The organism is Oceaniovalibus guishaninsula JLT2003 (assembly GCF_000299575.1).
In the GTDB taxonomy this organism is placed as follows: domain Bacteria; phylum Pseudomonadota; class Alphaproteobacteria; order Rhodobacterales; family Rhodobacteraceae; genus Palleronia; species Palleronia guishaninsula.
Map to the genome: position 1 here is coordinate 90001 of NZ_AMGO01000012.1, position 55471 is coordinate 145471.

Genomic DNA, 55471 nt, shown 5'->3' on the forward strand with positions numbered 1-55471 from the left:
GCGGTCGGAAATCGCTCGTTGAGTGCAATGGCAGAAGCCAGCCTGACTGCGAGACTGACAAGTCGAGCAGAGTCGAAAGACGGCCATAGTGATCCGGTGGTCCCGAGTGGAAGGGCCATCGCTCAACGGATAAAAGGTACGCCGGGGATAACAGGCTGATGGTGCCCAAGAGTCCATATCGACGGCACCGTTTGGCACCTCGATGTCGGCTCATCTCATCCTGGGGCTGGAGCAGGTCCCAAGGGTACGGCTGTTCGCCGTTTAAAGAGGTACGTGAGCTGGGTTTAGAACGTCGTGAGACAGTTCGGTCCCTATCTGCCGTGGGTGTAGGATACTTGAGAGGAGTTGCCCCTAGTACGAGAGGACCGGGGTGAACGATCCACTGGTGGACCAGTTGTCATGCCAATGGCAGTGCTGGGTAGCTATGATCGGAAAGGATAACCGCTGAAGGCATCTAAGCGGGAAGCCCCCCTCGAAACAAGGTATCCCTGAGGACCGTGGTAGACCACCACGTCGATAGGCCGGAGATGTAAGCGCAGCAATGTGCTCAGTTGACCGGTACTAATTGTCCGATAGGCTTGATTTGATCCAGTGGAAGACTGGCTCGAAAGCATACACCGCAGTTGCCTGACTTGGATGTTTGGATCGTTTTTTCGGTTTGGTGGTCATAGCATGAGCAAAACACCCGATCCCATCCCGAACTCGGCCGTTAAGTGCCACAGCGCCGATGGTACTGCGTCTTAAGACGTGGGAGAGTAGGTCGCCGCCAAACCTAGAAAACGATCCAGACCGTATCTCTCTGACGATGATCGAAAGTGTCGCGGGATGGAGCAGCCCGGTAGCTCGTCAGGCTCATAACCTGAAGGTCGTAGGTTCAAATCCTACTCCCGCAACCAAAATTTCCGACAAGATATCAATTACTTAAGCCGCCCTCCGGGCGGCTTTTGCGTGTCGCGAGCCCATCCCGAGCACTCCCCAAAGATTCCAAAGGCTTACGAACATCCCCGATTCCTCCGTGCAACACGGATGCGACACGGGATGGGGCCGATGTTCGCGGCGTGTTCGCGTCCGATGGCGCTTGCCCGCGACGTGCCGCTGCGCTTGGATGAGAGCAATTCCCGAAAGGTCCGAATTGCCCATGCCGATCTACGAGTTTGCCAGCGAAGAAATCCGTCCCCTCAGCAAGACCACGTTCGGTTTGATGCAGCTGCAGGAGCGGCGCGATCTGCAGCGGCTGCTGCGGGCGAACATCGCCGTGATCGCGCCCGACACGCTGGTGATCGCGGAGGAGTTCGGGGACTGGGACGAGTCGCGCCGGCGCATCGATCTTCTCGGCATCGACCGCGATGCCAACCTCGTGGTGATCGAACTGAAGCGGACCGAGGACGGCGGCCACATGGAGCTGCAGGCCATCCGCTACGCGTCGATGGTCTCCACCATGACCTTCGACCAGGCCGCCGACGTGTTCGCTCGCTATCTCACGCAGATCGGCAACGCCGACACGGATGCGCGTGCCGAACTGCTCGACTTCCTCGGGTGGGACGAGCCCGACGAGGATGCCTTCGCGCAGGACGTCAGGATCGTCCTGGCCTCCGCCGAGTTCAGCCGCGAGCTGACCACATCGGTTCTCTGGCTCATCGAGCGCGGCATCGACATCCGCTGCGTGCGCCTCCAGCCCTACGGGCTTGATGGGCGGGTCCTCGTGGATGTCCAGCAGATCATCCCGCTCCCCGAGGTTGCGGAATACCAGGTCCGCGTCACGGAGAAGAAGCGCAAGGAGCGCGAGGCGCGCACGGACACGCGAGACTGGACCAGCTACGACGTCAGGCTCAGCGGGCGTCGGCTGACAGGCCTACGGAAACGGCACGCCATCTATCAAGTCTTCCGCCATCTCGTGGAGAGCGGCCTCGCTCCGGAGGAGGTAGCCGAACACTGCGGCCCGCGCGCCAACCGTGCCCTCGTGTCGGTCGAGGGCGAGGTCAACGCAGAGGACTTCTTCCGCCTCGCAACGGAAGCGCGCGAACAGGAAGGACGTGGCTTTGACCCAACGCGATACTTCTGCGGTGAGGACGAGCTCATCCACTCCGGAGGCCGCACATATGCCTTCCTGAATCAGTGGGGCGGATCGGACTGGATGCAGGCGATGGTCAGTCTGCGCGACGCCTTCCCGGATCAGCATGTCGCGTTTACCCCTTCCGAATAGCTGTCCGTCACGACTTGCTTTCGAAGACGATAAGAGCCTGATGGATCGGGATGTTCTGTCGGAGACCATCATGCCCAAGACCAATGACGCCGCTCTGGCCGCGTTTAGCTCTGTTAAGACCGAGATCGACGTGATGCTCGAACGCCTCGCCGCCCTCAGTGCCGACCATTTCGGATGCAGCCCCGAGGACGTGAACTGGGGCCATGTCGGGACGCTGGACCATTACTGCGCCCGCCTCCGCGAAATCACCGACATGGCATTCCGCGAGGGCAAGCACGCCGATTGAACGAGCCTTGGCCTCGCGGGGAAACGCGTTGCAGGCGTCAACGCGTTTTGCGCGTATCACGCTGCCCCCATCGTGAGACCATGTTCAAAGCCCTTTCGAGGATTGGATGCGGACGACCGAGATGCGCTCGGTCGCCCCTGCGATCTTCCGGTTGAGGTCTGCGAGCGCGGCGGCCAACTCGGCGTCGCTGGCGTAGGTGACGCGCTTGCCGTCGTACTCGACGGTGCGGATACCCTGATAGCGCGCGGCCAACAGGGCGTCCCGCCAGGCGGTGAGCTGGGCGAGGTCGGCCATGCTCACGCGCCTGAGTTCATGAACCAGCCTCGATGGTCGATGAATCCGGCTCCGAAATCGAGGATCACCCGGATCTCGACGCCGTCCACGTCCCAGCCCGAGCGGCTCTCGACCTGGGGGCCCTCCGCGCCCGAGAGGTAGGGGAACTCCAGCCCGTCGATCTCGCCCGGATCGGCGCTTACATACCAGCGCGTGGCCGAGCTGAGGCGCGGCTCGACCACCAGCGAGAGCGACCCGGAGAAGGGGTTCACGTCGGCCGCGTTCGCGGGCGCGATGGAGGCCAGCCACTTCTCGGCAATGGTCTCCAGCGCTGGCGGCACCAGCAGGTTGCGCGGCGTGACGCGGATCGTGCGATCCTCGATGCCCTTCTGGGTGCGGAGCGCCAGACGCGCGGTCGACAGTGTCGCGTCGGAGATCACCGCGCCGGTGCCTGCCTTGTTGCCGTGATCGGCGTGGAACAGCGTCTTGCCGTCCGCCAGCGTCGGGCCGTTGCCGCTGCCCGCCTCGAGGAGGGTGACGAGGATCCGCGCCTCGGTCTCGGCCGCGGCCTGGCCCATGCGGCGGGCGAGGTCGGAGAAGGCGCCAAGGTCGTCGTTGACCAGCACCTGCCGGGTGATGCCGATCTTCCGCGCCCAGGTCTCGACCTTGTAGGCCTCCCGCGCCTCGGCCATCGTCCCGGCCTTGATCTCGCCGTGCTCGTTGAGCTTCTCCAGCAGCGGCGCCTCGCCCAGCATGATCTTGTTCACCGCGCGGAAATCCCGCGCCGTGGTCTGGCGCCCGAGGCGGCGGATGCCGGAAGGCGCAGCCTGGTAGGCGTCGCGCAGCACGCGGCTCACCGTGTCCCCGAGGATGATCGGGAAGTCCGAGGTGGTGTGCAGCGCGCGGGTGACGAGGCTCGCAGGCGACAGCGCCATGGTGGATTCGCCCCGCAGCGTCAGCAGTTCCTTCGCCATGTCGACCGGGGTCGAATAGGCGTATCGCCGGGCAGGCTCGGAGAGGTCGTGGCGCGGGTTGATCCGAGCATAGAGCGCCTCGCCCATCTGCCGGGCACGCAGGGCCGGGTCGTCCTAGCTCTCGCCCATCTCGACGCGGACCTGCTCGCTGCGGATCGGCGGCGCGGACCGCTGCGCCAGCGCCTCGAAGGCGGCGCGGCGCGCGGTCTCGGCATCGGCGCCTCCGTCGATCTGGCCGTCGATCCAGGACTGGTCCAGCCCGGCAATGCGCGCGATGGAGCGGATCTCGGCGTTAACCTCGGCGCGGGTGTCGGTGGTCGGCGCCTCGGGCGGGACCGGGGTAGTGGTCGTTTCGGTCATCTCTGTCTCCATGCGAATGTGGGCACCGGGATCGGCGGGCGTCGGCACCAGGGAAATCTCGGGGGGCGTCCAGCGTACGGCGGTCAGCACGCGCGCGCCGTTCTCGTTGGTCTCGGCCCACTCCTCGACGGAATAGCCGACCGAGACATGCCGCAGGATGCCCGCGAGCACGTCCTGCCAAACCGGCTCCACCTCGGGGCGGGCTGAGAACTGAATGAGCGCGGTCCCGCGCTTGCCGTCCACGGCGGCGCTGCGCACGGAGCCGAGCACGTCGCGCACAGCGGTCTGGCGATGCGCATCCAGCACGCTGGCGCCTTCCAGGCGCGACAGGTCCACCGCCTGCGGATCGAGGCTCAGCCGCTCGATGTATTGCCCGGCCATGTCGCGGCGGCGCACGGGTGCGCCCGTAGACCAGACAACTTCAACGTTGCGTTCTTCAACGTTGACCGTCTGCGGCTTCAGGCTGGAACGCCGGGTCAAAAGGGAAACGTTGTCGATCTCAACGATTGAACGCCGCGATGTCGGGGTAGTCTCGGTGTCAGCCATCGGCCGCCTCCTTCTGCTGTGGCCCCGCCGTCTGGCCGAAGGCGAGCCCCAGCCCCTCCGCGCGTTCGCGGTCGGCGGCGATCTCGGTATCCACCTGCTCGGCGTCGTAGCCGCGCTCGGAGATCGCCTGGGACCGGCTCTTGAGCCCTGCGCCGATCGCGAGGATCTCGGCCTGCACGTCCTTCATCGGATCGACGTAGTCGAACTTCGGCGGCAGCCATTCGCAGCCGAGATAGGCTTCCGGGTTCCGGTCGAAGTCCCGCGCGGGCAGCTCGCCGGACAGCACCGCGAGGCGCACGAACCGCTCCCAGACCGGGCGGCAGAACAGATGCACCACCACGTTGTGCTGCAGCTGCTCCACCCCGCGGCGGAACTCGATCAGCCCGGCGCGGATCGAGGAATAGGTGACGCCCTCCAGGTCGCCCGAGACCAGCTCGTAGGGCAGGCCGAGCCCGGCGGCGACGGCGCGCAGGTGGTTCTTCACGAACGGCGCGTAGGCGTCGTGCTCGGTCGGGTTCGAGAAGCGGATGTCGGTGCCGGGCGGCAGCGGGATCAGACTCCCGGGTTCCATGCCCACGGTCAGCGCGCCGCCGGTGTTCGTGCCGGAGAGCCCGCCCGCCGTGCCGTCCGGGTCGGTGATGAACCCGGTGAACAGCGCCGCGACCTTGGCCTTCACCAGTGCTGCATCCTCGAACTGGTCGAGCTCGTGCAGCCGTAGGAGCACCGGCGCGAGCCAGGTGATGCCGCGCAGCTGGCCCGCCGCGAGCGGCTTGAACAGATGCAGGCAATCGGCGGCGGGGACGCGGAGCGGGTCCATGCGGAGAGACCCCAGCGGATCGCCCGGGCGGGAGGACAAGACCCGGTAGGCGACCCGGCGACCGGCGGCATCGAACTCGATGCCCGCCCGGATCCGCGCCCCGCCGCCGATCTCGCGGTGCAGATCCATGGGAACCTGCTCGCGATCCAGAAGCTCGAGGTGGAGGGGGATGGTGGCGGCGTCGCTGGCGACGCGAAGGCGGGCGAAGCTTTCGCCGCTCTCGACCATCGCGCGCACGGCCATCGCCTGCAGCCCGTAGAAATCCGCAAGCCCGTCCGGGGCGGCGTGGTCGGTCCAGCGCAGCCAGAGCGCCTGGAGCCGCTCTCGCACGGCCCGGTCGGGATGGGTGGACTGCGGCTTGATCCCGGCGCCGACGACATTGCCGACCAGGCTGTCCACCGCCGCCGCGACCCACGGGTTGTTCCGAGCATACCACCCGGCCCGCCGCGCCGCCGTGGTCGCGCCCGCGAGGATCGCCGCGTTCAAGCCCATCGACCGTCCGCGCCCCTTCCCAACGCCGCCCGCCGCCCGCAGCGTCGAAGCCGCGAGCCTGCGCGAGGCCGAGAAGGCGATGAAGGAAGGTCCGCATGGGCGGCAGAATCGCCCGAAACAGGGACCCAAGCTATTGGGAAAGTTTGGGAAAGGCACGTCGGCTTAGCCAACGTCACAGGCATCCTGCCATCTATCGCGCCTCAAACCGCCGTGATAGACCAGATCAAAAGCGGAACCGGAGGCAGCATGGCGCAGCAAGAATTTGACCTGTCTGACATTGAAGATCTTTTGTCCGACGAGGGCACGGCAAGCGAGGTGCATCTTTCTGATGTCTTCAAGTACATCTCTCACTTCCGCCGGAAAGGACATCAAATCGGACGGAAGGTTGGCGACATGCTAGAGGTCCTCACCTTGGCGGCCGTCAAACGCGACGCGGAGTTGAGCACGCGGCTATTGATTGAGCCCTATCTGGAGGGCTTCTCGTCGGCCAAGCACAAAGTTGAGTTTGGGATCTTCGATGGTGATCAAGAGGCACTCTTCGCCGTCAACAACGGGAAGAAGAGCAAGAAGAAAATGGAAGTCCGTGCCGATCACATTCATGGCCTGAAAGGATTCATCGAATGTAAGAAAGTCGGCGTAGAGCAAACGATCAATTCGACCTTTAAGAAGAAGTATTCCAAAGGCATATTGCCCTTCGGTGAAGTCTTGGAGGTAAACTTTCGACCCCGGTGGGCGGAGCCTGCTCAGTTCAAGATCCAATTTAAGGTAGAGGGTGACTCGTGCCAAGTGTCCGTAGATGGCCCGGAGGAACTGAGCGCAAGTTATGAGGTGCTGGCGCCCTTCCGCTTGATCTTCTGTTTGGATGTTAATGGCGTGCCTCACTTCGTGGATAACGAGAGAAGCCTCCGCGATATTCCAGATCCGATACGCCTATGCAAAACCCTTGAGGTAAACGGATTCACTGATGGTGGTGTCGAGTGCATTTTAAATGATTGTCTCGCAGGTCCACAGACGCCTGAGAAGGCAAAGCAGGCCTCTTTTGTTGCTCTTGATGTTCGCAAGCACAGATTCGGTCAGTTCGACAAGCGGGCAGACGAAAGAGAAATGGTCACGATCAACGTTCTCACTGAGTACTCTCACTGGGAACCGAAGAGCGTGAACATGGTGCAGGCCTGTGTAGATTACAATCTTGTAGTTTTGGACTCCTTGATCGTTGCCGCAATGGAGGCATACGAAAAGAGCTATGGCGTCGACTTTTTGGAGCGGATCACCAAGGACGCCTATGTCACTGATGAGGCAGTTGCATCAATCTCGAAAAAGATTATGGAAGAGCTTGATGGCTACATATTCATGGATAGTCGTGCGAACAAGATTTGTCGTCTTTGTTGGAGTGATGGCGGGCTGACGGTCGAATATCAATAGAGCCTCTGTTAAGTTCAGGGCTTGCGTAGAATTAGTATTCCATCTCGCTTTTCCGCGTCGCCATGATAGTCGGCGCGGAAGTTGTACGCATATTTTCCGAGGCCATAATGAGTGGTTCGGAGATTGACCTTTTCTAATGTATATCCGATCTGCTCGCAGATTTCAGCGGTCTTCTGCAGGACAGGTTCGAGTTTCTTGTTAACCGTGCAATCACCGATGACCACAGCCAGCAACCCATCAGATTGTTGCAGTGCGAAAGCCTCCGCATAGGTTCGGCGCAGGTGATCATAGTATTGCTCTGAAATGGTCTCCGATGCCGGATACGCCCGAATCTCGTCAAACTCGAGGCCTTTCAGGCTTGGCGTCTTTGCGTCAATGCGGAATGGTTCACCCCAGAAGTACTCAAGGCTAAACACTGGACGATAATCGAAGCTGTTCAGGTAGGGGGGGTGCGAAACGATCAGATACGGAGTGCCCGGCAGTTCGATGTTCCTTAAATCCAGATTATTGTGAAGGTAGCATTTAGAGAATGCATCGTCTTCAATTACTGCCTGAAACGCAACATGGTTCGCGACCATATCGCGAACTTTCTTTTCGTATGCTGCCCAAACATCGCGGGGCTTCTTGCTCTTGTTTATATGCGGCCGCACCTCGCCGTCATAGGCCTTTGATACCCTGCGGATAATCGCAAGGAAGGCGAGAACAAGGAAGTCTCTCGCGCTGCCCAGCGGGAGAGGAACTAGAGCCTTCTGAAGACTGAGGAGATCGCGAGCAGCTCCCGTTGAAAACCACTTCACGACAAACTTTTCTGAAAGGCATTGGTCGTCGTCGACCACTTGATGTGCGAAGTTTTTCTTGACCTGTGAGAACAAGTCCAAGACTTCGGCAGGATCGATAATCGTTGTCTTCACATTCGACGCGAAGGCCGCAAGCCAGCTCACGTCGACACCGACGGATTTGATCCCGCGTAGTTTTGCTTCTACAAGTGTCGTTCCAGACCCACAAAAATTGTCAACTACGCAGCTGTTTTCATCGGGTGCCGGATAATCTTCAAGGATCATCGCAGCCACAGAGGATGGGAACTTACCGTAGTAGCGGAAATGGCCATGCGTTGCGTACGACAGCTGGGGGATCGTATAGGGGATATCCCACACAGCCATGGGGATATCGGGTCCGGAGAGGTCTTCAACGCGCGGCAAGAAGCGCTTCCATGGGTTTGTGGCCTTTGTGAAGAGATCTCTCTGAAGCGATAGGTTCATCTTGGTTCCCGAGCGTCCGCATGCTGATACATCTTGTGGATCCATAGCGTGTTTCGTCCAGCTATGGTAGGCGTCAATCGCGCTACTTCGTGAGCCATCGGGAGCGGTACACGGGAGCAGAGGGCCGGAAAGTCATTCTTAGGGCGTCTTCCTTCACCCCCTCCACCTCCTCATTCAACCTGAGCCCCATGCTGATCAGCCCATGCAGGGCGGCGTGGGCGTAGACGAAGGTGTCGAGGGCCTCGTTGCGGTCGCCGTCGCGCTTGGGCTGCCAGGAGCGGATCGGGCGTCCGCGCTCGAAGCGGGTGACGACGCGCTCGGCGGTCAGCTGGCGGAAATATTCGGCGTCGAGGCGGCGGGGGAAGTGGATTGCGCCGGGGCCGGGCTCGGTCAGGCGCAGGCGGGCGTAGACCGCGTCCTTCACCGCATCCACGCCGACGATGAACAGCGGGATCTTGCCCTTGTTCGTGCGCGTCGGGCGCCGCGGCCAGACGGGAATGCCGGGCCCGCCGCGGCCCTTGATCGCCCAGATGCGGCGGGCGAGGCGGGTGCGACAGAACTCGTAGGCCATCTTGGTGTGATGCCCGCCCGTGTCGATGGCCGCCGCGCGCACGGGCAGGTCGAGCCCCGCGGGATGCGGGAAGGTCGCCTGCAGCACCATGTCGAGATCCGACCACAGGCGCGGGCCGGACGGGTCGCCCCAGAGCACGCGGTAGTCGATCACCCACGCCTCCTCGTCGCGGCCCCAGCCGAGGATCTGCACCTCGATCCGGTCGCCCTGCACGTCGACGCCCGCGGTCAGCACGGCGACAGTGGCGGGGAGCGCCTCGCCCCAGTCCTCGCGCCGAGCCATAAGCGGGTCGGCCGGGACGGTGTCGCCCGCCTGGTCCTCCCAGGACTCGCCCAGCTTGGTGTTGACCCAGACCTGCAGCCGGGGTGGGTCCTTGCGCACCCGGCCATGCTCGGCGGCGATCTCGGCCCATGTCTCCCACGGGGAATAGAGCGCGGAGAGATGGAAGCCCGCGGTGCGGCCGTCGCCCTCGGCCGTCGCACGCCATTCCCCGGCGGCGAGCAGGCGAGGCTTCTCGTGCTCGTGGTGGATGCCGCCGCAGGCCTCGCAGACCAGATGCGCCTGGTCGCGGCGCCCCTCCGGCCAGCGGATGCGCGCCCATGTGATCGGAGCCATGTCCCCGCAACGCAGGCAGGGGACGTGGTAGAGGCGCCGGTCGCTGTGCTCGAAGGCGGCCTTGATGCGGGAATGGCCCTTCAGCGTGGGCGTGGAGACCATGTAGATCTTGCGCCGGCCGCGGAAGGTGGCGGTGCGCTGGATCGCCAGATCGACCGGATCGCCCTCACCGTCGGCGTCGCCGGGATAGCCGTCCACCTCGTCGAGGAACAGGTAGCGGACGGGCGTCGAGCGCAGGCCGACCGCGCTGTTCGCCGCGGTCATCACCAGCTGGCCGCCGGGGAAGGACTTGCGGAACAGGCTGTTCCCGGCGTCGCGGGACCGGGGCGCGGCGACCAGGTCGCGCAGGGCTGGCGTGGCCTCGATCAGCGGGTCGATGCGCACGGTCGTGTTCCGGCGCACCATGTCGAGCGAGGGCATCACGAGCATGGCGATGCCGGGGGCGTTCTGGATGATGTAGCCGAGCCAGTTCAGCCCGGCCTCCGAGCCGCCGGTTTGTGCGCCCTTCATCAGCACGACGCGCTCGTAGGGGCTGGCAGTGGACAGGGCGTCCATCGCGGCGCGCAGATAGGGCGTGCGGTCCGTGCGCCAGCGGCCGGGCTCGGCCGAGGTCGGCGGCAGGATGCGGTGCCGGTCGGCCCAGTCCGAGACCGGGATCGGCGGTTCGGGGCGGATGCCGCGCCGCCAGGCGAGGTCGATGTCAGGCACCATCGCCAAAGCTCCCCAAGGGCAGGTCGGCCAGGTGCTCCAGATGTTCGCGCATCATCCGGTCCAGTGCTGCGAAGGTGGCGCGTGGATCGGCCCCGAGCTCGGCCGCGAGCAGCGGCGCGGTGCGCTGGACCCATGCCAGATGCGCGTCGCGTTCGGCACGGGCGCGCGCGAAGACCGTGCGCCGCGCCTCGTCGGCGTCGATCAGCTTGCCCTGTTCGCGCTCGAAGGCCAGCCGGGCGCGCTGGACCTTGACGATCTCGTGCAGCCGCTTGGCTTCGGCCAGCGTGGCGGTGCGGGAGGTGGCAGAGGGCGCGCCGCCCTTGTAGCGTTGGGAGGGGTCCAGATTGGTCTCGATCCAGGCGCGCCCCTCGGCCACGTCGATCCGGCCGTCGCCGCGCACCGGCAGGCCCTCGGCCACCAGCTGCGAGATGCGGCCCTTGGTCAGCCCGACACGGGCGGCGAAGGCTGTCTTGGTCTCGTGGCTGTCGAGTTTAGGCATGACCGGCCCTCACGCTGGCGACGCAATGCGCTGCGCGTCCCCACATACGGATCGGCGCAGGAGGAACCGCCGCTTTCCCGATCCTTCTGCCTTGACGCCGCCTCGGGCCGGTGCGCTCGGCGCCTCGAATGACGCAGCGGTGACGCAGGAATGACGGGGTTTCGGGCGCAAGTCCCTGAAAGTGTTGAGATGACGCACCTCCCCCAGCATCCTTTTGTATAGGGGGGAACGGGATGATGATTGGGGAGAGGGGTTTCCCCCTTATCAAAATGTTTGAGCCCAAGTGCGTCATCTCAACACTCTCAATGGGTTAGGGGCCAAATCGCCCGTTTGGTGCGTCACCATTGCGTCACCGTCAGCCCGACAAGGTACCGCCCGGAGCTGGTGCGCTTGTGCTGGATCCCGGCCACGCGGGCCTGCACGCGCTGCACGAAGCCGTTGATGGCGGGGAGCTTCTCGGGCTTGTAGCCCTCGGCCAGCGCCCAGTTCTGGAAGCGCAGGTGGGCGTCGCGCGTGGCGATGGTCGGCCCGCCGTTCACGATGGGCACGACCTTCACGCAGGCATCCACCCATGCGGCGACGGGATCCTCGCTCAGCACCCATTCGAGGAGTTCCTCGTGGCAACTCTGCGGGATGGCGTAGTTGCGCTGGCGGATCAGCCGCGACGCGCCCTCCACCGCCCATGCCAGCAGCAGGTCCGGTTCCTCGGCCGCGATACGCTTGCCGATATCCTCGACGCGCTCCTCCAGCGGGATTGTCCGCGTGAAGGTGATCAGCAGCAGGCGGCGCTGCACGCCCCTGTCCACGCCGCCCTTGAAGCTCGGCAGCTGGTTCGCCGCGAAGAGGTTCTGCGCCACGGAGCGGAACTCGACCCGGCTCTTGTCGACGTCGCGCCCCTCGATGGATCGCCGGTGACGACCGCCTTGAAGGTGTCTGACGCGATGGCCTCGGCCGAGAGCTCGTCGGAGGCGTTGAGCAGCTTGCCCACGAGGCCGATGACATGCCGCTCGTCGCCCATCTTCGAGGCGGGAACGGAGCAGATGGCGCTTTCGGGAAGGAGGCCGCGGGCCAGTTCGAGCACCTGGCTCTTGCCGTTCTCGGCGGTCTTGCCGTGCAGCACCACCGCGCGCGGCTGCATCAGCCGGGTGGCGTAGCCGAGCGCCGCCGCGCCGCAGACCTCCGCGAGCAACGCACATTTCGCCTCGGCGTCGGGGTCGCCCTTGAAGCTGCCAGCAAGCAGCTTCGCCAACAGCGATCCTGCGGGCGGCGTGCCGGAAGCGCCGGGCTGCCAATGGCCGGGCAGCGTGTGGCGGCAGCGATGCTCGCGGTGATGCGCCTCAAGATGCGGCACCCCCTCCGCGTCGAAGCGGATGAAGCCGGATGCGCAGTTGATGCCCGCGGGCGGCTTCTCGAAGTATCCCGGCTCGGCGCAGAGCGCGGCGCATTCGTGCAGGACCGAGTCGACGCGGGTCTTGGTCAGCTTGACGTTCGAGGGCTCGCCCGCGGGCGTGAGGAACCCGGCGCCGTCATAGGCGTGGACGGGCAGGCGCAACTCGTGATCGGGGATCGCCTCCCAGTGGGTGCCGCCGTAGCGCCAGAACTCGCCCTCCGCATGGACGATGCGCCCGAGGCGTTCGGTCAGATCCTCGCGCACGCGCCGCGACATCTCCACGTCCGAGCCGATGAAGAGCCCGAGGCGGACCGCGCGGGCGGCGCGGGCGGCGTCGCCGTCCAGGAGGGACCGGCGTCGGGTTCGCCCAGCCACGACCGCGCCCAGTCCCACGCGGCCTTGTCGTCCAGCCCGAGGTGATAGCCGATCAGTTCCAGCCCCGCGCCCCCGGCGCCGTGCTCGTGGTCGTACCAGCGGCCCTTGTTCGCGCCGTCGATTTCCATGGCGACGCTGCCCTTGGTGCCGAAGCGCAGGGTCTGCGCGCTGGAAAGCTCCCGGTTCGGCTCGCCCAGCAACTCGCGGGCCAGGTCCGCGATGCGGTCTTCCAGCATGTTGGCCAGCTGGGCGACGGACATGCGGGTGGCGGCATGGGCGCGGCTGCCGGGTGGCGTGCCGTTGAAGTCGAGAGGGTCGCCCTGCACCGTCATTGCCGCGGCCCTTTCACGGTGCAGAGCAGGATCGGCAGTTCCGGACAGACCGCCTGCACGTGGTTCGTCCAGGCGATCTCCTGTTCTGGCCGGGTCTCGATGATCAGCCCGTTGCGCTGCGCCATGGCCATCAGGGCGATGCTCGAATAGGCCTCGGGCGGCGGGGCGCAGGAGATGATGGCGACGCCGTCGGCCATGCCGATCAGCCGGTCGAGCGCCTTGCTGTCATACTGATCGGGGCCGAGCGCGCAGTCGGTGTCGTCGCCCACCATGACGATGAACGGCCGTTGCAGCAGCTTGATGCCGCGGTGGAGCCCGGTCGCGCGCTGGGGGATTACCAGGAAGCCGACACCGTGATCGCCGATCGCGTGGACGATGGGCAGCAGGTGCGCGGCCTCCGCAGCGACCTTGGTTTCCAGCTGGTCGAGGATCGAGCCGGTGAACTGGATGGGCGTGTCAGGCATTGGGTCATCGGCGTCTCCTTCGTGCCAGGCGACGCAACGCGCCGCCGATGCCCGAGAGATGCCGACGTTCAGGCCCCCGAAAAACCGCCCCGAAAATGCCCCCGGAGCAATAATTTCAGGGGATTACGCAGTCCTTAGACGAACTGCGCGCCACGCCTCACGCAGGTTGTTCTCGATGGTCTTGGTGGTGGGACAGTCCCGCCGAGGATAGGTCTCGCGATACCATGCCTGCAGTGCGCGGGCTTCGGCGGCGAGACTTTCGGCAATTTCGCCCGCATCGACGCGCCGTTGAAACTCGATCCGGATGATGTCGATTCCCTTCTTCGGACGTCCGGGCGTCCCGGTCGGCATGTGGTCGTCGGCATCTGGCGGCAGGATGTGGATGTCATGCACGATGTTCGAGCCGACGCTGGCCTCGCCCTTCCGGACATTGGTGATGCGCAGCTGCCGCCATGCGGGAGCCGGGATCGCGTGCCACGGGCCGAAGGGCGGATCTTCCTGACCGAACGCGGTCAGCTCGCCCGTCTCGAGCTTCGCCTTCATCGCGGCGAGCATGCCGTTCCAGACGCGGTGCAGATCGGCCCGTGCCGAGCGCGTCCGGTTGGCGGCGGCGTGCGAGTCCTTGGCGTCCTGCCAGTCGCGGACGGACATGCTGAGGTAGCTCGGCCGCTTCGGTGCATTCTTGCGGGCCTCCGTCGCGCGGGCATGTTCCTCCCACATTTCGGCGGGCACGTATTCCTTCATCGCGTCGGACAGCGGGATGGCGTCGGGCGGTGGGCCATAGGGCTTCTGGTCGGTCATTTCTGCTCTGCCTCGTTTGCGCTGAACTCCTCTGGCGAGCGCTGCAACACGAAGGCGCTCACCGTCTCGGCGGCCTTGCGCAGCGGATCGTCGAACAGATGGGCGTATCGCTGGGTGGTCTGTACCTGCGTATGGCCGAGCATCTGGCCGATCAAGGGCAGCGACGCGCCTGCCGACACGAGGATGCTGGCGAAGGAATGGCGGATGTCGTGGATCCGGACATTCGGCTTGAACTCGGTCTTGGGCTCGCCCTTGCAGTCGAGGACCGGCTTGCCCTTCGCGTCCAGAACCGGCACCTCCGCGCCGAGCCCCGCCCTGCGGCAGACCGAGACCCATGTCCGCTTGATCTCGGTCAGCGGCTTGCCGGTCGGGCCGGGGAAAACGAAGGGGCTGGGCGGCATGCCTTCGGCCTCGGCCTTCGCCTTCGCGGCGGCCTTCATCTCGACCAGCAGCTGCACGGCCGGGCCCGATAGGGGCACGCGGTGCAGCTTGCGCTGCTTGGTGTGCGCCGAGGGCTTGGTCCAGACGCCGTTCTCGAGGTCGAACATCTCCCATGTCGCGCCCAGCACCTCGCCGCGCCGCGCGCCAGTCAGCATCAGGAGCTTGATCGCGTTCGCGGACATGGGCTCGGAATGTTCGTTCAGCGCCTGCGCCAGCGCGGCGATTTCCGTCCGGTTCAGATAGCGGTTCCGCTTCTCCTCCTGATTGCGGCGCACGCCCGAGGCGGGATTGTCGTCGCGCCATTTCCAGCGGACTGCGAGGTTGAACGCCTTGCGCAGCACCTCCACGGTGCGGTTGGCGCGGACGGGCGTGCCGCGGATCTCGGTGATGTCGCGGTGGAGCGCGTCCACATCGTCGTGGGTGATCTGCGCGACCTTCATCTTGCCGAAGCGCGGCAGGATGATCTTCTCCCACATCATGCGCTCGTCGGCCTGACTGCGCTCGGCCTTCTTGGGCAGGTGCTCGCGCGCGTAGCGCTCCCACATCTCCTGCACCGTCGGCGCCTCGCGCTGCGCCTGCCGCTCGCCCATCGGGTCATGGCCGAGATCCACCTCGCGCTTCATGTCCTTCGCGGTCTGGCGCGCGGCGGCCACGGTCCAGTCCGGCCAGGCGCCGATGGTGATGCGGCGCTGCCGCCCCTCGGCGCGGTAGTCCAGGACGAAGGACTTGGCCCCGCCCGGCGTCATCCGCAAGGCGAACCCCTTCACCTCCGCGTCCCACAGCATGCTCTGCCCGCGGACTGGCGGCAGGGCCTTCCGGGCGGCGGCTTCGGTCAGTTTCTCCGGCATCTCGGCGCTCCCTCATGTCAACACTGTGTCAACACGTCTTGTGGCTGTTTTTGTCGTTCGCTGGCGGCGAGTAACAGGCGGTCGCGCCGGATAGCTTCGAAAAAACAGCACTCTAGGAGACTACGTCGGAAAATGCGTCAACAATCAAGGCTCTAGATATTGTGGTGAATCTGGCTCATAACCTGAAGGTCGTAGGTTCAAATCCTACTCCCGCAACCAGCTTTAGCGAAGACGCCGTATCCGGGCAGGCTGCGGCGTTTTTTGCATCCGCAAAGCTTGACGAACTCAACAGCTTGCCCTCGTTTTTGGCCGTATGCTCGCCGGTTCGGTCGTATTGGATGATAATGCGGTCGATCAGCCCGCCGAGGACCTCGGAGGTGCGATGGACCGCCTCCGGGTCGGAGAGCGTGTTCGCCAGCGCATCCACCTGCGCGGGCTAGAGCACGGCCAGATATTCAGGAATATCGAGGGGAGGAGCCTCCACGGCGGTCAACTTCGCTTCCAGCGCTTCCTTCTCCTCCTCCTCCGCCGCCCCCAGTATCGCGTAGACGCTCCTGGTGGCCATGTCGTCTCGTATGGCACGCAGAACAACCGCGATGACCATGCAAGTTTGCTGTAATGGCATCGCTACGAAGCCTTTGCGATCCGGCTTCTCAGATGACGGCGCATTCAGGCGCGCTGTGTCCGGCGGCATGACATCCGCGGCAGGGGCGCCGATGGCGGGACGGAAACGGGACTTGCCGGTTGTGGATATTCGATAAAGGAATAGCCGCAATGGCGCGCAGCGCTGGTCCGCGCGTCGTTCTTGGGGTTCGATCGCGGCGCGGATGCGCGGGACGCTTCGCCTTGGATCCGGGAGACGCGACATGAAATATGCCATGCACGAGGCGAAGGACCATGCCCGCGAGACGATGCGCGGGATCTGGGCGGCCGCGCTTCAGCCGTTCGACGAAGACCTCGCCTTCGACGAGGCCGGGCTGCGCGCCAATATCCGCCACTGGGTCGACGATCTGGGCATTCGCGGCCTTTTCGTCGCCGGCAAGCAGGGCGAGTTCTGGGCGATGTCCCTCGACGAGCGCAAGCGCGCCATGAGCGTGGCCGCCGACGAATGCGCGGGCACGGCGGGCACGATCATGTCGATCTCGGATCAGAACGTGGACACGGTGCTGGAACTGGGGCGCCATGCCCAGGAATGCGGCGCGGATTACGTCGTGGTCCATGCGCCGATGCTCAGCTTCGTTCACGACCGCGGGCCGGTGCTTTACGAGTATTACAAGCATCTGTGCGACCGGCTGGACATCGGCATCGCGATGTGGAGCCATCCCGACAGCGGCTACATCATGCAGCCCGAGGAATGCGCGCGCATCGCGGATCTGCCCAACATCGTGGCGATCAAATATTCCGTGCCGCGCGAGATGTACGTGAAGCTGACCCGGATGGTGGGGGACAAGATCCTGGTCTCGACCTCCTCCGAGCCCGAATGGCTGGACAACATCGAGGAGCTGGGCTGGCAGCTTTATCTCTGCTCGTCGCCGCCCTACCAGATCCAGACGGCCAAGGACCGGCGGATGCACGAATATACCGAACTGGCCTTCGCCGGCCGGTTCGACGAGGCGCGGCGGGTGCGCGACAGCCTCGATCCGGTGCGCGACGCCTTCGCCGCCAGCCGGCCTGCCGCCAAGCCGACCGCGCATGGCAAATACTGGCAGGAGCTTCTGGGCCAGGTCGGGGGGCGCGTGCGCCATCCGATGCTGGATCTGACCGAGGACGAGAAGGCCGCGACGCGCGCCGCCTTCGAAGGCTGCGGGCTGCGCCTCTAGCGCCGCCCGGCCTTGGCGGACATCTAGGCGATGCGGGCCGAGTGCCAGACGTTCTTGACCGTCATGTAGCGCTCCAGCCCCTCGGTGCCGCCCTCGCGTCCGTAGCCGCTCGACTTCACGCCGCCGAACGGCGTCTCGGGCAGCGAGGCTTCGAGCGTGTTGATCGAGAGGTTGCCCACCTCCACCTCGTCGATCATGCGGTCGATATGATCGGCCCGGTTGGTGAACGCATAGCCTGCCAGCCCGAAAGGCACCGCATTCGCCGCCTCGATGGCCGCGTCCAGCGAGGGCACGGGATTGAGGACGGCGACGGGGCCGAACGGCTCCTCTTGCATGATGCGCGCGGCATCGGGCACGTTCGCCAGCACCGTGGGTTCGAGAAAATAGCCCCGGTCGCCGCGCCGCTTGCCGCCGGTGCGCAGATCCGCGCCGTGGGACACCGCGTCCTCGATCAGGCCCGTAAGCATGGGCACGCGCCGCTCGTTGGCCAGCGGACCCATCTCGGTGCCCTGCTGCGTGCCGTCGCCCACCACCGTCGCGGCGGCGCGTTCGGTGAAGGCGTCGGCGAAACGGTCGAAGATGGACTCGTGGACGAAGAACCGCGTGGGCGAGGTGCAGACCTGTCCCGCATTGCGCATCTTGCGCACCGCGCCCGCGATCGCGGCCGCCTCCACATCCGTATCCTCGCAGACGATGACGGGGGCGTGGCCGCCAAGCTCCATCAGCACCGGCGTCATGTTCTCGGAGGCGAGCGTGGTCAGATGGCGGCCCACCGCCGTCGATCCGGTGAACGCCACGAGCCGGACGGGCTCGGCCGGGATCAGGTGGCTCGAAATCTCGGCCGGATCCCCGAAGACGAGGTTGAGCACACCCGGCGGCAGGCCCGCGGCCTCGAACGCGCGGGCGATGTGGATGGCGCCGGCCGGCGTCTCCTCGGCCGCCTTGAGGATGATCGAGCAGCCCGAGGCAAGCGCGCCCGCGACCTTGCGGGCGGGCTGGCTCATGGGGAAGTTCCAGGGCGAGAACGCCGCGACGACGCCGGCCGGCTGGTGATGGACGGCGATCTTGTTGCCGTCCGCCGCCGGAATGATGCGGCCGTAGGTGCGCATCGCCTCGCCGGCATCCCATTCGAAGAACTCGGCGCCGCGGATCACTTCGGCGCGGGCCTGCGCCAGCGGCTTGCCGTGTTCGAGCGTGATGGCGCGGGCGATCTCCTCGCCGCGTTCGCGCATGATCGCCGCGGCGCGCAGGATCGTGTCGGCCCTTTCGCGCGGGGATGTCCGGCGCCAGAGGCGAAAGCCTTTCTCGGCCGCCTCGAGCGCGTCGTCCAGATCGTCGATTTCGGCGCGCGGCAGGCGGCCGATCTCCTCCTCGGTGGCGGGGTTCAGCACGGCCATGTCGGTGCGTGCCCTGCGCCATTCCCCGGCGATGTAGAGATGTAGATCTGGATACATGATGCGGCCTCTCATACGGGTGCCGCAGGATCGCCGGCAGGGCATGCCTTGTGCAAGCGAGGCTGGGCGCAGTCCACTATCGCGTTATTCGATAGCCGTATGCGCCCCGTCAGGCGTCCTATCTGCTAGGATCGGCGTGACGCATGAGAACGGGAGCGTACCATGGCCAAGCTGAAAGCCTTCGACTTCAAGGGATGGATCGACGAGCATCGCCACCTGCTCAAGCCGCCGGTCGGCAACCAGAAGGTCTTCGAGGACGCGGATCTGATGGTCACGGTCGTCGGCGGGCCGAACAAGCGCACCGACTATCACGACGACCCGGTCGAGGAATTCTTCTATCAGCTCGAGGGCGACATGGTCCTCAAGCTTTACGATGGCGAGGAATTCTATGACGTGCCGATCCGCGAGGGCGAGGTCTTCCTTCTGCCGGCGCATGTGCGCCACTCGCCGCAGCGCCCGCAGGCCGGCTCTATCGGTCTCGTGGTCGAGCCCAAGCGCCAGAAGGGCGAGCTGGACGCGATCGAATGGTACTGCTTCGAGTGCAGCGCCCGCGTCCACCGTGCCGAGATGCAGCTCGAGTCCATCGTGAAGGATCTGCCGCCGGTCTACGAGACGTTCTATGCCTCCGAAGAACTCCGCACCTGCCCCGATTGCGGGACGGTGCATCCGGGCAAGGAGCCGCCGGCCGGTTGGGTGACGCTCTGAATCCTGTCGCGGAAGGGAGGCGGCTTCGGGTCGCGGTGATCGGGCGCGGCGCGATCGCGTCCTATGTCCTGGACGCGATCGGGGGCGATGCGGCCCTGAATGTCGTGGCGCAGATCCTGCGGCCCGGCACGCGGGAAGCCTGCCCGCCGGGTGTCGATGCGGTCATCGCCACGGACGATCTGGGCTCGCTGCCCGTCCGTCCCGATCTCGTCGTGGATTGCGCGGGGCACGACGCCTTGCGTCTTTTCGGCGCGCAGGCCCTTTCCGCCGGGATCGACCTTGTCTCGATCTCCGTCGGCGCCCTGGCCGAGAGCGGCCTTGCCGAGACGCTGGAGGCAGCGGGCCGGGCGGGCGGCGGTCGGCTTCGTCTCGCGTCGGGGGCCATCGGGGCGATGGACGCGCTGGCCGCCGCGGCGGTCGGCGGGCTGGACACGGTAAGCTATACCGGCACCAAGCCCCCCGGCGGCTGGCGCGGCTCGCCGGCCGAGGAGGCGCTCGACCTCGGGGCGCTGACCGCTCCCGCCGTGCATTTCGACGGCACCGCGCGCGAGGCGGCGTTGCGCTATCCGAAAAATGCCAATGTCGCCGCCATGATAGCGCTTGCCGGGATCGGGATGGACGCCACGCGGGTCACGCTTGTCGCCGATCCCGCAGCCAAGGCGAACGTCCACGAGATCGAGGCCGCCGGCGCGTTCGGACGCATGCGCTTCACCGTCGAGGGCCAGGCACTTGCCGGCAATCCCCGCTCGTCCGCCCTGGCGGCGATGAGCGTGGTGCATGCAATCCGCCGGGAAGCGGCACCGATCGCCGTCTAGCGCCCGCCTTCGGCCTCGATCCGCAGCGCCGCCAGCAACGCCATCGCCGCGGGCGACAGGATGCCCCCCGTGCGATAGCTGACGCCCACCGGCATGGCGCCGGCGAACAGCGGCTCGCACCGGATCTCGACGAGCACGCCCAGCTCCACGTCGCGCCTGGTCACTTCGGAAGGCAGGATCGCCAGCATGTCCGTGCTGCTGAGGATCGCGCGCATCGTCAGGAACGAAACGGTCTCGACCGTCGCATGGGGCGGATCCAGTCCGGCATCGGCGAAACGACGCTCGATCTGGCGGCGCGCGGTCGTCTCGTGCGGTTGCAGGACGAACGGATATGCGCCCAGCGTCTCCAGCGTCGGGGCGCCGCCTTCCGCCAGCGGATGCCCGGTCCGGGCCACCACCGCAAGGCGATCGTCGATCAGCCGTTCCTGCGTCAGGCCGCGCCGGTAACGGTATTCCGGCAGGCGGCCGACCACGAAATCGAGTTCGCCCCGCTCCAGAAGCGGCATCAGCAGATCGTTGGTGCCGCCCTTGATCGAGACGCGCACGCCCGGCCGTTCGGCGGCCAGACGCGCCAGCGCGCGCGGCAGAAGGCGCGCGGAGGCGGTCAGCAGCGTGCCGACCGCGATCTTGCCGCCGCGTCCCTGAGACAGATCGTCGATTTCCTGCGCGGCCTGTTCCAGTTGCGCCAGGACCAGCTGACCGTGGCGCACCAGCGCCGCGCCGTGCGGTGTGGCGAAGGCGCCCCTGTTCGTGCGCTCGAACAGCTCCACGCCAAGGTCGAGCTCGATATCCTTGATGAACTTGGTGGCGGCCGGCTGCGAAACGCCGAGGGCTCTTGCGGCGCCGAGGATCGAACCATGACGGTCGATCTCGACGATCAGACGCAATTGCCGCAGCTTGAGCCGGCTGCGCATCCGCTCGCTCAGGCTTCTGCGATCCGGCGTGCGATGACCGGCATGTCGATTGGAACGGCTATCGGGTTCGGACATATCCACATCTTATCGCGACGGCTTGTCACGATGACAACCCCTCCCTAGCATCGCCGGAAGCTGCACAAACCCGGATTTTCGGAGGAACGATGGCGCATGATATCCGTAAAGCCACCGCGGCCGGCCTGGCGATCGGCCTGGCGACCCTGACCTTCGCCGCGAACGACGCCTTCGCCGAGGATTTCCGCCTCGGCCTGATCACCCCGCCGAATCACATCTGGACGCAGAACGCCGAGGCATTCGCCCGCGCCGTCGAGGAAGCCACCGACGGACGGCACACGGTTTCGGTGTTTCCCGCCCAGCAGCTGGGCAACGAGGCGCAGATGCTTCAGCAGATGCAGACCGGCGCTCTCGACATGTCGTTCATGACCGTTGCCGAGGTTTCCAACCGCGCACCGGAATTCGGCGCGTTCTATGCGCCCTTCCTCGTGGACGACATCGAGGAGGCGGCCGAGGTGCTGCGCTCGGACGAGGCGCGCTCGATGCTCGCGACGCTGCCGCAAAAGGTCGGCGTCGTCGGCGTGGGCTTCGGTGCCGCCGGGCTGCGCCAGATCGTCGCCAGGGACGACATCGACTCGGCGGGCGATCTCGCGGGCAGCAAGATCCGCATCACCCCGTTCCAGCCGATCAAGGATTTCTACGAAGCTCTGGGCACCGCGCCCACGCCGATGCCCCTTTCGGACGTCTACGATGCGCTGGCCAACGGGCAGGTCGATGCGATCGACATGGATCTCGAACTGATCTGGCAGCTCGGCTATACCGACCACGCCCGGACGATGCTGCTGTCGAACCACATGATGTTCCCGATGCTCGGGCTCGTCTCGGGACGGACCTGGCAGGCGCTGAGCGAGGAGGACCGGGCGATCATCTCGGATCTGATGGCGCAGGCCGTGGACGATTGCATACGCGACTACCTCGAGAAGGAGGCGCAGTTCCTGGCCGAGGTCGAGAAATCCGACATCGCCATCCGCGAGGTGGATGCCGCGTTCTTCCGGGACGCGGTGGATGCCTGGAACGCCATCTGGGAGCCGAAGGCCCCCAACCTTGCGGCGTTGCGCGCCATCGCGGCCGATTGATCGGTGCGGGGGAAGGATATCCGCGGCGATGACCGGACCCGCTGATCCGGCTGACGGACCCCGGCGGCGTCCGGCGGGCCGTCCGGGTCCGCTGGGACGGGTTTCTGGAATCGTCCTTCGCGCAGAAGGCGTCGCGCTGACGGCGCTGATGGCAGCCGTCACCGGCCTCATCCTGCTCAACGTCGTCACGCGCACTGCGGGCATGGCGCTGTTCTGGGTGGACGAGGCGGCGATCTACGCGATGATCTGGGCGGTGTTCATCGGCGCGTCCATGCAGATCCGCCTCGGCGCGGCCATCGCGGTCGATCTCGTGCCCCCCTTGCTGCCCGCCGGCGCGCGCCGGGCGCTCGCCGTCCTCGTGGCGGTGCTGGTGCTCGAATTCGCCTGCACGCTGCTGTGGCTGTCGTGGATCTGGTACGATCCGCTCGGCCTGGCCCGCGTCGGGTTCGACATCGCCGCCTTCTCGGGGGCGACGTTCAACTTCATCTATGCCGAGCCCACGGTGACGGTCGGCGTGCCGAAATTCCTTGTCTGGCTGGTCGTGCCCCTTGTGGCGGCCACGATGACGCTGCACGCATTCGCCAACCTGACGGACGTTCTGGCCGGACGCGACGGGCCCCGATTGCCCGATCTGGAGGCCGCATGACGGGGCGCGGATGGTAGGCGCGGCATTCGGCCTGCTGCTGCTCGCCGGCGTTCCGATCGCGCTGGTCCTGGCCGGCTCGGCCTTGTTCTACATTCTGTGGTCGGGTCAGACCGTGCTGCTGCAATCCTACGCGCAGCAACTCTTTTCCTCGATCGAGAGCTATGGATTGCTGGCGATCCCGCTCTTCATGCTGACGGGCGAGCTGATGAACGAGGGCGGCATCACCGGGCGCCTGGTGGGCATGGCATCGGCCTTCATGGGACGGGTGAAGGGCGGGCTGGCCTATATCAACCTCGTGGTGAACATGATGGTGGCCTCGATCATGGGCTCGGCCACCGCGCAGATGGCGGTGATGAGCCGCGCCATGGTTCCCGCCATGGAGAAGGAGGGCTACGATCGCCCCTTCGCCGCCGCCACGACGGCCGCCGGATCGCTTCTTTCGCCGATCATCCCGCCTTCCATGCTTTTCGTCATCTACGGCGTGCTGGCGCAGATCTCGATCGGCGACATGTTCATCGCCGGCATCCTGCCGGGCCTTCTGCTGGCGCTGTCGTTCCTCGTCGTGCTGGCGCTGATCGGCACGGTGAAGGACCTGCCGCGCGGGCGCGCGATGGACGCGGCGGGCCGCTGGGCGGCGGTGAGGGCGGGGGTGCCGACGTTGATCATCCCGGTCGTGATCGTCGGCGGAATCATCGGGGGCATCGCCACACCGACCGAATCCGCCGCCGTCGCCGCGCTGGCGGCCTTCCTGATCGGGCGCGTCCTTTACAAAGAGATGACGTTCGCCCGGATACCCGTCGTGCTGCTGCGCGCGGGCTTCAACGCGTCCATCGTCGTCTTCATCGTGGCGACGGCGGGCGTTTTCGGCTGGGTCATCATCTACGAGCAGGTTCCGCAGGCGCTGGCCGCGCGGCTGGCCGGTCTCACGCAGGATCCGTTCGTCTTCCTGCTGCTGGTCAATCTCGGCCTCATCGTCGTCGGCATGGTGATCGACGGCATCGCGGCGCTCATCCTGCTGGTGCCGATCCTGCTGCCGATCGCGGTGCAGCAATACGGGATCGACCCGTTCCATTTCGGCGTGGTGGTCTGCCTGAACCTCGTGCTGGGGCTGCTGACGCCGCCGGTTGGGGCGGGGCTTTTCGTGATGACGGCGATGACCGGCGTGCGGCCCGGCGCGCTGGTGAAGGCGCTGGCCCCGTTCCTTCTGGCCAGCTTTTCGGTCCTGATGCTGCTGTCGTGGCAGGGATGGATCGTGACGGTGCTGATCCGTTGAGGGGACGCTGGAAAGACGATGCGGGGCGTCGGCGGACAGGGCCGGTTCCGCCATTCCCGCCCCTTGCGCCCCGTCCGCCCCGTCCGCCCCGGCACACGGCTATCGTCAAACCGGATACCGGGTTCGTGCTTAAGCTGTCAGCCTATCGGGGCGGCTCGTATAGACCGAAGGGGATGACGGCCGGGTCCGGTTGCCGGATCATCCGTCCGATCGGACCGAAGAAACGGATGCCACCCAGGGCAATCCGCATGGCACGGCCGAAGAACCTGTCGATCGGTTCCGGCCCCGGCGATAAGACTATCCGAAGACACCGCGAAACGAGGATCTGCAGTGACCGATTTTGAGCTGACGCGCCGCCAATTCGATCTGCCCGAGGGGATGATCTATCTGAACGGGAACTCGCTGGGGCCGATGCCGCGTGAATCGGTGCCCGCGATGACCCGGTTTCTGAAAGACGAATGGCGCACCGAGCTGATCAAAGGCTGGAACACCAAGGACTGGTTCATGCAGACCAACACGCTCGGCGACCGCGTCGGGCGTTTGATCGGGGCACCTCCGGGCACGACCGTCGTGGGCGACACGCTGTCGATCAAGGTGTTCCAGGCGGTCGCCGCCGGCATGGCCATGGTCCCCGACCGCAAGGTGGTCCTGTCCGACAACGGCAACTTCCCGACCGATCTCTATATCGTCGAAGGGCTGATCAAGCTGCGGGATGCCGGCTATGAGCTGCGCACGCCCGACCCCGAGGACGTGATGGACAACATCACCGAGGAAGTCGGCGTGGTGATGATCACCGAGGTCGATTATCGCACCGGCCGCCGGCACGACATGAAGGCGATCATCGACAAGGCCCATGGCGTCGGGGCGGTGGTGGTGTGGGATCTGGCCCATTCGGCCGGCGCGGTGCCGGTCGATGTCGGCGGCTGCGATACCGACTTCGCCATCGGCTGCACCTACAAGTATCTCAACGGCGGTCCGGGCGCGCCGGCCTTCATCCATGTGGCGCCGCGCCTGCTGGAGACGGTCGAGCCGTTCCTGTCGGGCTGGTACGGGCACGAGGCGCCTTTCGCCTTCGACATCAATTATCGCCCGATGGCGGGCAAGATCGAACGCATGCGCATCGGCACCCCGTCGATCGCCTCTTTCGTGCTGCTGTCGACGGCGCTGGACATTTGGGACCGGGTCGACATGAACGACCTGCACGCCAAGTCGGTGGAATTGTCCGAGTTGCTGATCGGCGAGATCGAATCACGCTGTCCGGCGCTGCGCCTGGTCAGCCCGCGCGATCCGCAGGCCCGCGGCAGCCACGTCTCCTTCGCCTTCGAGCATGGCTATGCCTGCATGCAGGCGCTGATCGCCGACAACGTCATCGGCGATTTCCGCGCCCCCGACGTCATGCGCTTCGGCATCGCCCCGCTCTTCATCGGCAGGGACGACATCCTGGCCGCCGTGGGCAAGCTTGAGCGCATCCTCAAGGACGAGCGCTGGAAGGACGAGAGGTTCCAGAAGCGCTCGCTGGTGACATGACTGCGAGGAACATCCTCTTCATCATGTGCGGCCAGCTCAGATGGGATTATCTGGGCTGCACCGGCCATCCGTCGATCCGCACCCCCAACATCGACGCGCTCGCCGCGCGCGGCCTGCGCTTCGACAGGGCCTACGTGCAGTCGCCGATCTGCGGCCCGAGCCGGATGAGCTTCTACACCGGGCGATATGTGCGCAGCCACGGATCGAGCTGGAACATGGTTCCGCTCAAGCTGGGCGAGCGCACGCTCGGCGAGTATCTGCGCCCGCTGGGCCTGCGCACGGTGCTTTGCGGCAAGGCCCACATGACCGCCGACATCGAGGGCATGGAGCGGCTGGGCATCTTGAAGACCTCGGAGATCGGCGCGCTGGTCTCGGAATGCGGGTTCGAGGTCTGGGACAGGCTCGACGGGGTGCATCCCACGGGCGGCAAGGTGCCGTCGCATTACAACGCCTATCTCGCCGGCAAGGGGTATGACGGCGATAATCCGTGGCAGGACTGGGCCAATTCGGGCGAGGATGCGGATGGCACCGTCATGTCCGGCTGGCTGATGAAGAATGCGCGCCTGTCCGCCCGCGTGCGCCTGGAGGATTCCGAAACGAATTACACCACCGCCCGCGCCATCGAATTCATCGACCGGGCCGGCGACGATCCCTGGTGCCTGCATCTGAGCTATATCAAGCCGCATTGGCCCTATATCGCGCCAGCCCCCTATCACACCATGTACGATACGGCGGACGTGATCCCCGCCATTCGCGACGACGCCGAGCGAAAGGCGCCGCATCTGCTGCTCGCCGCTTATCACGCGCACCGGACATCGAAATGCATTGCCCGCGACGATGTGCGTGAAACGGTCATTCCGGCCTATATGGGGCTGATTTCCCAGATCGACGACGAGATCGGCAAGCTGATGCGCTATCTGGACGATGCGGGCAGGCCGACAGGACGCTGGTCGTCTTCACTTCGGATCACGGCGATTATCTCGGCGATCATTGGCTGGGCGAAAAGGAACTGTTTCACGAACAATCCGTCCGCATTCCGCTGATCGTGGTCGATCCCGATCCGCGCGCCGATGCGACGCGCGGCCGGGTGAACGGGAATCTCGTCGAGGCGATCGACCTTGTGCCGACGTTCATCGAGGCATCCGGCGGTACGGTGCCGGATCACATCCTCGAAGGCCATTCGCTGATGCCGCTGGTGCATGGCGCGACGGACTGGCCGCGCGATATCGCCGTTTCGGAATACGATTTCGCCTTCCGCGAGGCACGTACGCTATTGGGCACCGCCATTCGGGACAGCCGCGCCGTAATGGTTTTGGACGGCCGCTGGAAACTGGTTCACGTCACCGGATTCCGCCCGATGCTCTACGATCTTGAAACCGATCCGCGGGAATTCGTCGATCTGGGCGACGATCCCGCGCGCGAGGCGACGCGCAAGCGATTGGGCAATGAAGTATTGCGCTGGACCGAACGGCTGCGCACCCGCACGACCATGACCGATGCCAGGGTCGAGCGTCTGACCGAAATCGAGAAGGACGAAGGCATCTGGATCGGCTTCTGGGACGAAGCGGATATGGAACGCGCGATGACATCCCCGAAAGGAAGATCCTGATCGAAACCGCCGTATTCATGAAATGAGGAGTATCATGAAAATCAAGTCCCTTGGCGTCCCTGCCGTCGCTGCCGCAACGGCGATTGCCCCTTTCGCGGCGCAGGCCGAGTATCCCGAAAAGCCGGCTTCTTTCGTCGTTCCCTGGCCTCCGGGCGATCTAGCCGATATCACGACGCGCATCATCGCCGACGAGTTTCAGGCCACCTACGGCGTTGCCTCGGCGGTGCTGAACAAGCCCGGCGGCGGCGGCGGTCCGTTTCCGGGCGCGGTCTATGTCGCCCAGCAGCCCGCCGACGGCTATACGGTCGGCGCGCTGGTCAATGCAATTCCGGCCTTCGGCGACCAGATCGGCATTCCCCAGCTCAATCCCAATCCGTTCGAGCCGCTGGGAATCTACCTGACCTATCCCTTCGTGATCGCCGCCCGAGGCGATCTGCCCTTCTCGTCGATCGACGAACTGGCCGCCTATTCGCAGGAAAATCCCGTCGTTTTCGGCCATTTCGGCGCACAGCTTCTGCCGACGCGCGCCGCTTTCGCCCTTGCCGAGACGACCGGCATCGAATTCGCGTCGAATGCCGCCTTCGACGCGCTTGACTGCAATACGCTGGCATCGGGCGATGTCGATGTGATGACCGTCACCGTGCAGACCATCCTGCCGTGTATCGACGACGTGCAGGTGCTGGCGACCTTCGGCGATACCCGCCTGCCGCTGGCCCCCGACGCCCCGGCGGTCAGCGAACTGGTGCCCGACCTGAACCTGTCCTTGTGGAACGGTCTGTTCGTGCTGAAGGATACGCCGCAGGACGTGCGCGACAAGATCACCGAGGTCGCCCGGCGTGCGGTCGAATCCGAAAGGATGCAGACCATCGCCGCGCAGACCGGCGCGCTGATCGACTGGATGACCAGGGAGGAAGCCGAGGCCCAGATCGCCTCCGACAAGGCCGCGCTCGCCCGGATCAACGAATTGCTTCAGTAACCGGGCAAGGAGGGAAGACCATGGCCACGATCGGGGAATCCAGCGGCTTCGTGAAATTCTTTCGCCGCGAGAGGCGGTGCGGGGATTTCGTCTTTGCCACGGCGATGCTGGCCTTCTCGCTTTTCCTGGTCGTCAGTTTCCCGTCGCAGACGGCGACGGCGCGGGGCACCGCATGGGCCGCGCAGCCAACGCTCTGGCCGGCGATCGGGGTATTCGGCATGGCCGCGTTCGCGGCGCTGAACCTGCTCAGCTCGGTCCTGTCGCCGCGCGTTCCCGGACGGTGGCAGGAGCTGCGCGTCTGGCTGGGCTTTCTGGAATATGCAGGGTGGTTCCTGCTTTACGTGCTGCTCGTGCCGCAATTGGGCTATCTGCCCATGAGCATCCTGATCGCCGTCGCGCTGACCTGGCGAAGCGGATATCGCAGCCTTCCCATGACTCTGGTCGCCGTTCTGGCGGGCGTCGGGATCGTCGTCCTGTTCAAGGCGGGGCTGCGCGTGAACGTGCCCGGCGGGGCGGTCTACGACCTTCTTCCCGCCGGCCTGCGCAATATCTTCATCGTCTATTTCTGAGGGGCGGAACGATGGATTATCTGCTGCCGGCCCTCGATCTGCTGCTGCAACCGGCGGTGCTGGTCGCGCTGCTTGTCGGATCGGTCGGCGGCGTCGTCATCGGCGCGATTCCCGGCGTGGGTCCGGCCGTCGCGATTGCCATTCTGCTGCCGACCACATTCGTCTTCGAGCCGCTGGTGGGTCTTTCGCTTCTGCTGGGAATCTACGGATCGTCCATGTATGGCGGCGCGATTCCGGCGATCCTGATGAATACGCCGGGAACCGCAGTCAATGCGCTCACGACCTATGACGGATTCCCGCTGACGCAAAAAGGCGAGGCGCAGCGAGCGCTCGGCCTGGCCTATTCGGCATCGTTTTTCGGAGCGATCGTCTCGATCGTCTGCCTTGTCGTCCTGATGCCGGTACTGACGAAAGTGGCGCCGATGTTCGGATCGCGGGAGATTTTCCTCGCGGCCCTGTTCGGCATCATCATCATGATCCTATCGCATCGCGGACAGGTCTTTTCCGCGGCGATGATGACCTGTTTCGGTATCTTGCTGAATACGGTCGGAATGGAGCCGATAAACTATACCCAAAGATTCACCTTCGGCCAATCGTGGCTCAGTTCCGGGGTCAATCTCGTCGTGGTGGTGCTGGGCCTTTTCGCCCTCAGCCAGGCCTTTCTGCTGCTTTCGGGGACCGACAAGCATGTCGAACCGCAAAAGGTGAGCGGCAGCGTCTTCGGGGCCATGCGGGAGGTCTGGCAGCACAAGCGCGTGGCCGGTGTCTCCTCGGGGCTGGGGGTGGGGATAGGGATCGTTCCCGGCGTGGGGGAATTCGTATCGCAATTCCTTGCCTATTCCTATGCGCTGAAAACATCGAAGACTCCCGACCAATTCGGAAACGGATCGCCGGAGGGGCTGATCGCGTCGGAAGCGGCGAACAATTCCGTTCCCGCCGCGGCGCTTATTCCGCTGCTGGCGCTCGGGGTGCCGGGCGAAAGCCTGACCGCGATGATGCTGGCGGTCTTCTACGTCCACAATGTGGTGCCGGGGCCGCAACTTCTGACCGAGCGGATGGATTTCGTCATCGCGCTTTATATCGCCCTGCTGGTTCTCAACGTCTTTGCGCTGGCGTTTCTGCTGGTTTCCACCAAGGCCCTGATCCGCGTGATCAGCGTGCCGAACCGGATACTCGGGATGCTGGTGCTGATGCTTTCCTTCGTGGGCGTGTATTCGTTGCGCAATTCGATCACCGATTGCCTGATCGCGACCGCTTTCGGCGTATTCGGCGCCATTCTCAAGCGATTGAACGTGCCGATCGTGCCGATCATTCTCGGCATGGTTCTGGGCGGAATCATGGAGGCGAAATTCCGCAGCGCCATGACGCGTATCCAGTCGCCGCTGGATTTTCTGGACCGCCCGATTTCGGCGATCCTGGTCGTGGCGATCCTTGCGGTTCTGGCGGCGAGCCTGCGATCGGCGTTGAAGCGCAACGGCGCGGACGCGGACTGAGCGGGCCGACGGCGGGGCCTTTTGCGGCATACGATCCGCGTAGGATTCCCGTGAGACTTCCGTGGGAGGGGCGGCGGTGTTCATCAAGGACTTCCCTTTCGTCGAGCCCGTGACAGCGCTGAAAAACCAGCCGTTGCAAAACGGCGGTTCCGCTTCATACTGGCGCGAAGAGCGGGCGGAGGATGCGGCCCGCCGGGGAGGATACCGCATGAGACACGCCGCTTCGATCGAGGGACTGGGCCTGCCCGTCCTGGCCCTTGCAACTGCGCTGGCCGCCGGGCCGGCCGTCGCGCAGGACTGCCCGCACGGTCAGCTCGACCCGATCTATTGCGACGCCGACGGCGATCTGGTGGCCGATACGCCGACCGATCCGGCAGAATTGCAGGATCCCGACACGCTTGTCTTCGCCTATACGCCGGTCGAGGATCCGGCGATCTATGCCGACGTCTGGGAACCGTTCATCGAGCATCTGTCGAAAGCGACCGGCAAGGACGTTCAGTTCTTCGCCGTCCAGTCCAATTCGGCCGAGGTCGAGGCGATGCGGTCGGGCCGGCTGCATATCGCGGGCTTTTCCACCGGGCCGACACCCTATGCGGTGAACCTTGCCGGTGCGGTGCCGTTCGCGATCATGGGGTCCGAGGACGGGCGCTTCGGCTATACGTTGCAGGTCTATACCCAGGCCGATTCCGACATTCAGGAAATGACCGACCTCAGGGGCAAGCGCGTGGCCCATACGTCGCCCACGTCCAATTCCGGCAACCTGGCGCCGCGCGCGCTGTTCCCGGCCCTCGGCGTGACGCCGGACGAGGCTTACGAGGTGACGTATTCCGGTTCGCACGACCAGTCGATGCTGGGCGTGGTCGCGGGCGATTACGACGCGGCGCCGGTCGCGTCGGAAGTCGTCGAGAGGATGGCCGAACGCGGCCTCTACGATCCCGACGAGGTGCGGATCGTCTGGGAAAGCGACCGCTTTCCAACCACATCCTATACCTATGCCCACAACCTCGACCCGGCACTGGTCGAGAAGATCAAGCAGGCCTTCTTCGACTTCGACTTCTCGGGCACCGCGCTCGGCGAGGAGTTTCAGGGCGTGAGCAAGTTCGTGCCGGTCACCTATCAAGAGGACTGGAACGTGATCCGGGAGATCCAGGCCGCCAACGGCGTGCAATACACGCCCGAGGGACTTGCCGCCGAATGACCGTCGCGATGGGGGCCTGGCGCCCCCGCCTATCCCGAAAGGGACGGACATGCTGAAGATTGCCGATCTGGTCAAGCGGTACGGAACCGGCGAGCCGGTCCTGAAAAACCTCGACCTGACCGTCGAGGGCACCAGCATCGTCGCGGTGATCGGGTCTTCCGGCGCGGGCAAGTCGACGTTGCTGCGCTGCATCAACCGGCTGGTCGAACCGACATCCGGCAGCATCGAGCTGAACGGCGTCGAACTGACCAGCCTTCGCGGCAAGGATCTGCGGATGGCGCGGCGGCGCATCGGGATGGTGTTCCAGGGCTTCAACCTGGTGGACCGGCTGACGGTGATGGAGAACGTCCAGTCCGGCCGGCTCGGTTATATCTCGACCTGGGCGGCGATCACGCGCCGCTATCCCAAGGACGATATCGCCCGCGCCTACGAGCTGATGGAGAGGGTCGGCATCGCGCAATACGCCAATACCCGCGCCGACGCATTGTCGGGCGGCGAGCGGCAACGCGTCGGCGTGGTGCGCGCGTTGATGCAGCGGCCCGAGATTCTGCTGGCGGACGAACCGACCGCCTCGCTCGATCCGCGGACGTCCGAAGCGATCATGGGGTTGATGCGGGATCTGGCGCACGAACTCGACCTGCCGATCATCATCAACATCCACAACGTGACCGAGGCGAAGGAATACACTGACCGCATCGTCGGAATGCGTTACGGGCGGATTATCTTCGACGACGCCCCCGCCGCGCTGGACGAGGACGCGATGGAGGCGATCTATGCCGGATCGCCCGGCGCGGACCGCGCCGCCGGGGCGCAGGCGGCGTGACGGCGGCCGTTCCCCGCGACTGGTGGCGCAAGCCGCCGCTGATCGCCAACCCCCTGGCCCGCTGGGGCCTGCGGCTGGCGATCGCCGTCTATCTGGTCTGGGCCGTCTCGACATTGCCGATCGACTGGGCGCGCGCGTCCGAAGGGCTGTCCCGCGCCGGGCGCATCTTCGGCGGCGCGTTTCCGCCCAGCTTCGCGCGATCCGGCCTGCTGATCGACGGCTTCCTCGAATCCTTGCGCATCGCGCTGCTGGCGACCGCGGGGGGCGTCGCGCTTTCCATTCCGGTCGCATTCATGGCGGCGCGCAACATCGCCCCGACCCCGGTTTACTGGATCGGGCGCGGCATCGTCATCGTCGCGCGCAGCTTTCATCCGGTCATCGTCGCCATCGTCTTCGTCAAGGCGGTGGGCTTCGGCCCCTTCGCCGGGGTGCTGACGCTGATCGTCTATTCCGTCGGCTTCGTGGCGAAGATGCTGGCCGAACGGATCGAGGAGATCGACTTCGGGCAGGTCGAAGCCCTGCGCGCGGCCGGTGCGCCGCTGCTGCCGACGCTGTTCTACGCGATCTTTCCGCAGATCCTGCCGCGCCAGATCGGCCTTGCCATCTATCAGCTCGACAGCAACCTGCGCGCCTCTGCCGTGGTGGGGATCGTCGGCGCCGGGGGGATCGGCTCGACGCTGGCCAATGCCTTCGGGCGCTACGATTACGATTTCGCGCTGGCCATCATGATCGTCATCGTCGGGGCGATCCTGCTGACCGAAGCCCTGTCGGGCTGGATTCGGACCCGGATATGAGCGCGCTGCATCCCCGGACATGGGCACGCTTCACGATGCGGCAACGGTTGCAGCGCTATGGCGTGCTGCTGGCCTGCGCGCTGGCCGTCGCCTGGGCGCTGGACAGCATCGACGTGATCTGGCCCTGGGTCTGGGATTCGCCCGCGCAGATGGCCGATCTTTTCGGCCGGATGGTGCCGCCCGATGCCACGAACCTGCCGAACATCCTGTGGGTCCTGCTCGAGACGGTGAACATCGCCACGCTCGCCACCGCCCTGGCGGTCGTGCTGGCCGTTCCGGTGGCGTGGCTGGCGGCGCAGAACGTCACGCCGAACCGCGCGACGCTGTGGCTCGGGCGGCTGATCCTCGTATCGTCGCGATCGGTCAACACGATCATCTGGGCGCTGCTGTTCGTGGCCATCTTCGGACCCGGCATCGTCGCCGGGATCGTCGCCATCACCTTCCGGTCGGTCGGCTTCGTCGGCAAGCTTCTCGGCGAGGCCATTGAGGAAATCGACCGCCGCCCGGTCGAGGCGCTGGAGGCCACGGGCGCGTCGAAGGCCGCGATCGTCGCCTATGCCATCGCGCCGCAGGTCATGCCCACCCTCGCCGCCGTCGCCATCCTGCGCTGGGACATCAACCTGCGCGAATCGACCGTGCTGGGGCTGGTCGGCGCGGGCGGCATCGGCATCGTGCTGCAAGGCGCCATCGACACGTTCCGCTGGCAGGAAGCGGCGACCGTGCTGCTGTGCATCCTCGCCCTCGTCATCGCGGGCGAGATCGTCTCGGCGCTGCTGCGACGGCGGATTTTGTAAGGGGCGTTTGTCCAGGCGCCGGTTGCCGGCGCGGTTCGAGCACCCCTGCCGGCCCAGCCTTCGGCTTTCGGAGCGGCAATGAGACTGCCTCCTGCCACCGGTTTTCCAATGATCCTGACGTCGCTATGATGCGAACGCCGCTGCTGCCGGACGTTCGAGCATGACATGTGTCTCAGACGGTGCCAGAAGTGGCGTCCAAATTCCATGGCAGCCGCTGATAACGGAGGGCCGGTCGGTGAGAAAAGAAACCCGCGATCCGCACGGCGCCGCCCGTCTGTCCGTCGCCCCGATGATGGACTGGACCGACCGTCATTGTCGGGTACTGCATCGCACGATCAGTCGCCGGGCGCTGCTATATACCGAGATGGTGACGGCGCCGGCGCTTGTCCGGGGGGATGCGCGGCATCTGCTGCGGTTCGATCCGGTCGAGCATCCGGTCGCGCTGCAACTCGGCGGATCGGATCCGGCCGAACTGGCGGCGGCCGCGCGGATGGGGGCCGACGAGGGCTATGACGAGATCAACCTGAATGTCGGCTGTCCGTCGGACCGGGTGCAGTCGGGGATGATCGGGGCGGTGCTGATGCGGCATCCCGCCTTGGTCGCAGACTGCGTCGCGGCGATGGCCGCGGCGGTGGATGTGCCCGTCACCGTCAAATGCCGCATCGGTGTGGACGATCAGGACCCGCTGGAGGTTCTGCCGGATTTCCTTGAAACGATGAAAGCCGCGGGGGTCGGGCGCATGACGATCCACGCGCGCAAGGCGTGGCTGCAAGGGTTGTCGCCCAAGGAGAACCGCGAGGTTCCGCCGCTCGATTATCCCCTGGTGCATCGGATGAAACGCGCCTTCCCCGACCTGCATCTGTCGGTCAACGGCGGCGTCGTTTCCTTGCAGGCCGTCGAGGAGCATCTGGAGGCGGGCATGGATGGCGTGATGGTCGGCCGCGCGGCCTATCATCAGCCGATGGACATTCTCGGCGACGCGGACCGGCGCGTCTTCGGCTGCGACCGCCCGGCGCTTGCGCCGGTAGAGGTCGTGCTGGCCATGCTGCCCCATATCGACCGGCATCTTCGCGAAGGCGGGCGGCTGGCGCAGGTGACGCGGCACATGCTGGGCCTGTTCGCGGGACGGCCCGGCGCGCGGCATTGGCGGCGGATCCTGTCGGAAGGCGCCCATCGGCCCGGCGCGGACCGGCGGCTTGTGCTCGACGCGCTGTCGGCGGTGCAGGGCATGGCCGCCTGACCGGGCATCAGCCGCGCAGGCGGGCCAGCCTGTCCAGCGCGCCCTGCAAGATATAGGCGGCGGCGACGTGGTCGATCACTTCGGCCCGCTTGCGGCGCGAAGTGTCGGCCTCGATCAGCGCGCGTTCGGCCGCGACGGTGGACAGGCGTTCGTCCCAGAAGGTCAGCGGCATGTCGCGCAGGGCCGTCAGGTTGCGCGCGAAGGCCCGCGTCGCCTGCGCGCGGGGGCCTTCGGTGCCGTCCATGTTGCGCGGCAGGCCGATGACGATCCCGCCGATCAGCCGCGCGTCCAGTATGGCCAGCAAGGCGGCGGCGTCGATGCCGAACCGCTTGCGGCGGAGGGTCTGCAACGGGGTCGCGACGGACAGGAACGTGTCCGACACCGCGATCCCGATGGTGGCGGTGCCCAGATCCAGCCCCGCCAGCGCGCGGCGCGGCGGCAAGGCGGCCGCGAACGCCGCGATGTCGTCGTGGATCACCCGGCCACCCCGGCATTCCGCGCGGCGTCGCGGATTACTGCCAGATCGTCGGGCGAGGGCGCGAAAACCTGCTGCGCCTCGGCCCAGATGGCGGCGGCCTCCTGCTGCCGGCCGAGGACGCCATAGGCCGTGATCAGCCGCGCCCAGTCCGATGCCGGCCCGCCTTCGGTCGCCAGCCTTTGGGCGAGGCCGCTGACCATCTGTTCGATCATCGCGGCCTGGTCTTCGGCGCTCATCCCCTCGGGCGCCTGCGGAACGGGACCGCCCTGCGCGTCGTCGGGCGGCAGGGCATAGCTGAGCCCGGCACTTGCCGCGATCTGCGGAAGCTGCGCGCGGATGACCGGCACCCAGGGGGCCGAAGACGGGCTGTCGGCCAGCAGGTCGCGCCAGATGGCGAATGTCAGGTCCGGCCGCCCCGTCTGCGCCTGCGCCAGCCCCTTGTAGTAAAGCGCGGTGCCGTTTCCGGGCTGCTGCGCCAGCACCGCGTCGAAGACGGCTTCGGCTTCGGGCGAGACATAGCCGCCGGTCGCGGCCACCATGTATTCGCCCAGTTCCGCCCTTTCGTCCGGGGTGGCGTCGGCGCCCCGGATGTCAAGAACCCGCTGTTTCGCGTCGATCGCGGCACGGTAATTGCCAATCCCGGCCTCGTTTCGGGCCAGCAGGCGATAGCCTTCCAGATCGTCAGGCCGGTCCTTCAGCGCCGCGCGCAACCGGGCGATCAGCGGCTCCATCGTCGGGTCTGCCGATGGCGGCGCGGCGGGGGCCTGCGCCTCGGCCTCGGCCTGCGAGGGGCGGGTCGCGCGGGCCTCTTCGGCCAGTTGCTGGCGCAGGGCGACGGGCATGTCGGCATAGCCGGGCGCGCCCTGCCATAGATAGATCCCCACGCCGCCGCCGATGCAGGCGACGATCACCAGCGTCGCCGCGGCCCCGGTCAGGCCCGCCGGGGCGTCGCGCATCGCATCGCGCGGGGCGCGGTCGGCGTCCAGCAGGCGGCGCTGCACCTCGATGCGGATGCGGCCGGCCTCGTCCTCGGTCAGCACGCCGCGGGCAAGGTCGCGCTCGACCTCGGCCAGTTGGTCGCGATAGATGGCGATGTCGGTGGCGGCGTCAGCGTCGGCCCGGCCCCGGACCAGCGTCAGCGCCACCGAAGCGGCCGCCAGCCCCGCCAATCCCAGAGCGATCGCCCAGAAGATCATCTTGCCTCCGATCCCGTCCGGGCGGGTTCTACCGGCGGCGGGGCCGGGACGAAAGGGGCAACGGGCCGCATCCCGCGCAGAGGCGACGGAACAGCCGGCGCCCGATCGGACTTGTGCCGACAGGGCAGCGCGGAAGGAGGCCGGACATGGCGCGCAACATCATCATCGGCATCGTCGTCGCGGCGGTCATCTTCGTGGTGCTGATCCTGATCGGCGTCGTCCAGATCGGAGACGAGGTCGTGGACGATGCCCTTGGCCCGGACGACGCCGTGATCGTCGAATCGCCCGTCGCGGACTGACCGGCGCGACCGCAGCCGCGGCTTGACGCGGATGCCGCCCCGCCACAGGTAGACCGCGACACCAGTTCCAAACCCCCGGAGGAAAAGATGGCTTTCGAACTTCCCGACCTACCCTATTCCCACGATGCGCTTGCCGATCAGGGCATGAGCCGCGAGACGCTGGAATATCACCACGACATCCACCACAAGGCCTATGTCGATAACGGCAACAAGGCGATTGCCGGAACCGAATGGGAAGGCAAGTCGGTCGAGGAGATCGTCAAGGGAACCTACAAGCCCGATGCCGTCGCCCAGTCGGGGATTTTCAACAACGCCTCGCAATACTGGAACCACAACCAGTTCTGGGAGATGATGGCGCCCAATCCCGGCAAGATGCCGTCCGAGCTGGAAAGCGCGCTGAAGGACAGCTTCGGATCGGTCGACAAGTTCAAGGAAGAATTCGCGGCCGCCGGCGCGGGCCAGTTCGGCAGCGGCTGGTGCTGGCTGGTCAAGGACAATGACGGTGGACTGAAAGTCACCAAGACCGAAAACGGGGTGAACCCGCTTTGCTTTAATCAGACCGCACTTCTGGGCTGCGATGTATGGGAGCACAGCTATTACATCGACTTCCGCAACAAGCGTCCGGCCTATCTGTCGAACTTCCTTGAAAAGCTGGTGAATTGGGAAAACGTCGCCAGCCGGATGTGACAGCATAGCGCGTCGGCATGTCATAACGGCCCGCCCCCGAAGGCGGGCCGTCGTCGTTCAGGAACCCCGGCAGCATCCGGCCGTTGGGAAGCGAACCCCGAACGAAGGAGACCCCGATGGCCGAGAGGATCAGATCCAAGGACGGCACGCGCGAGACCGACAAGTTCGTCGACGACGCCGCGACCCCGTCGCAGCAGGGCCGCGCCGGTGGCGGGCTGGAACGTCAGGTCGGCACGCAGGCCGAGGAAGACCGCGCCGAGCAGGGCGAGGGCATCACCCGCGTGACCAAGCAGGACGAAAAGGGCGAAGGCAATCTGGGCGGCCTGCACGGCACCGGCGAGGAGAAGCATTGATGGCGCGCCTGACCAACGGAACCTGGGTGCTGGTCGCGGACGGCGAGAAGGCGCTGGTGCTGGAGAACGTCACGGACGGCGAGAACCCCTATCTCAAGGTTCGCGACAAGGAGGAGCAGGACAATCCTTCGACCGGCGAACAGGCCGCAAACCGTCCGGGCCGCATGCAGGAAGGCCGGCCGGGCAACGACACGGCCGGGCCGCGTTCGGCGTTTCAGGACACCGACTGGCATCAGCTCGGCAAGGACCGCTTCGCCGACGATCTGGCGGACATGCTTTACAAGCAGGCTCACAAGGGCGCGTTCGATCACATCGTCCTGTGTGCCGCGCCGGGCGTTCTGGGCGAGATCCGCGCGAAGATGCACAAGGAAGTGGCCGACCGCGTGGTGGCCGAGATCCCCAAGACCCTGACCAACCACTCGCTCGACGATATCGAGAAGATCGTCAAATCCGAGATGGAAAGCGCCTGACGGGAAAGCAGGAGACGCCGGCGGTAAGGAAGATGGTGCTGTGAGAGAGGATTGAACTCTCGACCTCTCCCTTACCAAGGGAGTGCTCTACCACTGAGCTACCACAGCGCCGTTTCGTGGCGGGTGGATAGACGCATGACAGGACCGGTGCAAGAGGGCACGCGGCATTTCGCCGGCTCCGCGCGTCAACTGGACCGCAGGGCCTATCCGCGCTAGGAACCGCGCATGAGCGACCGGCGCGATCCCGATGACAGGGACAAAACCTTGCAGAAACCCGCGGGACGCGATGCGCGTCTGAAACTTGCGCTAAAGGCCAACATGGCGCGGCGCAAGGCGCAGGCCAATGCGCGCAAGCAAAAGCCGGCCCGCGACGAGCAGCGATAGGACAGGCGCATGGATTCGATACTGGTCAAGGGCGGCGCCGAACTGAACGGCGTGATCCCCATTGCAGGCGCCAAGAACGCCTGTCTCACGCTGATGCCCGCGACGCTGCTGTCCGAAGCGCCGCTGACGCTGACGAACGCGCCGCGGCTCAGCGACATCGCCACGATGACGGTGCTTCTGCAATCGCTGGGCGTCGAGGTGACGCAGTTGCAGGACGGGCAGGTGCTGGCGCTGTCGTCGCACGATCTGACGGGGCACCGGGCCGATTATGACATCGTGCGCAAGATGCGGGCGTCCATTCTGGTGCTGGGGCCGTTGCTGGCGCGGACGGGGCAGGCGGTGGTGTCGCTGCCCGGCGGCTGTGCCATCGGCGCGCGGCCGGTCGATCTGCATCTGCGCGGGCTTGAGGCGCTGGGTGCGACGCTGGATCTGCGCGACGGCTATGTGCATGCCGAAGCGCGGAACGGATTGCAGGGCGGGCATGTCGATTTCCCCATCGTATCCGTCGGCGCGACCGAGAATGTGCTGATGGCCGCGACGCTGGCCAAGGGCACGACCGTGATCGAGAACGCCGCGCGCGAGCCCGAGATCGTCGATCTGGGCCGATGCCTGCGCCGGATGGGCGCGCGGATCGAGGGCGAGGGCACGCCGACGATCACCGTCGAGGGCGTCGATGCCCTGACGGGGGCGACGCATCCGGTCGTGACCGACCGGATCGAGCTGGGCACCTATATGCTGGCCCCCGCGATCTGCGGTGGCGAGGTCGAATGCCTTGGCGGCACGATCGCGCTGGTCAGCGCGTTCTGCGACAAGCTGGACGAGGCGGGCATCGGCGTCGAGGAAACGCCGCGCGGCCTGAAGGTCAGCCGCCGCAACGGCCGGCCGCGCGCGGTGGACGTGGCAACGGCGCCCTTTCCGGGCTTTCCCACCGATTTGCAGGCGCAGATGATGGCGCTGCTCTGCACGGCGGACGGCACGTCGGTGCTGGAGGAGACGATCTTCGAGAACCGCTTCATGCACGCGCCGGAACTGATGCGCATGGGGGCGAAGATCGACGTTCACGGCGGCCGGGCCACGGTCACGGGGGTCGAGCGGCTGAAGGGTGCGCCGGTCATGGCCACCGATTTGCGCGCGTCCGTGTCGCTGATCCTGGCGGGGCTGGCGGCCGAGGGCGAAACGTTGGTCAACCGGGTCTATCACCTCGACCGCGGCTACGAGAGGGTCGAGGAGAAGCTGCGCGCCGTCGGGGCGCATGTCGAACGGGTGCCCGGACGATGAGCGCGCCGCAGGAAGACGCCCGGTTCCGCGACGCGCGCAGCGGCCCGCTGCGGCTGCGGGCGATGGATGCCGACGATCTGCGCATTCTTTCGGCGCTGGCGCAGGATGCGGTTTTTCCGGTGTCCGAGATGTCGTGGCTGCGCGGGCAGCGGCGGTTCGGCCTGCTGCTGAACCGCGTCCGCTGGGAGGACAGGGCCGCGCTGGGCGAGGTGGAACGTGTACAATCCGTCCTCGCGTTCGAGGATGTCGGCGCCGTCCGCAGCCAGGGCATCGACCGGGCCGACCCGAATGCGGTATTGTCGCTGTTGTCGGTGACGATGGATGAGGGCGAGGACGGCGCGGGGCGCATCCTGCTGACGTTGGCGGGCGGCGGGGCCATCGCGCTCGAGGTCGAGGCGCTGGAGGCGACGCTGCGCGATGTGACCCGGCCCTATCGCGCGCCATCGGGCAAGCTGCCGCAACACCGCGACTGACCGCGCGGCGGTCACAAGGACGGGGCTTGAGGACCGGCGGGGCCGGGACTAGGACGCGCAGGACAGGAAGGTTGCCCATGCCCCAGATCCTCTCGACCAGCGATGCCGATTTCGAGGCGCGCTTTGCTACCCTGCTGACCCTGAAGCGCGAGGACGCGACCGAGGTCGATGACGAAGCGGCCGCGATCATCGCCGATGTGCGGACGCGGGGCGACGCGGCGCTGGTCGAGTTGACCGAACGCTTCGACCGCGTGACGCTGACGCCCGGCACGCTGGCCTTTTCCCCCGACGAGATCGAAAACCACATCGCGCAAGTTTCGTCCGAGGATCGCGAGGCGCTGAGCCTGGCCGCGGCGCGCATCCGTGCCTATCACGAGCGCCAGGTTCCGCAGGATGCAAGCTGGACCGATCCGCACGGCGCCGTGCTGGGCTGGCGCTGGGGCCCGATCGAGGCGGCGGGGCTGTATGTGCCGGGCGGCACGGCATCCTATCCGTCGTCGGTGCTGATGAACGCGATCCCTGCGCAGGTGGCGGGGGTGAAGCGGCTGGTCGTGACCGTGCCGACCCCCGACGGCATCGTCAATCCGCTGGTCCTGCTGGCGACGCGGCTGTCGGGGGTGGATACCGTCTATCGCGTCGGCGGCGCGCAGGCCATCGCGGCGCTGGCTTACGGGACAGAGACGATTGCAGCGGTGGACAAGATCACCGGGCCGGGCAACGCCTGGGTCGCGGCGGCCAAGCGGCGCGTCTTCGGCCGGGTGGGCATCGACATGATCGCCGGACCGTCCGAAATTCTGGTGATCGCGGACAAGGACAACGATCCCGAATGGATCGCGCTGGATTTGCTGAGTCAGGCCGAACACGACACGGACGCGCAATCCATCCTGATCACGACCGATGCCGGACTGGCCGCCGCCGTGGGGCAGGCGGTCGAGGAGCTGTTGCAGACGCTGGATCGGCGCGACATCGCGGCGGCAAGCTGGCGCGACAACGGGGCCATCGTCACCGTTGCCGATCTGGGCGAGGCGGCGGCGCTGGCCGATCAGATCGCGTCCGAACATCTGGAGCTTTGCGTCGCCGACCCCGAGGCGCTGGCCGCCAATATCGCGCATGCCGGGGCGATGTTCCTCGGCAAATGGACGCCGGAGGCCATCGGGGATTATGTCGGCGGTCCGAACCATGTGCTGCCGACCGCCCGGTCGGCACGGTTTTCGTCGGGACTGTCGGTGCTGGATTTCATGAAGCGCACGACGATGGCGCGCATGACGCCCGCCGCGCTGGCGGCCATCGGTTTTGCCGCCGAGCGGCTGGCGATGTCGGAAGGGTTGCAGGCCCACGGCCAAAGCGTGACGGCCCGCCTGTCGCGCCTGAACGGGCCGCGGCGATGACCGCCGATATCAGCGAAATCCGGCTGGACGAAAGCGCGCGGCCCGAGGCGACCAGCCGCGAGGCGCAGGAAGCCGGGGTCGCGATCTTCGATCTGACCGAGGAGTCGCATCTGGCGGTGCCGGGCGGTCCCGCCGGGCCCTATGCGATGACGGTCGGGCGCGACGATGCCGGGGTGCGCTTCGTGCTGGCGACCGCGGGCGGTGCCACGGCCGCGGCCTTCATGCTGCCTGCGGCCGCACTAGCCCAGCCCGCCAAGGATTATGCGGATATCTGCGCCAGCTATGTTGCGGCGGTCAAATCCCTGCCGCCCGCCCGGATCGAGGCGCTGGATGCCGCCCGGCGCGACATCCACACGGCCGGGGCGCAGCGAGTGCTGGAACTGCTCGATGCCAGCGTGACGACCGATCTGGCAACGGCGCGGCGGCTTTTCACGCTTTTCTGCGCGATCCACGCCGCCGACATCCCGGCAGCCCGTGCTTCTTGACTTGAAAAGCCGCGCGATCCGCACCATTTAAGGCCACGCCCGCAGGACGGGCTGCATTATTGGAGCGACCATGGCCAAGGAAGAACTGCTCGAATTTCCGGGTGTCGTCAAGGAACTGCTGCCGAACGCGACATTCAGGGTCGAGCTGGAAAACGGCCATGAAATCATCGCGCATACGGCCGGCAAGATGCGCAAGAACCGCATCCGGGTGCTGGCCGGCGACAAGGTGCAGGTCGAGATGACCCCCTACGATCTGACCAAGGGCCGGATCAACTATCGCTTCAAGTAAGGCGATGCGCCTGATCCTCGGATCCGGCTCGCCACGGCGGCTGGAGCTTCTGGCGCAGCTTGGGCTGGTGCCGGATGCCATCCGTCCGCCCAATATCGACGAGACCCCCTTTCCGCGTGAATTGCCGCGGCCCTATTGCCTGCGTATGGCGCAGACAAAGGCTGACGCGCTGGAACCGGCAGCGGACGAAATTGTGCTTTGCGCCGATACCACGGTCGCGCTGGGCCGTCGCATCCTGGGCAAGCCCGCCGATGCGGACGAAGCGGGTGCCTTTCTGCGCCGCCTCTCGGGACGGCGCCATACGGTCGTCACGGCCATCGCAATCCGCAATTCCGACCGCACCTGGACGCGCGCCGTCGTCAGTGCCGTGAAGTTCAAGCGGCTGAGCGAGGACGAGCTGCGCGACTATCTGGCAACCGGCGACTGGCGTGGCAAGGCCGGGGGATATGCCATTCAGGGACCGGCGGCGGCGTTCATCCCGTGGATGCAGGGCAGCCATTCGGCCATTGTCGGTCTGCCGCTGTTCGAGACGGCGCAGTTGCTGCGCGCGGCCGGATATGCCGCGTGAAGGGGCGCGTCGTGCATCTGGACCGGATCGGCGACCGGCTGGCCGCGGCGCTGGTGCTGGACGGGCAGCTTGACGATCTGCTGATCGAGGGGCCTGAAAACTGCCCCGTTCCGGGGGCGATCTATCGCGGCATCGTGGACCGGCCGATGAAGGGGCAGGGCGGCGTGACGCTGCGCCTGCCCGAGGGCCGGGGATGGCTGCGGCAGGCCAAGGGAATGCGGCAAGGCGAGGCCGTGATCGTTCAAGTCACGGGATATGCCGACGACGGCAAGGCCGTCCCCGTCACCGACCGCATCCTGTTCAAGTCGCGCCATGTCATCGTGACGCCGGGCGCGCCGGGCTATAACGTCTCGCGGCGCATCAAGGACGACGAACGGCGCGAGGCGCTGCTGGAGCTGGCGCATGACGTGGCCGGCCCGCCCGAGGGGCGGGGCCTGATCCTGCGATCCTCGGCCAATCACGCCCCGGACGACGAGGTGGCGGACGACATCGCGACGATGCTGGAGGCCGCGCGGCGCGTATTGGCGGACAGCGGCGACGAAGCCGAGTTGCTGATGGAAGGGCCGGATCCGCATCTTCTGGCATGGCGCGACTGGGACGACCCCGATGCGGTGCGGACCGAGCCGGGAAATTTCGCGCGCGACGGCATCGACGCCATGATCGACGCCCTGCGCCGTCCGCGTGTCGATCTGGGCGCGGCGTGGATCAGCATCGAGCCGACGTGCGCCATGATCGCGGTGGATGTGAACACCGGCGGCGACACGTCGCTGGCGGCGGGGTTGAAGGCCAACATCGCCGCCGCCCGCGCGCTACCCGCGCAAATGCGGTGCAGGGGCTTGGGCGGGCAGATCACGGTGGATTTCGCCCCGCAACCGAAGAAGGATCGCCGCGTTCTGGAACAGATCCTGCGCGCGGCCTTCAAGGCCGATCCGGTGGATACGGTTCTGGCCGGCTGGACGCCGCTGGGGTGTTTCGAATTGCAGCGCAAGCGCGACCGGCTGCCGCTGTCGCGCCTGCTGGCGGAGGTCTGAGATGGCGTGCCCCATCTGCGGGCGGGAAACCGACCCGAAATACCGCCCGTTCTGTTCGCGGCGTTGCGCGGATGTCGATCTTGGCAGGTGGCTGACCGGGGCCTATGCGCTGCCGGTCGAGGACGACCCCGAGGACGAGGATCGCGGACCGGACGAGGCGCCGCGTTCGTGACGATTTTCCGCCCGCCCCCTCTGGACTTGGGACGGGCCAGCGTCTAGGAGGGCGCGACCCCGAAAGGCCACGGCCTTTTGCCCGTGCCCGGGTAGCTCAGGGGTAGAGCACGGCATTGAAAATGCTGGTGTCGGTGGTTCAAATCCGCCCCCGGGCACCATTAACCCGTTGAAACTGCAGATCATCCGCCCCGCGCATCCGTCCGCATCGCCTCCAGCAGGCGCAGCGAGGCATAGCCGTCGGGGACCAGGCCCTGCCGCCGCTGAAAGCCGCGGATCGCCTCGATGGTCAGTGGTCCGATACGGCCGTCGATCTTTTGCGTATCGAAGCCCGTCGCGGTCAGCCGCGATTGTAGCTCCTCGCGCTCGGCCCTTGTCAGGGCGCGGTCGCCGCGCGGCCAGGCGCCCCGGATCGGCCTCACGCCCTTCAGCCGGTCGGCGAGATGCCCCACGCCGATGACATAGGCGTCGGCGGTGTTATAGCGTTCGATCACCGCGAAGTTGTTGAAAACAAGGAATGCCGCGCCGTCCGCGCCCGCCGGCAGCAGAACCGAGGCCGGGCCGTGATCGGGCACCGCGCCGTCGATCCCCGTCACCCCGAACCTTGCCCATTCGGAGGGCAGGCGGGTGACGGTGCGTTGCGCCTGAGCGTAATCGAAGTTCGAGGGCACGCGCACCTCGACGCCCCAGGGCTGGCCCTTCTGCCAGCCGAAGCGGGAAAGATAGGCGGCGGTCGAGGCGAGCGCGTCGGTCGGATCGTCGCCCCAGATGTGCCGCCGGCCGTCGCCGTCGAAATCGACGGCGTAATCGAGGTAAGAACTCGGTATGAATTGCGTATGACCCATGGCCCCCGCCCACGAGCCTGTCATGTGCCGCGCGTCGGTGTCGCCAGCCTGGAGGATCCGCAGCGCGGCGATCAACTGTTCCTCGAAGAACGCGCCGCGTCTGCCGTCGAAGGCCAGCGTCGCCAGACTGCGAACGATGTCGGATTTGCCCTTGAAGGTGCCATAGGCCGATTCCAGCCCCCAGACGGCGGCGACGATTTCCTTCTCGACGCCATAGCGCGCCTCGATCGCGTCGAAGGTCGCCGCGTGGCGGGCCAGTGCGGCGCGGCCGTTGGCGATGCGCGTGTCGCTGGCGGCGCTGTCGAGATACTCCCAGATCGTCTTGGTGAATTCGGACTGGTTGGAATCGCGGCGGATTACCTCGGGGTCGTAGGTCACGCCGTCGAAGGCGCGGTCGATGACGGTGCGGGATATGCCATGGGCCAGCGCCCGGTCGCGGAAACCGCGCGTCCAGGCCCGGAACGCCGTGTCCTTGGCCGGATCGAGCGAGGGGGCGTCGCCCTGCGCCGCCGCGCGCGGCCGGGGCCGCATCGCGCGCACGCGGTCCAGAAACGCGCCCGCCGCATCGGGATCGGCCAGTGCCAGACGGGGCGAGGGGCGCGGGGCCGATTCGGGCGGGGCGGCCTGGGCCGTTGCGGCGACAAGCGACAGCGCGAGTGCGAGGATCGTTGGGTTCATGGGCCTGCCTTCGTCATGTTATCCGACGTTGCGATCAGGCTAGCGGCAAGCGGCGCGCCGCGAAACCGCCTTGTCGCCGGGGGCGCGATGCGAAAGACAGTGTTGCACCGCGTCCGCTGAAGGAGAGACCGATGATCGCCCGTTTCGCCCTTGCCGCCGCCCTTGCCCTGGCCACACCGCTTGCCGCCGAGGAAGTCGGCAAGGTCGGCGTCGACTGGGTCGGCAACGATATCGTCATCGAGGCCATCGCCGACCCCGAGGTGCAGGGCGTGACCTGCCACATCGCCTATTTCGACCGGTCGCTGATCGACCGGGTCAGCAACGGCAACTGGTTCGAGGATCCGTCGAACGCATCCATCGCCTGCCGCCAGACCGGCCCCATCGTGCTGGGCGACATCGCGCGCGGCGAGGATGGCGAGGACGTGTTCAGCGAAAGGCGGTCCATCGTGCTGAAATCGCTGCGGATCAAGCGGATCTACGACGAAGCGAACCGCACGCTGATCTATCTGGCCCACGCGAACGAACTGACGAACGGGTCGGCGAAGATGGCGATCTCGACCGTGCCGCTTTATCAGCCCGGCGAATGACCGCGCACCCTTAACGGCCTCGCCGGGCCGCGCTAGGGTGGGTCGTTCATGCAGGGGAATACCATGACCGACATCGTGATTCTGGGCGGTGCGCGCACCGCCATCGGCACTTTCGGCGGATCGCTGGCCGGAACGCCGCCCATCGACCTGGGCGCCACCGTAGCGAAGGCGGCCATCGACCGCGCGGGGATCGAGCCCGGCCGCATCGGCACCGTCACCTTCGGGCACGTCATCAACACCGAACCGCGCGACATGTATCTGTCCCGCGTCGCGGCGATGGACGCGGGCGTGCCCGACACCGTGCCGGCGATGAACGTCAACCGGCTGTGCGGATCGGGCGCGCAGGCCATCGTGTCGGTCGTGCAGTCGCTGCAACTGAACGATGCCGAATTCGGTCTGGCGGGCGGCGCCGAGAACATGAGCCGGTCGCCCTATATCCTGCCCGCCGCCCGCTGGGGGCAGAAGATGGGCGATGCCGGCAGCCAGGACATGATGCTGGGCGCGCTGACCTGCCCGTTCGGCACCGGCCATATGGGCGTCACCGCCGAGAACGTGGCCGGCGAGCATGACATCAGCCGGGCCGATCAGGACGCCTTTGCGCTGGAAAGCCAGCAGCGGGCGGCGCGCGCCATTGCCGAGGGGCGGTTTCGCGACCAGATCGTGCCGGTCGTGTTGAAGACCCGCGCGGGCGAATCGCATTTCGACACGGACGAGCATCCCAAGGCCACCGACCTCGACAAGCTGGGCGGTCTGCGCCCCGCGTTCAGCAAGGACGGCAGCGTCACCGCCGGCAATGCCAGCGGTCTGAACGACGGGGCGGCGGCGCTGGTGCTGGCCCGCGCCGATGCGGCGGGCGATCTGAAGCCGCGGTTCAAGGTGCTGGGTTACGCGCTGGCCGGGGTGCGGCCCGAGGTGATGGGCATCGGTCCCGTCCCGGCGGTCGAGGCGCTGATGAAGCGGACCGGGCTGAGCGTCGGCGATTTCGACGTGATCGAGTCGAACGAGGCGTTCGCGGCGCAGGCGCTTGCCGTCAGCCGTGCGCTGGGCTTCGACGCCGACAAGGTGAACCCCAATGGCGGCGCCATCGCGCTGGGTCATCCGGTAGGGGCAACGGGCGCGATCCTGACCGTCAAGGCGATGGCCGAGCTGGACCGCATCGGCGGGGGAACGGCGCTGATCACCATGTGCATCGGCGGCGGGCAGGGCATCGCGCTGGCGATCCGGTCGATCTGACGCGTCGGCCTTTCATCGGCGCACCGTCAGGGCGACCCGCGCCGCCCGGCCTTCGGCGTCGATCACCGCCAGCGTCATGGGGCCGTGGGCGGCGGGAACGCGGATGTCGCGGTCATGCGTGGGGGACGCGATCGGCCTGCCGTCCGACAGCCAGTTGAAGGGCGGCACGCCGTCGCGGACCCGTGCCACCAGTTCGCCCGACGGCACCGCCACCTCGGCCCCGTCGGGGGGGAAGTCGATGACCGGCCCGGCCGCATCGACGGCATCGCCGCGAAAGACGCGCAGCGGCGCGGGCAGGGCGGCATTGCCCGCCATCAGCGTCTCGGCCGGCGGCGGGGGCAGCGGGACGGTGCCCAGCAGGCCGAAGGCGCGGAACATCACCGGCGCGGCCAGCGCGCCGCCGAACGCGCCCGGCACCGGCGTGCCGTCGGGCCGTCCCATCCAGACGCCGACGACATGCCGCCCGTCCCAGCCCAGCGCCCAGGCGTCGCGATGGCCATAGGACGTGCCGGTCTTCCATGCGACGGCGCCGCGCGGCGCGCCCGGCGGCGGCAGGGCGTCGCGCAGGATGTCGCCCACATGCCAGGCGGCGGCAGGCGAGACGATGCGCGGCATCGGTTGCGATGGCGCGGGGCGGGCGTGAAGCGCCACCGCCTCGCCGCCGCGCGCCAGCATCGCGGCGAGCTGCACCAGCCCTTCCAGCGACAGCCCGACGCCGCCCAGGGATACGGCCAGCCCCGGCACGTCGCTGGGCACCCGCGCCGCGACGCCGGTCCGGTCGATGGCGGCCATCAGGCGGGGCGCGCCCAGCGCTTCGGTCAGCTTGACGGCGGGGATGTTCAGCGATGCCTGCAACGCCTCGCGCAGGGTGACGGGGCCGCGAAAGCGGCCGTCGAAATTCTGCGGGGACCAGCGGCCGAAGGCGGTGGGACGGTCCTGGATCAGCGTTTCGGGATGGGCGAGGCCCTGGTCGAAGGCCAGCGCATAGATCAGCGGCTTGAGTGTCGATCCCGGCGAACGCAGCGCCTGCGTCATATCGACGAAGCCCGCGCGCGCGGTGTCGGTCAGATCGGCGGACCCGACGCTGGCCAGGATCGCGCCGGTCGCGTGGTCGGCGACGACAAGACCGATGGACAGCGCATTGCCCGCCTCGGCCGCGGCGCGGGCGGCGATGCGTTCCATCCCGGCCTGAAGTGCTGAGTCCAGCGTCGTGACGATCCGCGGTGCCGCCGGGTCGGCGTCGCGCAGCCGCTGCGTCAGGTGCGGGGCGCGCATGGGGAAGGGGCGCCGCAGCCTCGGCACCGGGGTCTGAAGGGCCGCCGCGGCGTCGCCCGCGTCGATCAGGCCGGCCCGTTCCATTCGCGCCAGCACGCGGGCGCGGGCGCTGCGGGCGGCGTCGGGGTGACGGTCGGGGCGGCGCGTCTCGGGCGATTGCGGCAGCGCGACCACCAGCGCGATCTCGGCCGGGGTCAGGCGTGCGGGCGGCTTGCCGAACCAGACGCGGCTGGCGGCGGCGATCCCTTCGACATTGCCGCCGAACGGCGCGAGGTCGAGATAGAGGTCGAGGATCCGGTCCTTGGTCAGCCGCCGTTCCAGCGCCAGTGCCAGCCGCGCCTGCCGCAGCTTGCCGCGCCAACTGCCTGTCGGTCCGTCCTCGAGCAGGCGCGCGGTCTGCATCGTCAGTGTCGAGGCGCCCGAGACGATCCGGCCCGCCATCGCCGCCTGCAAACCGGCGCGCAGGACGGCCAGCGGGTCGATGCCCGAATGGCGGCGGAAGCGCCGGTCCTCGAACGCGATCAGCGCGTCGATATAATGCGGATCGACGGCGGCGGAAGTCGCGGCCAGCCGCCAGCGCCCATCCGCGACCGGCCAGGCGCGCAGCAGGGCGCCGTGGCGATCCAGCACCTCGGCCGAGGTTTCGGCGGCCAGCGGCGGCAGGGGCGTGGCATCGACCCAGCGATCCAGCCCGTCCCGCCCGGCGGCGCCGAGAAACAGCAGACCGGCCAGCGTCCAGACGGCAACATGCGCCTTCACGGCGTCACCGTCACCTCGCCGGTGGCGGTATGGGCGCGCAGGCGGGGGCGATACATGTCCTCGACGCTGGCGGCGGGACGGCGATACGTCCCCGGCGAGACGGCGCGCACGATATAGGCGAGGCGGAAGGCAGCATCGGATGTCCAGTCCACCGCCGCGATGAAGCGGTCGGCGCGAAATTCGGTCATCCGCACATCGTCGAGCGCGTCCAGCCAGTCGAGGCTGCGCACGTCGCCCGACCGCAGCAGGTTGGGATTGTCGATCTCGAACCCCGCAGGCAGCGGATCGTCCACGATCAAACGCGATTCGATGCGGCCGAAGGGCTGCACCGTCAGCAGCGCGACCAGCCGCGTTCCGGCGGCGACGCTGTCGGGTTCGACCGGGTTGCCGTCGAGGTCGAACCATGTCCTTTCGATGGCCATGCCCTCGCCGCCCGCATCGAGGGGCTGTTCGGGAACGCCGAACGTGGTCAGCGTCAGCGTGGCGTTCGACGTGCCGGTATTGCGAACCTGCATGGGGGGCGCCGTGCCGGCATCGCGGGTCAACGGACCGTCCAGCGGGACGCCATCGACGGCAAGGTTCCCGGTCGCGTCGGCGCGAAGGGCGTTGGCGGCGAGCAGCGTCCAGACCGCTTCCTGCGTGGACAAGCGCGCATCGGTTGCCAGCGATGCGGCCAGCGCCGGGCGGTCGATGGCATCGCTGCCCGCTTCGGCCGCCAGCGCCAGAACGCCCGCGCGGTCGCGCAGGCTTGTGCCGTAATCGCTGCGCCAGACGGCATCGTCGGGCGCGGGCCGGTCCATCCTGTCAACGGCCATGCGGAACAGCTTGTCGGCCCGGACCGGATCGCCATAGCTGGCCAGCGCCGCGCCAAGCTGTGCCAGCGCCAGCGGCGTCGCCAGATCGGCGGCCTTCACATCGGCGTAATACCGCAGGTCGCCCATCGTCGCCGCGCCTTCGCGCGCGAGAACCTGAAGCGCATAGGCGATCGCCTCGCCCCCGTCCTGAAAATCGGGGGCATAGGCCACCTGGTTGCGCAGGTTGTCGAGCGCCTGCGCGAAGGCGACGGGCGGCACGGCGATGCCTTCGGCCCGCGCGCGCGACAGGAAATCGGTGAGATAGGCGTCGAGCCAGAAATCCCCGTCGCCCGGTTGCCACAGGCCGAACCCGCCCGAAGGCGTCTGGCGCAGCAGCACCTGACGGACGGCGTCCATCACCCGGTCGTCGAGCGATCCGCGATCCGCCAGCCCCAGGTCGCGGGCGATCTGCGGCAGGTAGAGCAGGGGCAGCGCGGCGCTGGCCACCTGTTCGGTGCAGCCATAGGGATAGCGGTCGAGCATTGCCAGAAGGCCGGGCACGTCCAGCGCGGCCAGCGGCCCCGCCGCCAGCGTCGCCGTGCCGTCGCGCAGGCCGTCGAACACATCGTCGCTGAACGTGAAGGTATCGCCCGGCGCCAGATCGAAGCGGCTGGTGCGGTGGATTTCGGGATCGTTCGACCGGACGGGCACGCTGGCCTGCCGTTCGATCCGGCTGCCATCGGGGGCGGTCAGCGTCAGCGTGACCGATCCGGTGCCCGGATTGCCGGCCGCCACGGGCAGGTCGAGGCGCAGGGTTTCGCCCTGGTCCAGCGTCACGCTGGCCGGCAGGGGTTGCAACAGCGTCAGGCCGGTCGTTTCGGCCGCAAGCCCGACGGTGCCGCCGGGGCCTTCGGCATGCGTCAACTCGACCAGCAGCCGCGACGTGTCGCCGGGTGCCAGGTGGCGGGGCAGCGTCAGGCGGGCGACCACCGGATCGCGGACCACCACATCGGTCTGCGCGGCGCCGATGCCGGTATCCGACCAGACCACCGCCATCAGCCGCAGCGTCCCGTCGAAGGCGGGGATGTCGAACGCGACCTCGGCCGTGCCGTCTGGGCCGATCTGCACCGGCCCTTCGAAGAAGGCCACCACATCGTCGGGCGGCGGCCCGGCCAGGCGCATCCCGCCCGCCGCATCCCCGCCCGAGCGAAGCTGGCCCATCGCGCCCGAGCGTCCGTCGATCAGCCGTCCGTAAAGGTCGCGGATGCCGACACCGAGACGCCTTTGACCGAAATACCAGCCGGACGGATCGGGCGCCTGGAACCCGGTCAGGTTCAGCACCCCCAGATCGACGGCTGCGATGGTGGCATAGGTCGCGCCGCCCCCGCCGGGCACGCGAAGGACGGCCCTCAGCGGGGTGCCGGGCCGCATCGTCGCGGGCGCGTCGATCCGCGGTTGCAGCAACGCGGCGCCGGGGTCGATGGCGGCATGGTCGAGACCCAGCGCGCGGGCCGGTCCGAACGCGTCGCCGGAGGGACGCAGGGCGATGACGCCGACATAGACGCCCGCGCCCCAATCGTCGGTCACGGGCAGATCGACGGTATTCGCGCCCTCGGCGACCGCGACCGCGCGCATGTCGATCAGCCGGTCCGACATGACCGCGATCAGCGCCTGACCGGCATGGCGCGGAACCAAACGGAGACGCGCCACGTCGCCGGGCCGATAGCGGTCGGCGTCCAGCGACACCTCCAGCATGTCGGGCGTCTGCGTCAGGCCGGCAGGCGCATACCATCCGGCGGTGAAGGTCAGCGATGTGGCGATATGGGCGCCATCGGCGGATTCGATCCGCAGCTCGTACGCGCCCCATTCGACGGGCACGGTCAGATCGACGGGATCGCCGCCCACCACGAGTTCGCCGCCATCGACGCGGTTGCGGGTGGTGACGGGATCCCACATCCAGTCGCCGTCCATCGCATACCATTGATAATCGGTGCGCACCTTGGCCAGCGTCCAGCGGGCGGCAAGCGGCGCGTCGGTCCGAACGCCGACGACACGGAACGTCGCATCCGCGTTTTCGGGCAGCGTGCCGTCGAAGCCGGGCCGGATGCCGATCATCGGCCCCTCGGGCAGCAGGGCGCGGGTCAGCGTCCGTTCGACGGGACGGCCCGACCCTTCGGCGACGCGCACGATCGCCAGCGCCTCGGCCGGCTGGCCGGCGGGAAGGTCGCGGGGAAGGGCGAAGTCCAGCGTCAGGCGCCCCTGCGCATCGGTGCGCGCCGCCCCCAGGGGATCGGTGCGGCCGTCCGCCGCCGCGTCGTGGCGACCGAAGACATAGCCCGGCCAGGCGTCCAGCGTTCTGACGGGCGAGGTGCGCAATTCCGCCTCGACCGGCAAATCGGCGGCGGGACCGCCGAAAAGATGGCGCGCGGCGATTTCCAGCACCGGCCGGTCGCGGGGGGCCAAGGGACCGGCGGGCAGCGTCAGATCGACGTCGATGCGTTCCGGCACGAAATCCTCGACCAGCAGGTCGGTGCCGGCCAGCGCGGGCGCGCCCGGATCGGCGAAGATATCCAGCCGCCATGTGCCGCGCGGGATGTCGGGGGCGGTCGTCAGGCCGAAGACATGCCCGCCCGCGCGACCGTCGGTGCTGACGACGCGGGCATATTCGACGCCATCGGGCCGTGTCAGGACGGCGGTGGCGGGCAGGCCGGGGATGGCCGACGCGTCCGCGTCGCGCATCAGGACGGTCGCGTGAATCGTCTCGCCCGCGCGATAGACGCCGCGATCGGTGGCAAGAAAGGTGTCGATGGGGCCTGCGGGCGCGCGCCCCTCGACACCGCGATCAGACAGATCGAATTCCGGCCCCGTCAGCGGCAGCAGCGCCAGATCGTCGCCTTGCCGCGCGACGACCAGCGCCGGTTCTGCCGCGCCGTTGGCGCGAAGCGTGCCCGCATCGAACAGCGCGTGGCCGTCCGCGTCGGTTTCCCGCGTGTCCAGCACCGCATTGGCGCGCGACACCAGTTGCAGCGTCACGCCCGGCAGCGCCCCGGCATCGGCCAGCGACCGGACGAAGACGTGCAGCCCGTCGCTGCCTTCCAGCGTCACGAGCCCCAGATCGCTGACGACGAACCATTGCGTCGCGGCAGGGGTCACATAGGGGTCGCTGTCGGGCACGGCGGCCTGAAGCGCATAGACCCCCGCCGCCAGATCACCCAGTTCGGGCGCCAGCGGCAGGCGGGTGGTGACGTCGCGGTTCAGCGCGTCGTCCACGATGCCGGTCCCTGTCCAGACGACCTGCGCGATGTCGTCGCGGAATTGCTGCTGCTGCCATTGCGGCACGGGCCGCGCGAACAGGTCCTCCTGCATCGCGCGGATCACGTTGCGGTCCGATATGCGGTAAAGCGTCAGGTCGATCCGCCCCAGATTGACCGTCACCACCGGCAGGGCCGCATCCGCGCCCATCGGCAGCACATAGCCGTTGCCCGGAAAACGCACGGACGGCGCGCGGTCGCGGATATAGGCGTTCAACGTGACCGAGTTCGCCAGCACCTCGCCCGAGGCGGCGGGCAGGCCCTGCCGGAAGGTGACGCGATAGCGCGATCCGTGCGTCACGCCCGACAGGCACAATTCGCGGTCCGTCACCTCCAGCCCGGCACCGGCGATGTCGGTGCCGATGAAAGGTGCATAATCCTGTCCGGCCTGGAACAGCGGTTCGGAGAACTCGGCGCAGATGCGCGGATCGGCGGCGTCGCTGGTGACGGTATCGTCGACGATGCGAAAGCCGAACTGCCCGATGGCCGAATCGAGGCGCGCGGAAAGATCGGCGTCGGGCGCGATGGATTGCGCCAGCCGCAGCGCCGGGATCGTGTCGCGACCGCGATCCAGCCGTTCCAGCGCATCGGCCATGATTTGCAACGCGGCCACCTGCTGATGCGTGTCGGCGGCGCGCAGGAAGGCGTTGATGGCGGCGGCGAGGGCCTGTTCGCGCAATGTCCGGCGGCGGTCGTAATCGTCTTCGGGCAGGTCGAGGGCGAGCCGCGCGTAATCGGTCCAGAGGGCAGCGGTGTCGGCGATGCCCAGCGCCTCGCCGGTCAGGCGCAGGGCGGTGCCGGGCTGCCCCGCCATGCCGGCGGCACGGGCCGATTGCAAAAGCTCGACCGCCGGCGGCCCCGTGCGCGGATGGCGCTGAGGCAGGGCTTCCGCCTCGCGCCGGGCCGCCTGAAGGTCGCGCGGATCGAGGAATGCCAGAGCGTCCGCGCGGGCGGCGGCG

54 protein-coding genes, 4 tRNA genes, 2 rRNA genes and 1 pseudogene (2 of these 61 running past the window's edge) are annotated in these 55471 nt (G+C 67.0%); 39 read left to right on the forward strand and 22 right to left on the reverse strand.

Annotation, left to right across the window (positions count from 1 at the left end; all coding sequences use genetic code 11):
• The 5 genes from OCGS_RS04855 to OCGS_RS04875 form a co-directional block, all read left to right on the forward strand.
• Positions 1–586 (forward strand): 23S ribosomal RNA (locus OCGS_RS04855) (it extends 2246 nt beyond the left edge of the window).
• 71 nt (positions 587–657) lie between these two features.
• Positions 658–772 (forward strand): 5S ribosomal RNA (gene rrf / locus OCGS_RS04860).
• Between the two features lie 47 nt (positions 773–819).
• Positions 820–896, forward strand: a tRNA-Met gene (locus OCGS_RS04865).
• A 242-nt stretch (positions 897–1138) separates the two neighbouring features.
• The gene (locus OCGS_RS04870; RefSeq protein WP_007426116.1) at positions 1139–2203 is read left to right on the forward strand and encodes a PDDEXK family nuclease; all 1065 of its coding nucleotides are present in this window, start codon (positions 1139–1141) and stop codon (positions 2201–2203) included.
• 70 nt (positions 2204–2273) lie between these two features.
• On the forward strand, positions 2274–2489 hold the full coding sequence (locus tag OCGS_RS04875) for a hypothetical protein (protein ID WP_040610570.1): 216 nt from the start codon (positions 2274–2276) through the stop codon (positions 2487–2489).
• A gap of 84 nt (positions 2490–2573) precedes the next feature.
• On the opposite strand, the gene OCGS_RS04880 is transcribed toward OCGS_RS04875, so the two are convergent.
• From OCGS_RS04880 to OCGS_RS04890, 4 genes are read right to left on the reverse strand one after another with little or no spacing between them, the layout of a single operon-like run.
• Positions 2574–2783, reverse strand: a complete 210-nt coding sequence (locus tag OCGS_RS04880; RefSeq protein ID WP_007426118.1) for a phage head-tail joining protein — start codon at positions 2781–2783, stop codon at positions 2574–2576.
• Positions 2784–2785: 2 nt separating this feature from the next.
• Positions 2786–3823 (reverse strand): phage major capsid protein, encoded by a 1038-nt coding sequence (locus tag OCGS_RS15415; RefSeq protein ID WP_007426119.1) that lies wholly within the window; start codon positions 3821–3823, stop codon positions 2786–2788.
• A 27-nt stretch (positions 3824–3850) separates the two neighbouring features.
• Positions 3851–4642 (reverse strand): HK97 family phage prohead protease, encoded by a 792-nt coding sequence (locus tag OCGS_RS15420; protein WP_238538222.1) that lies wholly within the window; start codon positions 4640–4642, stop codon positions 3851–3853.
• A complete protein-coding gene (locus OCGS_RS04890) occupies positions 4635–5951 on the reverse strand; it encodes a phage portal protein (protein ID WP_007426121.1) in 1317 nt (438 codons plus the stop codon). The genes OCGS_RS15420 and OCGS_RS04890 overlap by 8 nt, the downstream gene beginning before the upstream one ends.
• Positions 5952–6197: 246 nt before the next feature.
• Between OCGS_RS04890 and OCGS_RS04895 the strand changes: the two genes are divergently transcribed.
• Positions 6198–7373, forward strand: a complete 1176-nt coding sequence (locus tag OCGS_RS04895; RefSeq protein WP_007426122.1) for a hypothetical protein — start codon at positions 6198–6200, stop codon at positions 7371–7373.
• Positions 7374–7387: 14 nt separating this feature from the next.
• Here the strand turns inward: OCGS_RS04895 and OCGS_RS04900 are convergent, their stop codons facing one another.
• The 9 genes from OCGS_RS04900 to OCGS_RS04940 form a co-directional block, all read right to left on the reverse strand.
• On the reverse strand, positions 7388–8632 hold the full coding sequence (locus tag OCGS_RS04900) for a DNA methyltransferase (RefSeq protein WP_040610547.1): 1245 nt from the start codon (positions 8630–8632) through the stop codon (positions 7388–7390).
• 82 nt (positions 8633–8714) lie between these two features.
• A complete protein-coding gene (locus OCGS_RS04905) occupies positions 8715–10529 on the reverse strand; it encodes a phage terminase large subunit family protein (RefSeq protein ID WP_007426123.1) in 1815 nt (604 codons plus the stop codon).
• Positions 10519–11028: a hypothetical protein gene (locus OCGS_RS04910; RefSeq protein WP_007426124.1), complete on the reverse strand. Its 510-nt coding sequence runs from the start codon at positions 11026–11028 to the stop codon at positions 10519–10521. Before OCGS_RS04910 ends, OCGS_RS04905 begins: the two co-directional genes overlap by 11 nt.
• Before the next feature lie 338 nt (positions 11029–11366).
• Positions 11367–11822, reverse strand: coding sequence for a hypothetical protein (locus OCGS_RS04915; protein WP_007426125.1), 456 nt, complete (start codon positions 11820–11822; stop codon positions 11367–11369).
• Positions 11801–12694 carry a primase-helicase family protein gene (locus OCGS_RS04920; RefSeq protein ID WP_040610549.1) on the reverse strand — a complete coding sequence of 298 codons (894 nt, stop codon included), beginning with the start codon at positions 12692–12694 and terminating at the stop codon, positions 11801–11803. The genes OCGS_RS04915 and OCGS_RS04920 overlap by 22 nt, the downstream gene beginning before the upstream one ends.
• Positions 12667–13119 carry a hypothetical protein gene (locus OCGS_RS04925; RefSeq protein ID WP_162136602.1) on the reverse strand — a complete coding sequence of 151 codons (453 nt, stop codon included), beginning with the start codon at positions 13117–13119 and terminating at the stop codon, positions 12667–12669. The genes OCGS_RS04920 and OCGS_RS04925 overlap by 28 nt, the downstream gene beginning before the upstream one ends.
• Positions 13120–13121: 2 nt before the next feature.
• Positions 13122–13589, reverse strand: coding sequence for a hypothetical protein (locus tag OCGS_RS04930; protein ID WP_007426128.1), 468 nt, complete (start codon positions 13587–13589; stop codon positions 13122–13124).
• A 123-nt stretch (positions 13590–13712) separates the two neighbouring features.
• The gene (locus OCGS_RS04935) at positions 13713–14390 is read right to left on the reverse strand and encodes a hypothetical protein (RefSeq protein ID WP_007426129.1); all 678 of its coding nucleotides are present in this window, start codon (positions 14388–14390) and stop codon (positions 13713–13715) included.
• Positions 14387–15679 (reverse strand): tyrosine-type recombinase/integrase, encoded by a 1293-nt coding sequence (locus tag OCGS_RS04940; protein WP_007426130.1) that lies wholly within the window; start codon positions 15677–15679, stop codon positions 14387–14389. Before OCGS_RS04940 ends, OCGS_RS04935 begins: the two co-directional genes overlap by 4 nt.
• 150 nt (positions 15680–15829) lie before the next feature.
• On the opposite strand from OCGS_RS04940, the gene OCGS_RS04945 reads away from it, so the two are divergent.
• Positions 15830–15898: transfer RNA gene (locus tag OCGS_RS04945), tRNA-Leu, on the forward strand.
• A 217-nt stretch (positions 15899–16115) separates the two neighbouring features.
• Here OCGS_RS04945 and OCGS_RS15010 read toward each other — a convergent pair.
• Complete coding sequence (locus tag OCGS_RS15010; RefSeq protein ID WP_162136603.1) at positions 16116–16547, reverse strand: hypothetical protein; 432 nt, start codon at positions 16545–16547, stop codon at positions 16116–16118.
• On the opposite strand from OCGS_RS15010, the gene OCGS_RS04950 reads away from it, so the two are divergent.
• Positions 16546–17499, forward strand: a complete 954-nt coding sequence (locus tag OCGS_RS04950) for a dihydrodipicolinate synthase family protein (RefSeq protein ID WP_040610550.1) — start codon at positions 16546–16548, stop codon at positions 17497–17499. The genes OCGS_RS15010 and OCGS_RS04950 overlap by 2 nt on opposite strands.
• Before the next feature lie 23 nt (positions 17500–17522).
• Here OCGS_RS04950 and OCGS_RS04955 read toward each other — a convergent pair whose 3' ends face one another.
• Positions 17523–18953 (reverse strand): NAD-dependent succinate-semialdehyde dehydrogenase, encoded by a 1431-nt coding sequence (locus tag OCGS_RS04955; protein WP_007426134.1) that lies wholly within the window; start codon positions 18951–18953, stop codon positions 17523–17525.
• A 162-nt stretch (positions 18954–19115) separates the two neighbouring features.
• Between OCGS_RS04955 and OCGS_RS04960 the strand changes: the two genes are divergently transcribed.
• Entirely contained in the window at positions 19116–19658 is a 543-nt protein-coding gene (locus OCGS_RS04960) for a 3-hydroxyanthranilate 3,4-dioxygenase (protein ID WP_007426135.1), read from the forward strand.
• A complete protein-coding gene (locus OCGS_RS04965; protein WP_238538223.1) occupies positions 19643–20473 on the forward strand; it encodes an aspartate dehydrogenase in 831 nt (276 codons plus the stop codon). Before OCGS_RS04960 ends, OCGS_RS04965 begins: the two co-directional genes overlap by 16 nt.
• Here OCGS_RS04965 and OCGS_RS04970 read toward each other — a convergent pair.
• Positions 20470–21387 (reverse strand): LysR substrate-binding domain-containing protein, encoded by a 918-nt coding sequence (locus OCGS_RS04970; protein WP_007426137.1) that lies wholly within the window; start codon positions 21385–21387, stop codon positions 20470–20472. The two genes, OCGS_RS04965 and OCGS_RS04970, sit on opposite strands and share 4 nt — an antisense overlap.
• A 164-nt stretch (positions 21388–21551) precedes the next feature.
• Here OCGS_RS04970 and OCGS_RS04975 point away from each other — a divergent pair, with 164 nt between their 5' ends.
• From OCGS_RS04975 to dusA, 13 genes and pseudogenes are all read left to right on the forward strand, one after another.
• On the forward strand, positions 21552–22538 hold the full coding sequence (locus tag OCGS_RS04975) for a TRAP transporter substrate-binding protein (protein WP_007426139.1): 987 nt from the start codon (positions 21552–21554) through the stop codon (positions 22536–22538).
• 28 nt (positions 22539–22566) lie between these two features.
• Positions 22567–23184 (forward strand): TRAP transporter small permease, encoded by a 618-nt coding sequence (locus tag OCGS_RS04980; protein WP_007426140.1) that lies wholly within the window; start codon positions 22567–22569, stop codon positions 23182–23184.
• A gap of 10 nt (positions 23185–23194) precedes the next feature.
• The gene (locus OCGS_RS04985; protein WP_007426141.1) at positions 23195–24457 is read left to right on the forward strand and encodes a TRAP transporter large permease; all 1263 of its coding nucleotides are present in this window, start codon (positions 23195–23197) and stop codon (positions 24455–24457) included.
• A gap of 330 nt (positions 24458–24787) precedes the next feature.
• On the forward strand, positions 24788–25984 hold the full coding sequence (kynU, locus tag OCGS_RS04990) for a kynureninase (protein ID WP_007426143.1): 1197 nt from the start codon (positions 24788–24790) through the stop codon (positions 25982–25984).
• A gap of 23 nt (positions 25985–26007) precedes the next feature.
• Positions 26008–27593, forward strand: a pseudogene (locus OCGS_RS15015) (sulfatase-like hydrolase/transferase).
• 34 nt (positions 27594–27627) lie between these two features.
• Positions 27628–28569: a tripartite tricarboxylate transporter substrate binding protein gene (locus tag OCGS_RS05000; protein ID WP_007426146.1), complete on the forward strand. Its 942-nt coding sequence runs from the start codon at positions 27628–27630 to the stop codon at positions 28567–28569.
• 20 nt (positions 28570–28589) lie between these two features.
• Positions 28590–29138: a tripartite tricarboxylate transporter TctB family protein gene (locus tag OCGS_RS05005; RefSeq protein WP_007426147.1), complete on the forward strand. Its 549-nt coding sequence runs from the start codon at positions 28590–28592 to the stop codon at positions 29136–29138.
• A gap of 11 nt (positions 29139–29149) precedes the next feature.
• Positions 29150–30631 carry a tripartite tricarboxylate transporter permease gene (locus tag OCGS_RS05010; protein WP_007426148.1) on the forward strand — a complete coding sequence of 494 codons (1482 nt, stop codon included), beginning with the start codon at positions 29150–29152 and terminating at the stop codon, positions 30629–30631.
• Between the two features lie 208 nt (positions 30632–30839).
• A complete protein-coding gene (gene phnD, locus OCGS_RS05015) occupies positions 30840–31829 on the forward strand; it encodes a phosphate/phosphite/phosphonate ABC transporter substrate-binding protein (protein ID WP_156800970.1) in 990 nt (329 codons plus the stop codon).
• Between the two features lie 49 nt (positions 31830–31878).
• Positions 31879–32652 carry a phosphonate ABC transporter ATP-binding protein gene (gene phnC / locus OCGS_RS05020; protein WP_007426150.1) on the forward strand — a complete coding sequence of 258 codons (774 nt, stop codon included), beginning with the start codon at positions 31879–31881 and terminating at the stop codon, positions 32650–32652.
• Complete coding sequence (phnE, locus tag OCGS_RS05025) at positions 32649–33446, forward strand: phosphonate ABC transporter, permease protein PhnE (RefSeq protein ID WP_007426151.1); 798 nt, start codon at positions 32649–32651, stop codon at positions 33444–33446. The genes phnC and phnE (OCGS_RS05025) overlap by 4 nt, the downstream gene beginning before the upstream one ends.
• Positions 33443–34240, forward strand: a complete 798-nt coding sequence (phnE, locus tag OCGS_RS05030; protein ID WP_007426152.1) for a phosphonate ABC transporter, permease protein PhnE — start codon at positions 33443–33445, stop codon at positions 34238–34240. Before phnE (OCGS_RS05025) ends, phnE (OCGS_RS05030) begins: the two co-directional genes overlap by 4 nt.
• A gap of 235 nt (positions 34241–34475) precedes the next feature.
• Positions 34476–35480 carry a tRNA dihydrouridine(20/20a) synthase DusA gene (gene dusA / locus OCGS_RS05035; RefSeq protein WP_007426153.1) on the forward strand — a complete coding sequence of 335 codons (1005 nt, stop codon included), beginning with the start codon at positions 34476–34478 and terminating at the stop codon, positions 35478–35480.
• A 7-nt stretch (positions 35481–35487) separates the two neighbouring features.
• Here dusA and ruvX read toward each other — a convergent pair whose 3' ends face one another.
• Together ruvX and ccmI are read right to left on the reverse strand one after the other, a co-directional pair.
• On the reverse strand, positions 35488–35958 hold the full coding sequence (ruvX, locus tag OCGS_RS05040) for a Holliday junction resolvase RuvX (protein ID WP_007426154.1): 471 nt from the start codon (positions 35956–35958) through the stop codon (positions 35488–35490).
• Complete coding sequence (gene ccmI, locus OCGS_RS05045) at positions 35955–37154, reverse strand: c-type cytochrome biogenesis protein CcmI (RefSeq protein WP_007426155.1); 1200 nt, start codon at positions 37152–37154, stop codon at positions 35955–35957. The genes ruvX and ccmI overlap by 4 nt, the downstream gene beginning before the upstream one ends.
• Before the next feature lie 146 nt (positions 37155–37300).
• Between ccmI and OCGS_RS15020 the strand changes: the two genes are divergently transcribed.
• The 4 genes from OCGS_RS15020 (at position 37301) to OCGS_RS05060 (ending at position 38963) form a co-directional block, all read left to right on the forward strand.
• A complete protein-coding gene (locus OCGS_RS15020) occupies positions 37301–37453 on the forward strand; it encodes a hypothetical protein (RefSeq protein ID WP_007426156.1) in 153 nt (50 codons plus the stop codon).
• Positions 37454–37540: 87 nt separating this feature from the next.
• Positions 37541–38140, forward strand: coding sequence for a superoxide dismutase (locus OCGS_RS05050; protein WP_007426157.1), 600 nt, complete (start codon positions 37541–37543; stop codon positions 38138–38140).
• A gap of 116 nt (positions 38141–38256) precedes the next feature.
• Positions 38257–38493, forward strand: coding sequence for a hypothetical protein (locus OCGS_RS05055; RefSeq protein ID WP_007426158.1), 237 nt, complete (start codon positions 38257–38259; stop codon positions 38491–38493).
• Complete coding sequence (locus tag OCGS_RS05060) at positions 38493–38963, forward strand: host attachment family protein (protein ID WP_007426159.1); 471 nt, start codon at positions 38493–38495, stop codon at positions 38961–38963. The genes OCGS_RS05055 and OCGS_RS05060 overlap by 1 nt, the downstream gene beginning before the upstream one ends.
• 33 nt (positions 38964–38996) lie before the next feature.
• Here OCGS_RS05060 and OCGS_RS05065 read toward each other — a convergent pair.
• A tRNA-Thr gene (locus OCGS_RS05065) sits at positions 38997–39071 on the reverse strand.
• Between the two features lie 117 nt (positions 39072–39188).
• On the opposite strand from OCGS_RS05065, the gene OCGS_RS15305 reads away from it, so the two are divergent.
• The 10 genes from OCGS_RS15305 (at position 39189) to OCGS_RS05110 (ending at position 45191) form a co-directional block, all read left to right on the forward strand.
• Positions 39189–39347: a hypothetical protein gene (locus OCGS_RS15305; protein WP_007426160.1), complete on the forward strand. Its 159-nt coding sequence runs from the start codon at positions 39189–39191 to the stop codon at positions 39345–39347.
• Positions 39348–39356: 9 nt separating this feature from the next.
• Positions 39357–40625: a UDP-N-acetylglucosamine 1-carboxyvinyltransferase gene (murA, locus tag OCGS_RS05070; RefSeq protein WP_007426161.1), complete on the forward strand. Its 1269-nt coding sequence runs from the start codon at positions 39357–39359 to the stop codon at positions 40623–40625.
• Positions 40622–41098, forward strand: coding sequence for a DUF2948 family protein (locus OCGS_RS05075; protein WP_007426162.1), 477 nt, complete (start codon positions 40622–40624; stop codon positions 41096–41098). Before murA ends, OCGS_RS05075 begins: the two co-directional genes overlap by 4 nt.
• A gap of 77 nt (positions 41099–41175) precedes the next feature.
• A complete protein-coding gene (hisD, locus tag OCGS_RS05080; RefSeq protein WP_007426163.1) occupies positions 41176–42486 on the forward strand; it encodes a histidinol dehydrogenase in 1311 nt (436 codons plus the stop codon).
• Positions 42483–42971 (forward strand): UPF0262 family protein, encoded by a 489-nt coding sequence (locus tag OCGS_RS05085; RefSeq protein ID WP_007426164.1) that lies wholly within the window; start codon positions 42483–42485, stop codon positions 42969–42971. The genes hisD and OCGS_RS05085 overlap by 4 nt, the downstream gene beginning before the upstream one ends.
• A 70-nt stretch (positions 42972–43041) precedes the next feature.
• Positions 43042–43260: a translation initiation factor IF-1 gene (gene infA, locus OCGS_RS05090; protein ID WP_007205486.1), complete on the forward strand. Its 219-nt coding sequence runs from the start codon at positions 43042–43044 to the stop codon at positions 43258–43260.
• Positions 43261–43264: 4 nt separating this feature from the next.
• Entirely contained in the window at positions 43265–43828 is a 564-nt protein-coding gene (locus OCGS_RS05095; protein WP_007426165.1) for a Maf family protein, read from the forward strand.
• Positions 43825–44859, forward strand: a complete 1035-nt coding sequence (locus OCGS_RS05100) for a ribonuclease E/G (RefSeq protein ID WP_007426166.1) — start codon at positions 43825–43827, stop codon at positions 44857–44859. Before OCGS_RS05095 ends, OCGS_RS05100 begins: the two co-directional genes overlap by 4 nt.
• Before the next feature lies 1 nt (position 44860).
• Positions 44861–45031 carry a DNA gyrase inhibitor YacG gene (locus OCGS_RS05105; protein ID WP_007426167.1) on the forward strand — a complete coding sequence of 57 codons (171 nt, stop codon included), beginning with the start codon at positions 44861–44863 and terminating at the stop codon, positions 45029–45031.
• Between the two features lie 85 nt (positions 45032–45116).
• Positions 45117–45191 (forward strand) — tRNA-Phe (locus OCGS_RS05110).
• 21 nt (positions 45192–45212) lie between these two features.
• On the opposite strand, the gene OCGS_RS05115 is transcribed toward OCGS_RS05110, so the two are convergent.
• Positions 45213–46553, reverse strand: a complete 1341-nt coding sequence (locus OCGS_RS05115) for a lytic murein transglycosylase (RefSeq protein ID WP_007426168.1) — start codon at positions 46551–46553, stop codon at positions 45213–45215.
• A 131-nt stretch (positions 46554–46684) separates the two neighbouring features.
• Here OCGS_RS05115 and OCGS_RS05120 point away from each other — a divergent pair, with 131 nt between their 5' ends.
• Together OCGS_RS05120 and OCGS_RS05125 are read left to right on the forward strand one after the other, a co-directional pair.
• Positions 46685–47140 (forward strand): CreA family protein, encoded by a 456-nt coding sequence (locus OCGS_RS05120; RefSeq protein WP_007426169.1) that lies wholly within the window; start codon positions 46685–46687, stop codon positions 47138–47140.
• 63 nt (positions 47141–47203) lie between these two features.
• Positions 47204–48373: an acetyl-CoA C-acyltransferase family protein gene (locus tag OCGS_RS05125; protein WP_007426170.1), complete on the forward strand. Its 1170-nt coding sequence runs from the start codon at positions 47204–47206 to the stop codon at positions 48371–48373.
• A 12-nt stretch (positions 48374–48385) separates the two neighbouring features.
• Here the strand turns inward: OCGS_RS05125 and pbpC are convergent, their stop codons facing one another.
• Both pbpC and OCGS_RS05135 read right to left on the reverse strand, forming a co-directional pair.
• Positions 48386–50407: a penicillin-binding protein 1C gene (pbpC, locus tag OCGS_RS05130; RefSeq protein WP_007426171.1), complete on the reverse strand. Its 2022-nt coding sequence runs from the start codon at positions 50405–50407 to the stop codon at positions 48386–48388.
• A protein-coding gene (locus OCGS_RS05135; RefSeq protein ID WP_007426172.1) for an alpha-2-macroglobulin family protein crosses the window boundary here: on the reverse strand, positions 50404–55471 show its 3' portion. Its footprint extends 326 nt past the window's final position; the window shows 5068 of its 5394 coding nt (coding positions 327–5394); its start codon lies beyond the right edge, outside the window — the gene reads right to left on this strand; the stop codon is at positions 50404–50406. The genes pbpC and OCGS_RS05135 overlap by 4 nt, the downstream gene beginning before the upstream one ends.

Coding starts and splice junctions, on each gene's coding strand:
- infA (WP_007205486.1), top strand. CDS start 43,042: ATGGCCAAGGAAGAACTGCTCGAATTTCCGGGTGTCGTCAAGGAACTG.
- OCGS_RS04905 (WP_007426123.1), bottom strand. CDS start 10,529: ATGGTGCCTGACATCGACCTCGCCTGGCGGCGCGGCATCCGCCCCGAA.
- OCGS_RS04955 (WP_007426134.1), bottom strand. CDS start 18,953: ATGTATCCAGATCTACATCTCTACATCGCCGGGGAATGGCGCAGGGCA.
- ccmI (WP_007426155.1), bottom strand. CDS start 37,154: ATGATCTTCTGGGCGATCGCTCTGGGATTGGCGGGGCTGGCGGCCGCT.
- OCGS_RS04985 (WP_007426141.1), top strand. CDS start 23,195: ATGGTAGGCGCGGCATTCGGCCTGCTGCTGCTCGCCGGCGTTCCGATC.
- OCGS_RS04930 (WP_007426128.1), bottom strand. CDS start 13,589: ATGCCTGACACGCCCATCCAGTTCACCGGCTCGATCCTCGACCAGCTG.
- OCGS_RS05055 (WP_007426158.1), top strand. CDS start 38,257: ATGGCCGAGAGGATCAGATCCAAGGACGGCACGCGCGAGACCGACAAG.
- OCGS_RS05085 (WP_007426164.1), top strand. CDS start 42,483: ATGACCGCCGATATCAGCGAAATCCGGCTGGACGAAAGCGCGCGGCCC.
- OCGS_RS04960 (WP_007426135.1), top strand. CDS start 19,116: ATGGCCAAGCTGAAAGCCTTCGACTTCAAGGGATGGATCGACGAGCAT.
- OCGS_RS04935 (WP_007426129.1), bottom strand. CDS start 14,390: ATGACCGACCAGAAGCCCTATGGCCCACCGCCCGACGCCATCCCGCTG.
- murA (WP_007426161.1), top strand. CDS start 39,357: ATGGATTCGATACTGGTCAAGGGCGGCGCCGAACTGAACGGCGTGATC.
- phnC (WP_007426150.1), top strand. CDS start 31,879: ATGCTGAAGATTGCCGATCTGGTCAAGCGGTACGGAACCGGCGAGCCG.
- OCGS_RS05005 (WP_007426147.1), top strand. CDS start 28,590: ATGGCCACGATCGGGGAATCCAGCGGCTTCGTGAAATTCTTTCGCCGC.
- OCGS_RS04940 (WP_007426130.1), bottom strand. CDS start 15,679: ATGCCGGAGAAACTGACCGAAGCCGCCGCCCGGAAGGCCCTGCCGCCA.
- OCGS_RS04900 (WP_040610547.1), bottom strand. CDS start 8,632: ATGAACCTATCGCTTCAGAGAGATCTCTTCACAAAGGCCACAAACCCA.
- OCGS_RS15420 (WP_238538222.1), bottom strand. CDS start 4,642: ATGGCTGACACCGAGACTACCCCGACATCGCGGCGTTCAATCGTTGAG.
- hisD (WP_007426163.1), top strand. CDS start 41,176: ATGCCCCAGATCCTCTCGACCAGCGATGCCGATTTCGAGGCGCGCTTT.
- OCGS_RS05050 (WP_007426157.1), top strand. CDS start 37,541: ATGGCTTTCGAACTTCCCGACCTACCCTATTCCCACGATGCGCTTGCC.
- OCGS_RS05115 (WP_007426168.1), bottom strand. CDS start 46,553: ATGAACCCAACGATCCTCGCACTCGCGCTGTCGCTTGTCGCCGCAACG.
- OCGS_RS15010 (WP_162136603.1), bottom strand. CDS start 16,547: ATGTCGCGTCTCCCGGATCCAAGGCGAAGCGTCCCGCGCATCCGCGCC.
- OCGS_RS05120 (WP_007426169.1), top strand. CDS start 46,685: ATGATCGCCCGTTTCGCCCTTGCCGCCGCCCTTGCCCTGGCCACACCG.
- phnD (WP_156800970.1), top strand. CDS start 30,840: ATGAGACACGCCGCTTCGATCGAGGGACTGGGCCTGCCCGTCCTGGCC.
- OCGS_RS15020 (WP_007426156.1), top strand. CDS start 37,301: ATGGCGCGCAACATCATCATCGGCATCGTCGTCGCGGCGGTCATCTTC.
- OCGS_RS15415 (WP_007426119.1), bottom strand. CDS start 3,823: ATGGGCGAGGCGCTCTATGCTCGGATCAACCCGCGCCACGACCTCTCC.
- OCGS_RS15305 (WP_007426160.1), top strand. CDS start 39,189: ATGAGCGACCGGCGCGATCCCGATGACAGGGACAAAACCTTGCAGAAA.
- OCGS_RS04975 (WP_007426139.1), top strand. CDS start 21,552: ATGGCGCATGATATCCGTAAAGCCACCGCGGCCGGCCTGGCGATCGGC.
- OCGS_RS04970 (WP_007426137.1), bottom strand. CDS start 21,387: ATGCGCAGCCGGCTCAAGCTGCGGCAATTGCGTCTGATCGTCGAGATC.
- OCGS_RS04890 (WP_007426121.1), bottom strand. CDS start 5,951: ATGGGCTTGAACGCGGCGATCCTCGCGGGCGCGACCACGGCGGCGCGG.
- OCGS_RS04910 (WP_007426124.1), bottom strand. CDS start 11,028: ATGCCTAAACTCGACAGCCACGAGACCAAGACAGCCTTCGCCGCCCGT.
- OCGS_RS04920 (WP_040610549.1), bottom strand. CDS start 12,694: ATGTCGCGGCGCGTGCGCGAGGATCTGACCGAACGCCTCGGGCGCATC.
- OCGS_RS04950 (WP_040610550.1), top strand. CDS start 16,546: ATGAAATATGCCATGCACGAGGCGAAGGACCATGCCCGCGAGACGATG.
- OCGS_RS05000 (WP_007426146.1), top strand. CDS start 27,628: ATGAAAATCAAGTCCCTTGGCGTCCCTGCCGTCGCTGCCGCAACGGCG.
- OCGS_RS05105 (WP_007426167.1), top strand. CDS start 44,861: ATGGCGTGCCCCATCTGCGGGCGGGAAACCGACCCGAAATACCGCCCG.
- OCGS_RS05060 (WP_007426159.1), top strand. CDS start 38,493: ATGGCGCGCCTGACCAACGGAACCTGGGTGCTGGTCGCGGACGGCGAG.
- OCGS_RS05095 (WP_007426165.1), top strand. CDS start 43,265: ATGCGCCTGATCCTCGGATCCGGCTCGCCACGGCGGCTGGAGCTTCTG.
- OCGS_RS04895 (WP_007426122.1), top strand. CDS start 6,198: ATGGCGCAGCAAGAATTTGACCTGTCTGACATTGAAGATCTTTTGTCC.
- OCGS_RS04875 (WP_040610570.1), top strand. CDS start 2,274: ATGCCCAAGACCAATGACGCCGCTCTGGCCGCGTTTAGCTCTGTTAAG.
- OCGS_RS05125 (WP_007426170.1), top strand. CDS start 47,204: ATGACCGACATCGTGATTCTGGGCGGTGCGCGCACCGCCATCGGCACT.
- OCGS_RS05010 (WP_007426148.1), top strand. CDS start 29,150: ATGGATTATCTGCTGCCGGCCCTCGATCTGCTGCTGCAACCGGCGGTG.
- OCGS_RS05075 (WP_007426162.1), top strand. CDS start 40,622: ATGAGCGCGCCGCAGGAAGACGCCCGGTTCCGCGACGCGCGCAGCGGC.
- OCGS_RS04870 (WP_007426116.1), top strand. CDS start 1,139: ATGCCGATCTACGAGTTTGCCAGCGAAGAAATCCGTCCCCTCAGCAAG.
- OCGS_RS04980 (WP_007426140.1), top strand. CDS start 22,567: ATGACCGGACCCGCTGATCCGGCTGACGGACCCCGGCGGCGTCCGGCG.
- phnE (WP_007426152.1), top strand. CDS start 33,443: ATGAGCGCGCTGCATCCCCGGACATGGGCACGCTTCACGATGCGGCAA.
- OCGS_RS04880 (WP_007426118.1), bottom strand. CDS start 2,783: ATGGCCGACCTCGCCCAGCTCACCGCCTGGCGGGACGCCCTGTTGGCC.